45 protein-coding genes and 1 tRNA gene (1 of these 46 only partly in view) are annotated in these 57,181 nt (G+C 72.6%); 18 read left to right on the forward strand and 28 right to left on the reverse strand.

Translation table 11 applies throughout. The features are described 5' to 3' along the window. Window positions 1-621: the 5' portion of a hypothetical protein gene (locus ACFZBD_RS29895; RefSeq protein ID WP_391145593.1), read on the reverse strand. The gene continues 267 nt to the left of window position 1, outside the view; 621 of the gene's 888 nt are visible here — the first part of the coding sequence; the start codon lies at window positions 619-621; the stop codon falls past the left edge of the window. 90 nt (window positions 622-711) lie between these two features. On the opposite strand from ACFZBD_RS29895, the gene ACFZBD_RS29900 reads away from it, so the two are divergent. Next, a complete protein-coding gene (locus tag ACFZBD_RS29900) occupies window positions 712-1,377 on the forward strand; it encodes a WHG domain-containing protein (protein ID WP_391145596.1) in 666 nt (221 codons plus the stop codon). A gap of 76 nt (window positions 1,378-1,453) precedes the next feature. Here the strand turns inward: ACFZBD_RS29900 and mfd are convergent, their stop codons facing one another. The 3 genes from mfd to ACFZBD_RS29915 form a co-directional block, all read right to left on the reverse strand. Then, the gene (gene mfd, locus ACFZBD_RS29905) at window positions 1,454-4,990 is read right to left on the reverse strand and encodes a transcription-repair coupling factor (RefSeq protein WP_391145599.1); all 3,537 of its coding nucleotides are present in this window, start codon (window positions 4,988-4,990) and stop codon (window positions 1,454-1,456) included. A 422-nt stretch (window positions 4,991-5,412) separates the two neighbouring features. Further along, on the reverse strand, window positions 5,413-7,986 hold the full coding sequence (locus ACFZBD_RS29910; protein WP_391145601.1) for an FtsX-like permease family protein: 2,574 nt from the start codon (window positions 7,984-7,986) through the stop codon (window positions 5,413-5,415). Further along, entirely contained in the window at window positions 7,983-8,801 is an 819-nt protein-coding gene (locus ACFZBD_RS29915; protein ID WP_391145604.1) for an ATP-binding cassette domain-containing protein, read from the reverse strand. Before ACFZBD_RS29915 ends, ACFZBD_RS29910 begins: the two co-directional genes overlap by 4 nt. A 448-nt stretch (window positions 8,802-9,249) precedes the next feature. Here ACFZBD_RS29915 and ACFZBD_RS29920 point away from each other — a divergent pair, with 448 nt between their 5' ends. Further along, entirely contained in the window at window positions 9,250-10,854 is a 1,605-nt protein-coding gene (locus ACFZBD_RS29920) for an MFS transporter (protein WP_391146128.1), read from the forward strand. 127 nt (window positions 10,855-10,981) lie between these two features. Here ACFZBD_RS29920 and ACFZBD_RS29925 read toward each other — a convergent pair whose 3' ends face one another. The 3 genes from ACFZBD_RS29925 to ACFZBD_RS29935 all read right to left on the reverse strand — a co-directional run bounded on the left by ACFZBD_RS29925 (window position 10,982) and on the right by ACFZBD_RS29935 (window position 15,747). Next, window positions 10,982-11,941, reverse strand: a complete 960-nt coding sequence (locus ACFZBD_RS29925; RefSeq protein WP_391145606.1) for a cellulose-binding protein — start codon at window positions 11,939-11,941, stop codon at window positions 10,982-10,984. Between the two features lie 148 nt (window positions 11,942-12,089). Next, entirely contained in the window at window positions 12,090-14,753 is a 2,664-nt protein-coding gene (locus ACFZBD_RS29930; RefSeq protein ID WP_391145609.1) for an SUKH-4 family immunity protein, read from the reverse strand. 7 nt (window positions 14,754-14,760) lie between these two features. Beyond that, a complete protein-coding gene (locus ACFZBD_RS29935) occupies window positions 14,761-15,747 on the reverse strand; it encodes an HNH endonuclease (RefSeq protein WP_391145610.1) in 987 nt (328 codons plus the stop codon). A 244-nt stretch (window positions 15,748-15,991) separates the two neighbouring features. On the opposite strand from ACFZBD_RS29935, the gene ACFZBD_RS29940 reads away from it, so the two are divergent. Further along, the gene (locus tag ACFZBD_RS29940) at window positions 15,992-16,501 is read left to right on the forward strand and encodes a YwqJ-related putative deaminase (RefSeq protein ID WP_391145613.1); all 510 of its coding nucleotides are present in this window, start codon (window positions 15,992-15,994) and stop codon (window positions 16,499-16,501) included. A 10-nt stretch (window positions 16,502-16,511) separates the two neighbouring features. Beyond that, entirely contained in the window at window positions 16,512-17,003 is a 492-nt protein-coding gene (locus ACFZBD_RS29945) for an SUKH-3 domain-containing protein (RefSeq protein WP_391145615.1), read from the forward strand. Window positions 17,004-17,103: 100 nt separating this feature from the next. On the opposite strand, the gene ACFZBD_RS29950 is transcribed toward ACFZBD_RS29945, so the two are convergent. Next, the gene (locus ACFZBD_RS29950) at window positions 17,104-18,429 is read right to left on the reverse strand and encodes a histidine kinase (protein WP_391145618.1); all 1,326 of its coding nucleotides are present in this window, start codon (window positions 18,427-18,429) and stop codon (window positions 17,104-17,106) included. Window positions 18,430-18,583: 154 nt separating this feature from the next. Between ACFZBD_RS29950 and ACFZBD_RS29955 the strand changes: the two genes are divergently transcribed. From ACFZBD_RS29955 to ACFZBD_RS29990, 8 genes are all read left to right on the forward strand, one after another. After that, complete coding sequence (locus ACFZBD_RS29955) at window positions 18,584-19,456, forward strand: hypothetical protein (RefSeq protein WP_391145620.1); 873 nt, start codon at window positions 18,584-18,586, stop codon at window positions 19,454-19,456. A gap of 6 nt (window positions 19,457-19,462) precedes the next feature. Beyond that, window positions 19,463-19,533 (forward strand) — tRNA-Gln (locus tag ACFZBD_RS29960). A 113-nt stretch (window positions 19,534-19,646) separates the two neighbouring features. Beyond that, window positions 19,647-21,095 carry a bifunctional UDP-N-acetylglucosamine diphosphorylase/glucosamine-1-phosphate N-acetyltransferase GlmU gene (gene glmU / locus ACFZBD_RS29965; RefSeq protein WP_391145623.1) on the forward strand — a complete coding sequence of 483 codons (1,449 nt, stop codon included), beginning with the start codon at window positions 19,647-19,649 and terminating at the stop codon, window positions 21,093-21,095. 121 nt (window positions 21,096-21,216) lie between these two features. Continuing rightward, window positions 21,217-22,191, forward strand: coding sequence for a ribose-phosphate diphosphokinase (locus ACFZBD_RS29970; RefSeq protein ID WP_365715868.1), 975 nt, complete (start codon window positions 21,217-21,219; stop codon window positions 22,189-22,191). A 247-nt stretch (window positions 22,192-22,438) separates the two neighbouring features. After that, window positions 22,439-23,029: a 50S ribosomal protein L25/general stress protein Ctc gene (locus ACFZBD_RS29975; RefSeq protein WP_391145626.1), complete on the forward strand. Its 591-nt coding sequence runs from the start codon at window positions 22,439-22,441 to the stop codon at window positions 23,027-23,029. Between the two features lie 106 nt (window positions 23,030-23,135). Further along, window positions 23,136-23,732, forward strand: coding sequence for an aminoacyl-tRNA hydrolase (gene pth / locus ACFZBD_RS29980; protein WP_391145628.1), 597 nt, complete (start codon window positions 23,136-23,138; stop codon window positions 23,730-23,732). A gap of 39 nt (window positions 23,733-23,771) precedes the next feature. Beyond that, a complete protein-coding gene (locus ACFZBD_RS29985) occupies window positions 23,772-24,215 on the forward strand; it encodes a hypothetical protein (RefSeq protein WP_391145630.1) in 444 nt (147 codons plus the stop codon). 135 nt (window positions 24,216-24,350) lie between these two features. Then, window positions 24,351-25,067 (forward strand): LPXTG cell wall anchor domain-containing protein, encoded by a 717-nt coding sequence (locus tag ACFZBD_RS29990; protein WP_391145632.1) that lies wholly within the window; start codon window positions 24,351-24,353, stop codon window positions 25,065-25,067. Window positions 25,068-25,134: 67 nt separating this feature from the next. Here ACFZBD_RS29990 and ppc read toward each other — a convergent pair whose 3' ends face one another. Further along, the gene (gene ppc / locus ACFZBD_RS29995; protein WP_391145634.1) at window positions 25,135-27,864 is read right to left on the reverse strand and encodes a phosphoenolpyruvate carboxylase; all 2,730 of its coding nucleotides are present in this window, start codon (window positions 27,862-27,864) and stop codon (window positions 25,135-25,137) included. Between the two features lie 327 nt (window positions 27,865-28,191). Here ppc and ACFZBD_RS30000 point away from each other — a divergent pair, with 327 nt between their 5' ends. Further along, entirely contained in the window at window positions 28,192-29,172 is a 981-nt protein-coding gene (locus ACFZBD_RS30000) for a fatty acid desaturase (RefSeq protein ID WP_391145636.1), read from the forward strand. Next, on the forward strand, window positions 29,169-29,861 hold the full coding sequence (locus ACFZBD_RS30005) for a TetR family transcriptional regulator (protein WP_391145639.1): 693 nt from the start codon (window positions 29,169-29,171) through the stop codon (window positions 29,859-29,861). The genes ACFZBD_RS30000 and ACFZBD_RS30005 overlap by 4 nt, the downstream gene beginning before the upstream one ends. Window positions 29,862-29,933: 72 nt before the next feature. Here the strand turns inward: ACFZBD_RS30005 and ACFZBD_RS30010 are convergent, their stop codons facing one another. Then, window positions 29,934-30,776 (reverse strand): trans-aconitate 2-methyltransferase, encoded by an 843-nt coding sequence (locus tag ACFZBD_RS30010; RefSeq protein WP_391145641.1) that lies wholly within the window; start codon window positions 30,774-30,776, stop codon window positions 29,934-29,936. 132 nt (window positions 30,777-30,908) lie between these two features. Here ACFZBD_RS30010 and ACFZBD_RS30015 point away from each other — a divergent pair, with 132 nt between their 5' ends. Continuing rightward, a complete protein-coding gene (locus tag ACFZBD_RS30015; RefSeq protein ID WP_391145644.1) occupies window positions 30,909-31,406 on the forward strand; it encodes a MarR family transcriptional regulator in 498 nt (165 codons plus the stop codon). Here the strand turns inward: ACFZBD_RS30015 and ACFZBD_RS30020 are convergent. The 16 genes from ACFZBD_RS30020 to rsmI all read right to left on the reverse strand — a co-directional run bounded on the left by ACFZBD_RS30020 (window position 31,365) and on the right by rsmI (window position 51,318). Next, window positions 31,365-32,150 carry a LuxR C-terminal-related transcriptional regulator gene (locus ACFZBD_RS30020; protein WP_391145645.1) on the reverse strand — a complete coding sequence of 262 codons (786 nt, stop codon included), beginning with the start codon at window positions 32,148-32,150 and terminating at the stop codon, window positions 31,365-31,367. The two genes, ACFZBD_RS30015 and ACFZBD_RS30020, sit on opposite strands and share 42 nt — an antisense overlap. 295 nt (window positions 32,151-32,445) lie before the next feature. Continuing rightward, window positions 32,446-33,591: a galactokinase gene (gene galK, locus ACFZBD_RS30025; RefSeq protein ID WP_391145647.1), complete on the reverse strand. Its 1,146-nt coding sequence runs from the start codon at window positions 33,589-33,591 to the stop codon at window positions 32,446-32,448. Further along, window positions 33,588-34,556 carry a UDP-glucose 4-epimerase GalE gene (galE, locus tag ACFZBD_RS30030; protein ID WP_391145649.1) on the reverse strand — a complete coding sequence of 323 codons (969 nt, stop codon included), beginning with the start codon at window positions 34,554-34,556 and terminating at the stop codon, window positions 33,588-33,590. The genes galK and galE overlap by 4 nt, the downstream gene beginning before the upstream one ends. Next, window positions 34,553-35,596, reverse strand: coding sequence for a galactose-1-phosphate uridylyltransferase (gene galT / locus ACFZBD_RS30035; RefSeq protein ID WP_391145652.1), 1,044 nt, complete (start codon window positions 35,594-35,596; stop codon window positions 34,553-34,555). The genes galE and galT overlap by 4 nt, the downstream gene beginning before the upstream one ends. A 153-nt stretch (window positions 35,597-35,749) precedes the next feature. Next, window positions 35,750-36,436: a LuxR C-terminal-related transcriptional regulator gene (locus tag ACFZBD_RS30040; protein ID WP_391145655.1), complete on the reverse strand. Its 687-nt coding sequence runs from the start codon at window positions 36,434-36,436 to the stop codon at window positions 35,750-35,752. Between the two features lie 225 nt (window positions 36,437-36,661). Then, window positions 36,662-38,455 carry a PQQ-binding-like beta-propeller repeat protein gene (locus ACFZBD_RS30045; RefSeq protein ID WP_391145658.1) on the reverse strand — a complete coding sequence of 598 codons (1,794 nt, stop codon included), beginning with the start codon at window positions 38,453-38,455 and terminating at the stop codon, window positions 36,662-36,664. A 43-nt stretch (window positions 38,456-38,498) separates the two neighbouring features. Then, window positions 38,499-40,082, reverse strand: a complete 1,584-nt coding sequence (locus ACFZBD_RS30050) for a PQQ-binding-like beta-propeller repeat protein (RefSeq protein ID WP_391145660.1) — start codon at window positions 40,080-40,082, stop codon at window positions 38,499-38,501. A 16-nt stretch (window positions 40,083-40,098) separates the two neighbouring features. Further along, window positions 40,099-41,934 (reverse strand): PQQ-binding-like beta-propeller repeat protein, encoded by a 1,836-nt coding sequence (locus tag ACFZBD_RS30055; RefSeq protein ID WP_391145663.1) that lies wholly within the window; start codon window positions 41,932-41,934, stop codon window positions 40,099-40,101. Window positions 41,935-42,045: 111 nt separating this feature from the next. Beyond that, window positions 42,046-43,860 carry an ATP-binding cassette domain-containing protein gene (locus tag ACFZBD_RS30060; protein ID WP_391145666.1) on the reverse strand — a complete coding sequence of 605 codons (1,815 nt, stop codon included), beginning with the start codon at window positions 43,858-43,860 and terminating at the stop codon, window positions 42,046-42,048. A gap of 114 nt (window positions 43,861-43,974) precedes the next feature. Continuing rightward, a complete protein-coding gene (locus ACFZBD_RS30065) occupies window positions 43,975-45,342 on the reverse strand; it encodes an acyltransferase family protein (RefSeq protein ID WP_391145668.1) in 1,368 nt (455 codons plus the stop codon). A 117-nt stretch (window positions 45,343-45,459) separates the two neighbouring features. Beyond that, entirely contained in the window at window positions 45,460-46,374 is a 915-nt protein-coding gene (locus ACFZBD_RS30070) for a 4-(cytidine 5'-diphospho)-2-C-methyl-D-erythritol kinase (RefSeq protein WP_391146131.1), read from the reverse strand. Between the two features lie 56 nt (window positions 46,375-46,430). Then, complete coding sequence (rsmA, locus tag ACFZBD_RS30075; RefSeq protein ID WP_391145671.1) at window positions 46,431-47,291, reverse strand: 16S rRNA (adenine(1518)-N(6)/adenine(1519)-N(6))-dimethyltransferase RsmA; 861 nt, start codon at window positions 47,289-47,291, stop codon at window positions 46,431-46,433. Next, window positions 47,288-48,565: a ubiquitin-like domain-containing protein gene (locus tag ACFZBD_RS30080; RefSeq protein ID WP_391145674.1), complete on the reverse strand. Its 1,278-nt coding sequence runs from the start codon at window positions 48,563-48,565 to the stop codon at window positions 47,288-47,290. Before ACFZBD_RS30080 ends, rsmA begins: the two co-directional genes overlap by 4 nt. Window positions 48,566-48,704: 139 nt before the next feature. Next, the gene (locus ACFZBD_RS30085; protein WP_391145677.1) at window positions 48,705-49,574 is read right to left on the reverse strand and encodes a TatD family hydrolase; all 870 of its coding nucleotides are present in this window, start codon (window positions 49,572-49,574) and stop codon (window positions 48,705-48,707) included. Between the two features lie 159 nt (window positions 49,575-49,733). Then, window positions 49,734-50,291 (reverse strand): hypothetical protein, encoded by a 558-nt coding sequence (locus tag ACFZBD_RS30090; RefSeq protein ID WP_391145680.1) that lies wholly within the window; start codon window positions 50,289-50,291, stop codon window positions 49,734-49,736. 139 nt (window positions 50,292-50,430) lie between these two features. Further along, window positions 50,431-51,318, reverse strand: coding sequence for a 16S rRNA (cytidine(1402)-2'-O)-methyltransferase (gene rsmI / locus ACFZBD_RS30095; protein WP_391145683.1), 888 nt, complete (start codon window positions 51,316-51,318; stop codon window positions 50,431-50,433). Window positions 51,319-51,370: 52 nt separating this feature from the next. Between rsmI and ACFZBD_RS30100 the strand changes: the two genes are divergently transcribed. Together ACFZBD_RS30100 and ACFZBD_RS30105 are read left to right on the forward strand one after the other, a co-directional pair. Then, window positions 51,371-53,113 carry a phospholipid carrier-dependent glycosyltransferase gene (locus ACFZBD_RS30100; RefSeq protein ID WP_391145685.1) on the forward strand — a complete coding sequence of 581 codons (1,743 nt, stop codon included), beginning with the start codon at window positions 51,371-51,373 and terminating at the stop codon, window positions 53,111-53,113. Between the two features lie 87 nt (window positions 53,114-53,200). Beyond that, window positions 53,201-53,728: a GNAT family N-acetyltransferase gene (locus ACFZBD_RS30105; RefSeq protein ID WP_391145688.1), complete on the forward strand. Its 528-nt coding sequence runs from the start codon at window positions 53,201-53,203 to the stop codon at window positions 53,726-53,728. Window positions 53,729-53,770: 42 nt separating this feature from the next. On the opposite strand, the gene ACFZBD_RS30110 is transcribed toward ACFZBD_RS30105, so the two are convergent. Then, window positions 53,771-54,295: a DUF4440 domain-containing protein gene (locus ACFZBD_RS30110; protein ID WP_391145690.1), complete on the reverse strand. Its 525-nt coding sequence runs from the start codon at window positions 54,293-54,295 to the stop codon at window positions 53,771-53,773. Between the two features lie 121 nt (window positions 54,296-54,416). Between ACFZBD_RS30110 and ACFZBD_RS30115 the strand changes: the two genes are divergently transcribed. Beyond that, window positions 54,417-56,057, forward strand: a complete 1,641-nt coding sequence (locus tag ACFZBD_RS30115) for a penicillin-binding transpeptidase domain-containing protein (protein WP_391145693.1) — start codon at window positions 54,417-54,419, stop codon at window positions 56,055-56,057. Between the two features lie 168 nt (window positions 56,058-56,225). Here ACFZBD_RS30115 and ACFZBD_RS30120 read toward each other — a convergent pair whose 3' ends face one another. Then, window positions 56,226-56,957, reverse strand: a complete 732-nt coding sequence (locus tag ACFZBD_RS30120) for an alpha/beta fold hydrolase (protein ID WP_391145695.1) — start codon at window positions 56,955-56,957, stop codon at window positions 56,226-56,228. Window positions 56,958-57,181: the final 224 nt, after the last annotated feature.

Raw genomic sequence — 57,181 nt, forward strand, 5'->3', positions numbered from 1 at the left:
CCGGCTCTCGAAGGTCTTCTCCGAGGCGGCGCCGACCGCGGCGAAGGAGACCAGCGAGGCGGCGGGGTCCAGCTCGGCGGCGAGCAGGGCGGCGAGGTGCCCGTCGCCCCGGTGCTCGCGCAGCAGCGTCGCGGCGTGCCAGAGGACGAGGTGCGGCGCCTCCGGCCAGGGCAGCGCGGCGTGGGCGGCGGCGAGCGGTCGCCCCGCCGTCCCGGCGGCCTCGGCGGCGCGGCGCGCCAGCCGGGCGGCCTCGGCGACTTCGGGGCCGTCGACGGTCTCCGCGCCGAGGACGCTCCGGTACGCCCGGTCGACGGCCCGCAGCCGGGCGGCGAGCACCGCGTCGGGTGCGGCCGTGTGCCAGACCGCCGGGACGTACCGGCCGACCGTGTCGGGGCTGAAGCCGTAGAAGGCGGAGGCGACCCGCTCCCGTCCGGCGGGGCCGAGCGGCGCGGCGCGCCAGGCGAAGTAGCTCGGCCAGCGCTCCTCGACGGCGTAGCCGAGGCGGGCGGCCTCGTCGAACGCCTCCGGGGCGTAGTACAGCAGGGCGTGCAGCGGTTCCAGCAGGTGCCACATCTGGCGTACGCGCCCGGGCTGGACGCCTGTCTCCGGTTCCACGGTCATGGCTTCCCCCTCCACCTCATCTTGTCACTGTCTAGATTGCGTGCCCGACTCCAACCTGTCAATGACTAGATCCGCGTAGGATGGGGATTCATGACCGCTCGGCGCACCTATCACCACGGCGACCTGCGGCAGGCCGTCCTGACCGCCGCCCTCGACGTCATCGCCGCCGAGGGCCCCGCGGCGCTGAGCCTGCGCGACCTGGCCCGCCGCGCGGGCGTCTCCCATGCCGCGCCGGCCCACCACTTCAAGGACCGCACGGGCCTGCTGACCGCGATCGCCGCCGAAGGCCACGATCTCCTGGCCGACGCCCTCGCCACCGCACCCAGCCTCCGCGAACGCGGGGTCGCCTACGTCCGCTTCGCCGTCGACCGTCCCGCCCACTTCCAGGTCATGTTCCAGCCCGCCCTGCTGCGGGGCGACGACCCGGACCTGCTGGCGGCCCGGCGACGCTCCTCGGCCGAACTCCGCGCGGGCATCGACTCCCTGACCCCGGCGGCCACCCCCACCGCGGACGCCCGCACGGCGGGCATCGCCGCCTGGTCGCTGGCCCACGGCTTCGCGACGCTCCTGCTGACCGAGAACCTGGACGCGCGGAACGCCCGCGACCCCGGAGACGATCCGCGCGCCGAAGAGGACGGGCACAGCACGGAGCCGGGGGAAGACGGGGACGGTGCCGCACACCGGGCCGAGGCGGGCCCGATGGGCGACCTGGACCCCACCGAGTACTTCCGCCGCCTCGCGGCCCTGCTCTTCTAAACCCCGCCGCCCGCCTGCGGAACCCGCCCGAGCCCCGGGCCTCAGCGGCCCCGAGCCTGAGCCCGCCCCTAGGCCCCTACGACCCGAGGATCGTGGTCAGGAACTCGCCCGTCCACGCCAGCAGTTCGCGTCCCACCACCGGCTTTCCGCCGATCTTGCCGCTCGTCGGGCGCGGGACCAGGATCTGGTGGACCGTCGGCTTGATGACCGTCCGCGGGTACAGGCGCTTGAGCCGCAGCTCCTGGGACTCGCGCAGCTCCACCGGGGCGAAGCGGATGTTCGGACCCTGCAGCACGATCTCGCCGACTCCGCAGGCGCGGGCCAGCATGCGCAGGCCCGCCACCAGGAGCAGGTTCTCGACCGGCTCCGGGAGCTTGCCGTAGCGGTCCGTCAGCTCCTCCCGTACCGCCTTGATGTCCTCCTCGGAGTTCGCCGACGCGATGGCGCGGTACGCCTGGAGGCGCAGCCGCTCGCCCGGGGCGTAGTCGTGCGGGACGTGGGCGTCGACCGGCAGTTCGATCTTGACCTCCAGGGCCGGCTCCTCCTCCACCCCGCCCTCCAGCGAGGCGCGGTAGTCCGCGACCGCCTCGCCGACCATCCGTACGTACAGGTCGAAACCGACGCCCGCGATGTGACCGGACTGCTCACCGCCCAGGAGATTGCCGGCGCCGCGGATCTCCAGGTCCTTCATGGCGACGTACATGCCGGCGCCCATCTCGGTGTGCTGCGCGATCGTCGCAAGCCGCTCGTGCGCCGTCTCGGTCAGCGGCTTCTCCGGCGGGTACAGGAAGTAGGCGTAGCCGCGCTCGCGGCCGCGCCCGACCCGGCCGCGCAGCTGGTGCAGCTGCGAAAGACCGAAGTTGTCGCCGCGCTCCACGATCAGCGTGTTCGCGTTGGAGATGTCGATGCCCGACTCGACGATCGTCGTGGAGACCAGGACGTCGAACTTCTTCTCCCAGAAGTCGACCACGACCTGCTCGAGCGCCGACTCGCCCATCTGGCCGTGGGCCGTCGCGATCCGCGCCTCGGGGACGATGTCCCGCAGCCGCGCCGCCGCCCGGTCGATCGACTCGACGCGGTTGTGGATGTAGAAGACCTGGCCCTCGCGGAGCAGTTCACGGCGGATCGCCGCGCCGATCTGCTTCTCCTCGTACGGCCCGACGAAGGTGAGGACCGGGTGCCGCTCCTCCGGCGGGGTGGTGATCGTCGACATCTCGCGGATGCCGGTCACCGCCATCTCCAGCGTGCGGGGGATGGGGGTGGCCGACATCGTCAGGACGTCGACGTTGGCCCGCAGCTTCTTCAGCTGCTCCTTGTGCTCGACGCCGAAGCGCTGCTCCTCGTCGACGATGACCAGGCCCAGGTCCTTGAACTTCGTCTCCGACGAGAACAGCCGGTGCGTGCCGATGACGATGTCGACCGAGCCGTCCCGCAGCCCCTCCAGCGTCGCCTTCGACTCGGTCTCCGTCTGGAAGCGGGAGAGCGCCCGGGTGACGACGGGGAACTGCGAGTACCGCTCCGAGAACGTGCCGAAGTGCTGCTGCACGAGCAGCGTGGTCGGGACGAGGACGGCGACCTGCTTGCCGTCCTGCACCGCCTTGAAGGCGGCGCGGACCGCGATCTCCGTCTTGCCGTAGCCGACGTCGCCGCAGATCAGACGGTCCATCGGGACCGTCTTCTCCATGTCCTCCTTCACCTCGGCGATGGTGGACAGCTGGTCGGGCGTCTCCACGTACGGGAAGGCGTCCTCCAGCTCGCGCTGCCAGGGGGTATCGGGGCCGAAAGCGTGGCCCGGCGCCGCCATCCGCGCCGAGTACAGCTTGATCAGGTCGGCGGCGATCTCCTTGACCGCCTTCTTCGCGCGCGCCTTCGTCTTCGTCCAGTCCGCGCCGCCGAGCCGGTGCAGCGTCGGCGCCTCGCCGCCCACGTACTTGGTGACCTGCTCCAGCTGGTCGGTGGGGATGTACAGCCGGTCGCCGGGCTGGCCGCGCTTGGCCGGCGCGTACTCGACGAGGAGGTACTCCCGGGTGGCGCCCTGGACGGTCCGCTGGACCATCTCGATGTACCGGCCGACGCCGTGCTGCTCGTGCACGATGTAGTCGCCGACCTCCAGGGTCAGTGGATCGATCGTCTTGCGGCGCTTGGCCGGCATCCGCCGGCCGTCCTTCCCGGCCGCCTTCTGCCCGGACAGGTCCGTCTCGGTCAGCACCGCCAGCTTGAGCGCCGGGTCGACGAAGCCGTAGTCGATCGAGCCGCAGGCCACATGGACGACCGCCGGGGAGATCTCCGTCAGGTCCGAGTCCAGCCGGGCCGCGATGCCCTCGCCGCCGAGGACCTCGACCGTCCGGGCCGCGGGCCCGTGCGCCTCCGTGACGTAGACCGTGCGCCAGCCGTCGGCCAGCCAGCCCTTCGTGTCGGCGAGCGCCCGCGCGGTGTCGCCGCGGTACGACTCCGGGGCGCGCATGCCCAGCTTGACCGTGTCGGCGTCCAGGTCGGCGTCGTCGTCCGCGCCGAACGGCGAGACCGACCACCACATCATGCCGAGCTCCCGCGCCCGGTCACGGACGTCCGCGATGCCCCACAGCGAGGCCGCGCCGACGTCGATGGGCGCCTCGCCGCCGCCGGCGGTGGCCGCCCAGGACGCCTGCAGGAACTCCTGGGAGGTGGCCACCAGGTCCGCCGCGCGGGTACGCACCCGCTCGGGGTCGCAGACCACGGCCATGGAGCCCTCGGGCAGCACGTCGAGCAGCAGCTCCATGTCGTCGACCAGGACCGGCGCCAGGGACTCCATGCCCTCGACGGCGATCCCCTCGGCGATCTTCCCCAGCAGCTCGCCCAGCTCCGGGTGCGCCTCGGCCAGGGCGGCGGCCCGCCGCTTCACCTCGTCGGTGAGCAGCAGCTCACGGCAGGGCGGCGCCCACAGGCCGTGCTCGGCCACTTCCAGGGAGCGCTGGTCGGCGACCTTGAAGTAGCGGATCTCCTCGATGTCGTCGCCCCAGAACTCGATCCGGAGCGGGTGTTCCTCGGTCGGCGGGAAGACGTCCAGGATGCCGCCGCGGACGGCGAACTCGCCGCGCTTCTCGACCAGCTCCACCCGGGAGTACGCGGCCGCCGCGAGCCCTTCCACGACCTCGTTCAGATCGGCGGTGGATCCGGTCCGCAGGGCTACGGGATCCAGGTCGCCGAGACCCTTGACCTGCGGCTGGAGCACCGAGCGTACGGGGGCGACCACGACGGACACCGGTCCGGCGGCCGGGTCGTCCGCCGAGGGGTGGGCGAGGCGGCGCAGCACCGCGAGGCGCCGGCCGACGGTGTCGGAGCGGGGCGAGAGGCGCTCGTGCGGCAGGGTCTCCCAGGACGGGTACTCGACGACCGTCTCCGGGTCGAGGAGGGTCCGCAGGGCGGCCGCCAGGTCCTCCGCCTCCCGGCCGGTCGCGGTGACGGCCAGCACCGGGCGGCCGGCCCGGCGGGCCAGCGCGGCCACGGCGAAGGGGCGCGCGGCCGGGGGCCCGACCAGGTCCACGTGCATGCGGTTGCCGTCCGCCGCGGCCCTGACCGCTTCGGCGAGGGCCGCGTCCTTGACGACGACGTCGAGCAGACCGTGCAGGCTCATGGACTTCCATCCCGGGAGAGGGCAACGCGAACAGCCCGACACGTGGTACGGGCCGGGGGATCTCCAGACTACGACGTGCCGACGACACCCGCGCCCGAAACCCGGGGCGGCGGGGGTGTGGCGGCGGGGACAGCGCGGTGGCAGAGAGACGGAGGGGGCGGGCCGGGGGCGGCCTGGAGGCGCTCCGAGGGGCCGCCGTGCCTTGGCGACGGCGCCCGCCCCAGGGGGGCCAGGGGCCTCGTACGCACGGCCAACCGGAGGCCGCCTCGTGCACACAGCCGTGCCGGGGGCTGCCCGTACGCACGGCCACGGCCCCGGCCGGCATCGTGTGCGATGCCCACCGGGGCCGTACCCCCGTACCCCCCGTCCGTACCGTGCCGTGCACCGGCCCGCGGGCCGTCCGGCTATTCCGGCTGTTCCTGCTATTCGGTCGCGATCGCGTTCAGGACGTTCATCCGTCCCGCCCGGAACGCCGGGACCAGCGCCGCGAACAGTCCCACGAACGCCGAGGCGACGAAGACCGTCAGGATCGTCGGCCACGGGATCTCCAGGACCCCGAGCCCCTCCAGCGCCAGCAGCTTCTGCGCGGCCGTGCCCCAGCCCATGCCCAGGCCGAGGCCGAGCAGCGCGCCGAAGAGGGCGATCACCACCGACTCCAGCCGGATCATGCGGCGCAGCTGGCGGCGGGAGAGGCCGATGGCCCGCATCAGGCCGATCTCGCGGGTCCGCTCGACGACCGAGAGCGCGAGCGTGTTCACCACGCCGAGCACGGCGACGATGATCGCCAGGGCGAGCAGGCCGTAGACGATGTTGAGGAGCTGGCCGACCTGGTCCTTCAGGGTCTGCTTGTAGTCGGCCTGGTTCTGGACGGTGTACTGCGGGTAGGCGGCGAGCGCCTTCTTGAGCGCCGTGTACACCTCGGCTTCCTTGCCGTCCTGCGCGGTCGCGAAGAGGATCATGCTCTGGGGCATCTTCTCGGCCGGGAGATGGCGGGCGGCGGTGGTGACGTTGGTGTACATCGCCCCCTTGTCGACGTTGTTCTCGTCGGAGGTGATCGCCGCGACCTTCAGGCGCGCGGTCGTCCCGCCCTTGAAGGCGACGGTCAGCGTGTCGCCGACCTTCACCCCGTGCTCGGCGGCGTAGTCGCTGCCGACGGACATCGCGTTCTCGCCGTAGGCGTCGGCGAGGGTGCCGCCGGTGGTGTCACGGCGCAGGTCCTTCGCGTACGTCGGTTCGGCGGCGGCCAGGCCCTTCTCCACGGCCTTGCCGCCGGGCGCGGTGACCGTGGCCTCGATCCACCGGTACTCGGTGACGTGGGCCAGGCCCGGGGTGCGCTCCAGTGCGGCCTGGGCCTGCGGCATGACGGGTTGGCCGTTGGTGGACTGGACGATGAAGTCGGCGCCGACCGAGCGGTCCAGCTCCTCGGTGGCCGAGGCGACCATCGACGAGCCGACCACCGACAGGCAGGCCACGAGGGCGAGCCCGATCATCAGGGCGGCGGCGGTGGCGCCCGTGCGGCGGGGGTTGCGCAGCGCGTTGCGCTCGGCCATCCGGCCGACCGGGCCGAAGACCCGCAGGACGACGACGCCGAGGCCGCGGACGACCCCGCCCGCGAGGAGCGGTCCGACGACGACGAAGCCGATGAGGGAGAGGACGATGCCGAGGCCGAGCCAGAGGGAGCCGGCGGACGCCTTCTCGGCCTGGGTGGCCGCCCACAGCGCGCCGGCGCCGCCGGCGGTGAGGAGCAGGCCGAGCCCGCCGCGGATCCGGCCGGCGCGGCCGTCGGCCGGGGTGCCGGCGTCGCGCAGGGCCGCCATCGGGGAGACCTTGCCGGCCCGGCGGGCCGGGATGTAGGCGGCGAGGACGGTGACGACGACGCCGAGGAGGACGCCGAGGGCGGGCGTGGTCCACCGGACGGTGAGGTCGCCGGTGGACAGCTCCATGCCCATGGTGCCCATCAGCTCCATCAGTCCGATGGCGAGCCCGACACCGGCGGCGACGCCGGCGGCCGAGCCGACGAGGCCGAGGAGCAGGGCCTCCAGGAGGACGGAACGGTTGACCTGCTTGCGGCTGGACCCGATGGCCCGCATGAGGCCGATCTCGCGGGTGCGCTGGGCGACGAGCATGGAGAAGGTGTTGACGATGAGGAAGATGCCGACGAGGAACGCGATCCCGGCGAAGCCGAGCATCGCGTACTTCATCACGTCGAGGAAGCCGGCGACGTCCTCGCGGCCGGCGTCCGCGACCTCCGCGGCGGTCTGCAGGGTGTAGCCGGCGCCGACCGCGGAGGCGATGTTCGCCTTCAGCGCCTCGTCGCTGACGCCGGGCGCCGCGTCGGCCGTGATCTGGGTGAACAGGCCTTCCTTGCCGAGGAGTTCACGCTGGGCGGTGGCGGTGTCGAAGTAGACGACGGTGGCGCCGGGGTTGGTGACCTTGAAGTCGACGATGCCGGAGATCCGGGACGCGAAGTCGCCGGTGACGGCGATGGTGCGCAGCTCGTCGCCGATCTTCAGGCCGTGCTTCTCCGCGGTGCCGCCGTCGACCATCACCTCGGTGGGTCCGCGCGGCTCGTGCCCGGAGGTGACGTCCACCGAACGCAGCTCGATCGGGGACCAGTTGACCGCGATCGTCGGAGCGCCGCCGGTGGGCCCGACGTTCTTGTCGCGGGAGTCGACGACGGTGACGCTCAGCGAGATGACCGAGCCCTGGGCGTCCTTGACGCCCTCCGCGGCGCGGACCCGGTCCACGAGGGAGGCGGGGAGGGTCGCGGGGCGGCCGGTCTGCGGTGTCTCGGACTCGACCGTCCCGTCCCTGGAGCTGACCGTGACGTCGGCGGCGGTCGACGCGAAGAGCTTGTCGAAGGTGGTGTTCATGGTGTCGGTGAACACGAGCGTGCCGCTGACGAACGCCACGGACAGCAGGACGGCGACGGCCGAGAGCGCCATCCGCCCCTTGTGGGCGAGGAAGTTGCGCAGCGAGGTCTTCAGGACGGTCATGACGTCCGCTCCGCGCCGTCGACGTCGGTGGCCTGGGGGCGGCCCGCGGAGAAGAGCAGCATGCGGTCCAGTACGGCGTCGGCGGTGGGCCGGAGCATCTCGTCGACGATCCGTCCGTCCGCGAGGTAGAGCACCCGGTCGGCGTGGCTGGCGGCGACGGGGTCGTGGGTGACCATCACGATGGTCTGGCCGAGCTCGTCGACGGACTGGCGGAGGAAGCCGAGCACCTCCGCCCCGGCCCGGGAGTCGAGGTTTCCGGTCGGCTCGTCACCGAAGATGATCTCGGGGCGGGCGGCGAGCGCGCGGGCCACGGCGACGCGCTGCTGCTGGCCGCCGGAGAGCTGGGCGGGCCGGTGCTTCAGCCGGTCGGCGAGACCGACCGTCGTCACCACCCGGTCGAGCCACTCCTGGTCCGCCTTGCGGCCGGCGATGTCCATCGGCAGCGTGATGTTCTCCAGCGCGTTCAGCGTCGGCAGCAGGTTGAAGGCCTGGAAGATGAAGCCGATCCGGTCGCGGCGCAGTCTGGTGAGCTTTCTGTCCTTCAGGCCGGTGATCTCGGTCTCGTCGAGATGGATCCGGCCGCTGGTGACGGTGTCGAGCCCGGCGAGGCAGTGCATCAGGGTCGACTTGCCGGAGCCCGAGGGCCCCATGATGGCGGTGAACTGCCCGCGGGCGATGTCCACGTCGACGTGGTCGAGCGCCACGACCCGGGTCTCCCCCGCGCCGTACGCCTTGACGACCTGCCGCGCCCGCGCGGCGACGGCCGTACGTCCGCCCGTATCCCCGTGCCGGGGGATGGTCACAGCCGAAGTCACGGTATGTCTCCTCAGGATGGATTGATCATGGCCGGATTCGGCGCATGTCGAGTCTGCGTGGGGGCGGGGCGCGGGTCATTGGTGTCCGCCGCACTCTTCGCCCTGGGGTTTTCCTCAGGGCCGAGCGGGTCCGGGGGGCGGGACGCCCTCCGGAGGACCGGGTGTCTTCCGTAAGAACAAGGTAAAGACGGGAACGTGCTCTCCTCGTCCTCCGCCGGGACGAACGACCCCTGCCCCGTATGGGGGAGAGTCCCCTAGGGGTTCTCCCCCCGCGGTTCGAGTGAGAGGCTGTGCCGACGAAGTAGATGTACGACGCACCGGCACGGTCCGGTACGCGTCGGGGCGCATCGGCCGCAGGGGGAGGAACGACGGGGTGTCCGGGACCACGACGCGGCGGGCCGGTGCCCCCGCCACCACCCCGCGCGGCCGCGGACCGGTCGTCGCCGCCATGATGCTGGGGATGGGGCTGGCCGCCCTGGACGGCACCGTCGTCGCCACGGCCGTGCCCCAGATCGTCGGCGACCTCGGCGGACTGGCGGTGTTCTCCTGGCTGTTCTCCGGCTATCTGCTCGCCGTGACGGTCACCCTTCCGGTCTACGGCAAGCTCTGCGACACCTTCGGCCGCAAGCCGGTCCTGATCGCGGGGACGGTCCTCTTCCTCATCGGCTCCCTGCTCTGCGCGACGGCCTGGAACATGGGCTCGCTCATCGCCTTCCGCGTGGTGCAGGGCCTCGGCGGCGGCGCGCTCCAGGGCACCATCCAGACCCTCGCGGCGGACCTGTATCCGCTGAAGGAACGGCCGAAGATCCAGGCCAAGTTGTCCTCGGTGTGGGCCACGGCGTCGGTGGCGGGTCCGGCGGCGGGCGGCCTCCTCGCGGGGTACGCCGACTGGCGCTGGATCTTCCTGATCAACCTGCCGGTCGGGCTGGTGGCGCTGTGGTTGATCGTCCGCTACCTGGTCGAACCGGAGCGGGGCGGGGCGGCTGAGGCCGGCACCGCCAGGGCCGGGGCCGGCACCGGGGCCGCCATGGCCGGGGCCAGGACCGGTGCCGGGATCGGGGCTGCGCGAGCCGGGGCCGCCGGGGCCAGGACCGGTGCCGGGATCGGGGCTGCGCGAGCCGGGGCCGCCGGGGGCGGGCGGCCCTCCGTGGACTGGGCCGGAGCGCTCGCCATCTTCGGCACCGGCGCGCTCCTGCTCACCGCCCTCGTCCAGGGCGGAGTCGCCTGGCCCTGGCTCTCCGCCCCCTCCCTCGGACTCTTCGGCGGCGCGCTCGCCCTCGCCGCGGTCACCGTCCTCGTCGAACGACGCGCCGCGGAGCCGATCATTCCCGGCTGGATCTGGCGCCGCCGCACCATCGCCGCCGTCAACCTCGCCCTCGGCGCTCTCGGCCTCCTGATGGTCGCCCCCACCGTCTTCCTGCCGACCTACGCCCAGGCCGTCCTCGGCCTCGGCCCGATCGCCGCCGGTTTCGTCCTCTCCGCCATGACCCTCAGCTGGCCGGTCACCGCCGCCCTGTCCAACCGCGTCTACAACCGCATCGGCTTCCGCTCCACCGCCGTCCTCGGCATCAGCCTCGCCCTGGCCGTCCTGCTGGCCTTCCCCTTCCTGCCCTTCCCCGGCGAACCCTGGCAGCCGGCCCTGCTCATGCTGCTGCTCGGCGGCGCCCTCGGCTTCTTCCAGCTCCCGCTGATCGTCGGGGTCCAGTCGACGGTCCCGTACCAGGAGCGCGGCACGACGACCGCGTCCGTCCTCTTCTGCCGCCAGGTCGGGCAGAGCGTCGGCGCGGCGCTCTTCGGGGCGGTCGCCAACGGCGTCCTGGCCGCCCGGCTCGGCGGAGGCGGCGACCTCGACTCCCTCGCCCGCGCCCTGGAGACGCCCGGCTCCCTGACCGACTCCGCCGCCGACCACCTGCGGCGCGCGGTCGACGCGGCGGTCGACTACGTCTACCTCGGCGCGGCGGGCGCGGCGGCGATCGCCCTCGTCGTCCTGCTCACGCTCGCGCCCCGCCGCTTCCCGGTCCTGACGGACGGCGAGGAACAGCCGAAGTCCTGAGGGGCGCCCGGAACGAAGCGCCTGGCCCGCGCCTCAGGTCGTGTCGGGAAAGTCCCGCCTGGCCGGCGACGCCTGGCCCGCGCCTTAGGCCCCTGCCTCCGGAGCCGCCGTCTCGGCACGGGGACCGTCAGCGCACCCCCGTCTCCCGTCGGCGGTCCCGGTCCTCGACCCCGGCCCGGTCCTGCTCCCGGTCCCGCCGCGGGTCTTCGGCCTCGTCCTGGTCGCGCGCCGGGGCGACCCGGCCCGTCAGCGCCGCCAGGGACGTCCGGATGTGGTCCATGTGCGCGAGGATCTCCTCCCGGGCCTCCTGGTGCTCGCGCAGCAAGCGCTCCGTCTCGCGCTCCGCCCGCTCCTGACGCATCCTCGCCTCCGCGAGGATCTCCGCCGCCCGCGCCTCCGCGTCCTCCTGGCCGTGACGGGCGTTCTCCTCCGCCACGGCGTACGCCCGCTTCGCCTCGTCCAGACGCGCCTCGGCCCCGGTGAGGAGCCCGGTGTGCCCGGCCTCCTGTTCCGCCTGCCGGGCCGCCGCCGCGCGGTCCTCGTCCTCCGTGCGGGCCGCCTGCTTCCGCCGCTGCCCGGCCAGCAGCGCCTCGGCCCGCCGCCGCGTCTCCTCCAGCGCGGCCCGGCCCTCACCCCGCAGCCCCTCCGCCTCCCGGCGCGCCCGGTCCCGCAGCTCCTCCGCCTCGGCTCCGGCCGCCGCCAGGACCGCCTCGGCCGCGGCCTCCGCGTCCGCGAGCGTCTTCTCCGCGTACGCCCGGGCCGCGTCGGCCGTCGCCCGGCCGGCCGCCCGCGCCTCATCGCCGAGGGCCTGCGCCCGCGCCTCCGCCTCCCGGACCAGCTCCTCGTCCTCGGCCTCGGCCAATTCCAGAATCCGGCGGGCCCGTTCGCTCAGCGAGTCGTACCGCTGCGGCGCGAGCCCCGCCACGACCTCCGCCAGCCGTGCCGCCTCCGCCTCCCGCTCCTCCACCAGGGCGGCGAGCCGGGCCTCGCGCTCCCGGGCGTCGTCGCGTTCGCCGGAGAGGGAGGTGACGTATCGGTCGACCTGCGCGGGGCGGTATCCGCGACCCCGTCCGACGGCGAAACTCATTCCTGACGCCCCTTCCGGTGATGGCTGGCCCTCCAAGGATGCGGCATCCGGCAGGACAAAAGGCGCCCGACGTGACGTACACGTCGGGCGCCTTCGATCACACAGGCTCTTTCCGGACACGCTCCGATGGCACGCTCCGGGGGAGGTCCTAGAGGAGCCCGTCCCACATCTGCTCGAGGAGCACGGACCACCAGCTGTCCGGGGACGCCAGCGCCGCCGGGTCCAGCATCGCCAGCTGTGCCTGGAAGTCGACCGTCCAGCGGCCCGCCTGCTCGGGGTTGAGCCCGAACCGCAACCGCCACATCCGCCCGAGCAGAGCCATGGACCGGGTGAACTCCGGCAACCCGCTGTTCACGAACTGCGGCGGCACCGGCTGCCCGCCCGGACCGGCCTCCACCGGCACGGCGACGATGTGCGCGGTGCCGTACTGCACGCAGATCGCCCGGCCGAAGTCCGAGCCGATCACGAGGTACGACCCCGCGTCCGACGCCGGCTGGATCTGCCGCTGCGCCGCCAGCTCGGCGAGCGTCGGCACGACCGGCTGGGCCGGCTGGGCCCAGAAGAACGGCCCGAAGTCGGCCGGGAGGCCCGCCCAGACCAGCGTCAGCGCGACCACCTCGGGCACGCCCTGCCGGGACACCGCCCGCTGGTCGAACCGGCAGATACCGGGACCGAACGCCCCGGCCAGCTCCTGCGCGACCCCCTCCGGGGGGACCGGCGGCAGCGGCTGCACCTGCGGCAGCGGGGCGCGGACCGGCGCCGGACGCGCCGGGCCGTCCGCGACCTGATGCAACTCACCCTGGTGCGTGAGGAGTTGTCGCATGCCCTGCTGCCGGCTGGAGTGATCCGTGCCGTACGGCGCGATGTTCGTGATCCGCGCCTGCGGCCAGGTCTCCCGGATCATCCGGGCGCAGTAGCCGCCGGGCAGCTCACAGGACTCCAACTCCGTGTGCAGTTCGAGCACTTGCTGCGGCGGCACGTTCATGGCGCGCAGCTCGTGCAGGATCTGCCACTCCGGGTGCGGGGTGCCGGGAGCGGACCGGCGGATGATCTGCGCCTCCGATCCGTCGGGCGCGCGGTAGCGCAGCACGGCCTGGTAGCCGGGGCCGACGGTCGGCAGACCGGCCGGCTGCTGCGGATAGCCGTACGCCGGCGGCGGCACGGCACCCCCGACGGGTCCGGGCGGCGCGGGCGGCGGCGGAGCGGCCGGGCCACCGGGCGCACCCGGGCCGCCCGGACCGGGCTGCGCGAGCATCGTCGCCGCGTGGTGGACACCCGGCGCTCCGGGCGCACCCGGGGCAGCGGGCGCACCGGGGGCGCCCGGAGGACCGGGCGGCGCCGGCGGGGCGCCGGGACCGCCCTGGCTCGGATGGGCCAGCATCGTCGCGGCGTGCTCGACCCCGCCGCCCCGTGTGCCGGGCGCGCCGGGCGGCGCGGGCGGCGGCGGAGGCGTGCCGGGGCCACCCTGGCTCGGGTTCGGGTTGGCGAGCATGGTCGCGGCCTGGTCCACCGGCCGCGGAGGCGTCGGCGGACCGGGCGGCGTCGGGGCCCCGGGCGGACCGGCGGGCACGGGCCCGTCGGGTCCGAGCTGCGCCACCAGCTGGGTCGGGATGTAACCCCCGGCGGGGGCGCCCGGTACACCCGGCGCCTGCGGCGGCGGAGGCGTCGTGCTGCCCCCGCCCCGCGAGGCGCGCGGGGGCAGGGCGGCCTTGCTCGTGGCGGCGTCCGCGATGTCCCCGACCGAGGCGGAGGTCCCGGACGCCGGCGTACCGGCACCTCCGGTTCCGGACCCGGCGGGAGAAGCGGGAGCACCCGGGGGCGGGGTCGCCCCGCCACCTGGAACGGCCCCCGGCCCACCGGCACCGGCCGGCACACCAGGAACACCCGGCACACCCGGAGCCGCGGGTCCCCCCGGACCGCCCGCCCCCGGCGTCGAAGGCGCCCCCGTCCCGGGGCCCTCCTGCCTCGGGGCGTGCGGATCCAGCCGGGGAGCGATCGCCGTGGCGGGCAGCGCACTGCCCCCCGACATCAGCGCCGTCGGAGCGTCGGCACCCACCACCGGCGGCGGCGTGTCGTCGTCGTCCGCGCCCGACAGCGGCGGCGCGAAGACCGTCGCCGGCAGCGGCACCGAACCCTCCGCACCGCCCGAGCTCGCGTTCGCGTCCGCCCACGGGCTCGCCGAACCGCCACCCGTACCACCGGCACCGGCCGCGCCGCCGACACTCACATCGGCCCACGAGTCGCCCGGCGACCGCGCCGGCACCCCGTCCTGAGCGGTCGGCTCGTAATCGGCCGCCGCCGCGGGCGCACCGGCGGCCCCGCCCTGCGACGGACCCTCCGGCGCCCGCTCGGGCGTGCTCTCCGCCATGCCCCCGGCCACGTCCTCCGGCGCCGGGCCGCCGCCCGCCTGCGAAGCGCCCGCGGCCTTCGGCGGCAGGCCCAGCTTGTCCGCCGCGTCCTGCAACCACTCCGGCGGACTCAACAGGAACGACGTCTGGTTCAGGTCCACCCGCTCCGGGGGCGCGGCCGCGGCGGCCGGACCCGACTCCTCCGAAGCCCCGTACTCCTCTTCGTACCGCCGGATCACCTCGCCCACCGGCAGCCCCGGCCACAGCGTGGCCTCACCGCTGTCCCGCGCGATCACCAGCCGCTGACGGCCGCCGTCCGACCGCGGACCCTCCTCACGGTCCTCGGCCCACACCACGAACCCCAGACCGAACTCCCGCACCCGCACCTCCCGGTGCTGGTAGGCGGGCACGTCACCGTTGACCCATTCCTCGGCGCGCTCCTGCGCCTGCGCGAACGTCACCACAGAAACTTCACTCCCCCACCGGGACCACGGGCACCGCACGGGCGAACCCGCCGTCCACCATCAGGTTCGCCACCGTCTCCAGCTCCGGCGGATTGCCCGCCAGACGCTGCAGGAAGACATCGAAATCCTCACCGCACGGCAACAGCAACCGCTCCACCCGCTCCTGCACCGTCCAGCCGTCCTGATCCCGCGCGTCGTCGTACGCGCAGAACCACACCGACCCGACCCGATCGCCCTTCACCTTCACCGCGACGATCCCGCCCTGCGCGAACGCCACACCCAGGTAGTCCTTCGTCAGGTGGTCCCGCAGACACTTGTTGACGTACACGAGGTCATTGACCCCCGCCTCCTCCCGCACCGTGAAGAACGGCTGGTCCAGCAGGAGCCCCAGCTCCGCGTCGAGCGCCGCGCCCACCGGCGCGCACCCGCCCGCCGCCTTCAGGAAGGAGCGGTACGCACCCGGCAGGCGGTACCCCAGGTCCTCCTCCACACCCAGCAGCTGCTGCTCCGACACCGCGACGCGGCCCTTCGGCACCGCGAAGTGCGCCGGCCGGGTCTCCTGCAGGGGACGCGTCCCCCGCTTCGTCTGGTCCACCGCCGCCGTCGTGACCCCGCCGTGGTGACGCAGCAACGCCTTCACCTCGACCGGCACCAGCTCCATCCGCCGGCCGCCCGCCACGTGGTGCCACGTCCAGCCGTGCGGAGTCGCCACCGCCGGAATCGTGTCCCACAACGCGTGACCCGTCGCCGCCAGCGCCGCGTTCGCCGACACGTAGTCCGTCAGCCGCAGCTCGTCGACGCCGAACCCCTCCGGCGGCTCCGCGATCTCCGCCGCCGCGCGGGCGTACGGAGAGAAGTCCGGGTAGCCCTGCTCGTCCACCCGCACCCCTCGGGGATGCCGGGAAGCCCGGACCGGGTCCGGGAAGTGCACGACCTGCCCGGCGTAGGCCGCGTTCGGTGGCGCGGCTGACTGCCCGAGCCGACCTGTCGTCATGGCGGATGCCCCCTGCGCTGGCTGCTGGCTGATTCCGCACAGCCTAAGCGCTGCCACAACCCCCCGACCCGGCCCGATACGGCCACGACCACACCCCGTGACCAACTGTCACGACCGGATGACGCACCGGCGATAGTTACGACACACCGTCGGCGTGTTTCCGTGCCCCGCTTCCCCAGGAGGTGCCCCATTTGGCAGTCTGTTCCCGCAACTCGGGGGATTGCAGGAGGGGAAGAAACGCACCATGTACGCAGCACCGACGCCCACACAGGGTGACCCACGCCTCAACTGGAGCAGCACCGAACCGACGCGCGCACCGTTACTGCGCTTCCGCCGCGACGGGATCCTCCCCACCGTCGGCGCCGCCCTGTCCGTACGCGGCGAGACCCTCACCTGCACCGCCGGCCGCGGCGACCGGCCGCCCGCCCTGCACCCCCTCGTCCAGGACTTCCTGGACACCCTCACCAGCGGCCAGCGCGAACGCTTCACCGGCCGCTGCCCCGAGGCGATCCTGCTCTCCCGCCACCTCTCGGCGACCGACTCCGCGCGCTCCAAGCGCGCCCAGCGCAAGCCCCTCACCCACAGCGAGGCCCGCCGCTCGCTCAAGCACGCCAAACTGACCGCCCGCCGCATCCGCGAGGACGGCGACCCCCTCCACGGCAGCTACGCCGCACCCTGCCGCTCCTGTACGGCGATGCTCGCCCACTTCGGTGTCCGCACCGTCGACCCCACCTCGACTGTCGAGAACGGCTGACCGCACCTCCATGCCCGACCACCTGAGCACCACCCGGTTCCCGGTCAACGTCGACGCGGCCCTCCGCGAGGCCGGCTGGCAGCCCGGCCGCTGGGACATCAAGCTCGCCGAACACTGGGCCGACACGCTGCGCGCCCACGTCTCCCCGGCCGGCCACCGCCACCACGTCTTCCCCGCCGCCGTCGAGGCCTGGGCCGAATTCGGCGGCCTGAGCCTCACGGCCCCCGGCGCCGGACGCCAGATCGCCCCGGCCACCGTGCGCTTCGACCCGCTCGCCGGGCTCCACATCGCCCGCACCCTCGCCGACCTCGGCCGCGCGCTGGACACCCGGATCGCCCCGCTCGGCGAAGAGGGAGACCACCAGGCGGTCCTCGCGATCGACCAGGAGGGGCGGGTCTACAGCCTCGACCACACGGGCGACTGGTTCCTCGGCCGCGACATCGACACGGCGCTGTCCACCCTGGTCACCGGGGTGCAACCGGCCCGACTCGTCACGGGCTGAACGGCCGACCGGCCGAACGCGGGCCCACCGGCCGCGGGCCGACCGAACGGCGGGCCGACGGGCCCGCGCCGCGCAGCCCTCCGGCCTGCCCCGACGCGCCTTACGCAGCCCGCTCCTCAGGCGCAGGCAACACCGCCGACACCCGAAAACCGCCCGCGTCCGTCGGCCCCGACACGAACACGCCCCCCAGACGCGACACACGCTCCCGCATCCCCACCAGGCCGTTCCCCCCGCTCGGCAGATCCGCGCCCGTCGCCGCCCCGTCCGACGGGCCGTTCTCCACCTGCATGGCCACCTCGCCACCCCGGTGCGCCAACCGGACCACGACCCTCGCCCCCGCCGCGTGCTTGTGGACGTTCGTCAACGCCTCCTGGACCACCCGGTACGCCGTACGCTCCACCTCCGCCCCGTACACCCGCACCTCCCCCGAGACCACCAGCTCCACCACCGCACCCGCCTGCCGCGACTGCTCCACCAACGACTCCAGCGCGTCCAGACACGGCCCGTCCTCCGAAGCCGCCTCCGCCGCCGCCGCGGCCGCCAGACCCACCGCCGCCAACGGCACCGCCGCCGGAGCCGGAGCCGCCCCCTCCCGCAGCACCCCCAACATCTCCCGCAACTCCGTCAACGCCTGCCGGCCCATGTCCCCCACCAGCGCCGCGTTCCGCACCGCCTTCTGCGGATCCTTCAACGCCACCGCCTGCAACGCCGCCGCGTGCACCACCATCAACGACACCCGGTGCGCCACCACGTCGTGCATCTCCCGCGCGATCCGCGTCCGCTCCTCCTGCCGCGCCCACTGCGCCCGCTGCTCCGCCCGGTCCGCGAGCAACGACAACTCCTGCTCCAGGCTGTCCGCCCGCTCCCGCAGACTCTCCATGAGCCTCCGCCGCGCACCGATGTACAGACCGAACAGCACCGGCGGAGCGTTCAGCCCCAAGGTCATGAACAGCGAGACGACCGGGACGTACCAGCCACTCGGATCGAAATCCCGCTGATCCACATCGGCCTGGGCCACGTCCTGCCGCAGCCGCACCACCGTCACCAGGAACACCGCGACCGTCGACATCCCCGCCAGCGCCGCCGTGATCCGGCGCGGCACCTCGGAAGCGGCGAGCGTGTAGAGCCCGACGATCCCCATCAGATAGCCCATCTCGGCCGGCGTGATCGCGATCGAGACCAGCACCACCGTGATCGGCCACCGCCGCCGCACCAACAGCACGGACCCCGCCAGCAGGCCGAACAACACCCCCACCGGCACCGGCAGCGACGCCTGCCCGGCGAACGCCACCCCCTCCAGCGCGCACTCGAGCGCCGACACCACGGCCAGCCCGATGTCGAGCACCGCGCCACGCCGTCTCTCCCACCACCACGGCCCACGGGCGGTCGAACCCGTGGCCTCCTGGTGCGCCCCCGTTACGGTCATGACTCCCAGACTACGGGCGACGGCGACCCGTTTTCCGGAGAGCGCCGGACCCCGAAGTTCCGCATGTCAACGCCGCACACAGAGCAGTCCCTCGAACTACTGAATCGCCCACACTTTCGACCCGGACGTCCGTATTCCGGACAACGCTGGCCCCATGACACCCGAAACGAACCGCTACGCGGACTTCGAGACCCTGCGCGAACAGGCGATCGCCCTACGCCGCGAGGGCCTCAGCCTCCGCCGGATCCGCGACCGCCTCCAGGTCTACAACAACGACATCCTCCAGCGCCTCGTGCGGGGCGAGCCCGCACCGGAATGGACGAAGCGCCCGAGGGCGAAGGACGACCTCCGCGCGAAGGCGAGGGAGCTGCGCCTCCAGGGCCTGACCTACGACCAGATCCAGCTGGAGCTGGGCTGCTCGAAGAGCTCGATCTCACTGTGGGTGCGGGACCTCCCGAAGCCGGAGCGGAAGCGGACCCCCGAGGAGGCGTCGGCGATCGCCCGCAAGGGCTGGGAGGTCACGCTCCAGCGCCGCGAGGAGGAGCGGCAGCGCACCAAGCGGGTCGCCGCCGCCGGGATCGGTGAGCTGTCCGATCGCGAGCTGTTCCTGGTGGGCGTGGGGCTCTACTGGGCCGAGGGCGCCAAGGACAAGCCGTACGCCCGCCGCGAGCGGGTCACGTTCGTCAACAGTGACCCGGGCATGGTCAGGACCTTCCACGCCTGGCTCGATCTGCTCGGCATCGAACCCGCGCGCCGCAGTTACTTCGTCATGATCCACGAAACCGCCGACGCCGAGGTCGCGAAGCGCCACTGGGCCGATCTCGTCGATGTCGACCCGGCGGTGTTCGGCAAGACGACGATCAAGCGGCACAACCCCACGACCCGCCGGAAGAACGTCGGCGACGACTATCACGGCTGCCTGGTGATGCGTGTCCGCCGGAGCGCGGATCTGTACCGTCGCATCGAAGGGGCGTGGTGCGGCATAGTAGGGGCTGCATCTGCGGCGGTCCGGCGAGATCGGACATAGCACCCATCCCGGGTCGTCTAAGGGCAAGACGTCAGATTTTGGTTCTGATCATGGGGGTTCGAGTCCTCCCCCGGGAGCACCCTGCACAGTTCGGGTCCTGACCTCCGAGGTCAGGACCCGCACTCATGTCCGGCCCCGGACCCCCCGGTATCCTGCGGTTGTCCACCACCCGAAGCCGAAGGGCATTCCCGTGAGCGCCAACCGCCCGGCCGCCGTCGTCGTCCTCGCAGCGGGTGAGGGCACCCGCATGAAGTCCAAGACTCCCAAGGTCCTGCACGAGATCGCCGGGCGCTCGCTCGTCGGACATGTCGTCTCCGCCGCGCGCGAGCTGGAGCCGGAGAGCCTCGTCGTGGTCGTCGGGCACGCCCGTGAGCAGGTGTCCGCGCATCTCGACGCGCACTACGCCGGTACGCGTACCGCCGTGCAGCACGAGCAGAACGGCACCGGGCACGCCGTCCGGATGGGTCTCGAGGAGCTGGGCGCGGCGCCCGACGGCACGGTCGTCGTCGTCTGCGGGGACACCCCCCTGCTCTCCGGGGAGACGCTGCGGGAGCTGGCCGCCACGCACGCGGCCGACGGGAACGCCGTGACGGTACTGACCGCGGAGGTCCCGGATTCGACCGGGTACGGGCGGATCGTGCGGGACGAGGTCAGTGGCGCGGTCACGGCGATCGTGGAGCACAAGGACGCGTCGGACGCGCAGCGGGCGATCAGGGAGATCAATTCCGGGGTGTTCGCGTTCGACGGCCGGCTGCTGGCGGACGCGCTGGGGAAGGTGCGGACGGACAACAGCCAGGGCGAGGAGTACCTCACCGACGTGCTGTCGATCCTGCGTGAGGCGGGGCATCGGGTGGGTGCGTCGGTGGCCGCCGATCACCGGGAGATCCTGGGTATCAACAACCGGGTGCAGCTGGCCGAGGCGCGGGCGCTGCTGAACCGGCGGCTCCTCGAGCGGGCGATGACGGCGGGCGTGACGGTGGTGGATCCGTCGTCGGTGCTGGTGGACGTGACGGTGACGTTCGAGCGGGACGCGATCGTGCACCCGGGGACGCAGCTGCTGGGTACGACGCATATCGGCGAGGACGCCGAGGTGGGTCCGAACTCGCGTCTGAAGGACACGACGGTCGGCAGGGGCGCGCGGGTGGACAACACGGTCGCCGATTCGGCCGAGATCGGCGAGAGCGCTTCGGTGGGGCCGTTCGCGTATCTGCGTCCGGGGACGCGGCTCGGTGTGAAGGCCAAGGCCGGGACGTATGTGGAGATGAAGAACGCGACGATCGGTGACGGGACGAAGGTTCCGCACCTGTCGTACGTGGGGGACGCGACGATCGGTGAGTACACCAATATCGGTGCGGCGAGCGTGTTCGTGAACTACGACGGCGAGGCGAAGCACCACACGACGATCGGTTCGCACTGCCGGACGGGGTCGGACAACATGTTTGTGGCTCCCATCACGATCGGGGACGGTGCCTATACGGCTGCCGGTTCGGTGATCACGAAGGATGTTCCGGCGGGTTCGCTGGCTGTCGCCCGCGGCCAGCAGCGGAATATCGAGGGTTGGGTGGCGCGGAAGCGGCCGGGGAGCGCGGCCGCGCAGGCTGCTCAGGCGGCCGTGGAGGGGCCTGGCGGCGAAGGCTGACCGGAAACAGGTGCGTCGAACTCGGCGTACCGTGATACGTGCACATAAATTCGGCTGGCTCGCACGCGCGCACGAAAGCTCGTTGGTCGCGGCCAGGGAACACGTCTGAGGAGACAGTGCTGTGACCGGGATCAAGACGACCGGCGAGAAGAAGCTGATGCTCTTCTCCGGCCGCGCCCACCCCGAGCTGGCCGAGGAGGTCGCACACCAGCTGGGTGTCGGTCTCGTGCCGACCAAGGCTTTCGACTTCGCGAACGGTGAGATCTACGTTCGTTTTCAGGAGTCGGCTCGTGGCGCGGACTGCTTCCTGATCCAGAGCCACACGGCTCCGATCAACAAGTGGATCATGGAACAGCTGATCATGCTGGATGCGCTGAAGCGGGCCTCGGCCCGGAGCATCACGGTGATCATCCCGTCGTACGGCTATGCCCGTCAGGACAAGAAGCACCGTGGCCGGGAGCCGATCTCGGCCCGTCTGATCGCCGACATGCTGAAGACGGCGGGTGCCGACCGGATCCTCACGGTGGATCTGCACACGGACCAGATCCAGGGCTTCTTCGACGGTCCGGTGGACCATCTGTCGGCGCTGCCGGTGCTGGCGGACTACGTCGGTGCGAAGGTCGACCGGGCGAAGCTGACGATCGTCTCCCCGGACGCGGGCCGGGTGCGGGTCGCCGACCGCTGGTGCGACCGTCTGGACGCGCCGCTGGCGATCGTGCACAAGCGTCGTGACAAGGACGTCGCCAATCAGGTGACGGTGCACGAGGTCGTGGGTGACGTCGAGGGCCGGGTGTGTGTGCTGGTCGACGACATGATCGACACGGGTGGCACGATCTGCGCCGCGGCGGACGCGCTGTTCGCCCACGGTGCGGAGGACGTCATCGTGACGGCGACGCACGGCATCCTGTCGGGTCCGGCGGCGGACCGCCTGAAGAACTCGAAGGTGAGCGAGTTCGTGTTCACGGACACGCTGCCCGACCCCAGCTCGCTGGAGCTGGACAAGATCACGGTGCTGTCCATCGCGCCGACGATCGCGCGCGCGGTGCGCGAGGTGTTCGAGGACGGCTCGGTGACGAGCCTCTTCGAGGAGCAGTAGGCCTCGGCGAGATGTGGGCGTGGGCCGTTCTCCCGTGTGGCGGGAGGGCGGCCTTCGTCGTGGGCGGCCCTTCGTGGTGATCGAGTTGGGTGGCCGGGGGGTGGGCGAGTAGACTGCCGTAGTTGCTCGGCGAGGGAGGCCGTACCCGTGGTGGTGCGGCGGTCCGTTATCGACGCGCTCTTCGTAGCAGGCCAGTCGTGGCCGGGTAGCCGCCAGACTGTCCCTTTTCTGCTTACGAGGAGTGCATATGTCCGAGGTCAAGATCGCCACTGAGACGCGTACCGAGTTCGGCAAGGGCGCTGCCCGCCGTATCCGTCGCGAGAACAAGGTTCCCGGCGTTCTGTACGGTCACGGCACCGAGCCGGTCCACGTCACCCTTCCGGGCCACGAGCTGCTGCTTGCCCTGCGTACGCCGAACGTCCTGCTGTCGCTGGACCTCGGTGGCACCTCCGAGCTGGCGATCCCGAAGGCCGTGCAGCGCGACCCGCTGAAGGGCTTCCTGGAGCACGTCGACCTGCTGCTGGTGAAGAAGGGCGAGACGGTCACCGTCGAGGTCGTCGTCGAGACCGAGGGCGAGCTCGCCCCGGGTGCCTTCCTGGTCGAGAACGTGCTGAACACGCTCTCCGTCGACACCGAGGCCACGCACATCCCGACCTCCGTCACCGTCTCCATCGAGGGCCTGTCGGCCGGCGACTCCATCCACGCGAAGGACGTCGAGCTGCCGAAGGGCACCACGCTGTCGACCGACCCCGAGGCCGTCGTCATCCAGATCCTGGCCGCGCAGGCCGAGGAGCCGGCCGCCGACGCCGAGGGTGAGACCGAGGGCGCGGAGGCCTGAGCCGTAGGCTCTTGTCCGACGTGACGGGGTGGCGGGCCGCGCAGGCGGTCCGTCACCCCGTTTCTCTGTACGCAGGTGTGGACGCATTCGAGGAGACGTGACGCACATGACGGATGACGCGAACGCCCCCTGGCTGATCGTCGGTCTCGGGAATCCGGGCCCGGAGTACGCGGCCCATCGGCACAACGTCGGGTTCATGGTGGTGGATCTGCTGGCCGCGCGGATCGGCGGGAAGTTCAAGCGGGCGCAGAAGGCGCAGGCGCAGGTCGTGGAGGGGCGGATGGGTCCGCCCGGGCCGGCGAACCGTCGGGTGATCCTGGCGAAGCCCATGTCGTACATGAACCTGTCCGGTGGGCCGGTGACGGCGTTGCGTGATTTCTACAAGGTGCCGACGGCGCGCATCGTGGCTGTGCATGACGAGTTGGACATCGACTACGGGGTGCTGCGGCTCAAGCTGGGCGGCGGGGACAACGGCCACAACGGGCTGAAGTCGATGACGAAGGCGATGGGCGCGGACTATCACCGGTTGCGGTTCGGTATCGGGCGTCCGCCGGGGCGGATGCAGGTGGCGGATTTCGTTCTGAAGGACTTCTCGTCCTCGGAGCGCAAGGAGTTGGACTATTTCGTGGACCGGGCCGCCGACGGGGTGGAGTGCCTGGTGGCGGAGGGTCTGGAGCGGGCGCAGTCGGCGTACAACTCCTGACGGGGCGGGCGCGGGGGTACGACTGTACGATCGCGGGTCATGAACCACGCCCGTAACGCCGCCATGGCTCTGGTCGCCCTGTTGCTCGTCGTCGCGGGCGTCTGGTCGTCGTGGGAGACGGCGCAGCATGTCCTGCTTCCCAAGGGCCGTGAGCACGGCACGTTGACGGTGACCGGCTGCGACGAGGAGACGTGCAGCGGGCGTTATGTCCCGGAGGGTCCCGCTTCGCCGCACGCGTCGCTGAGGATCGAGCATTCGGTGGCGGCGGCGAAGGGCCAGACGCTTCCGGTGGTGGTGAAGCCGGGGACGGACGAGGCGGTGCGCACGGGGTGGGGTGGCGGTCTGCACGCCTGGCTGCCGCTGGGCGGGGCGCTGCTGCTGGCGGCGCCGGTGGTGGGCGGCGGGCTGCGGATGACGCGTACGGCGTGGTCGGCGGCGGGTCTGGGCGGGGCGTTGCTGCTGGGGGCGTTCTTCGCGTTGTGAGGGCGGGCGGGGCGGCTCTGGTCGGTGGGCTGCGCGTTCCGATCGTTATGCGCGCGGGGTAAGTGCGGGACGGGGTTCCGGTTAGGCTACGGCCGCCGCCCCCCACGGCCCTCTCATCTCCGTTGGACAGCCCTTATGAGACGTTCCCTGATTTCCGCCGGCACCGTCGTCACCTCCGTGGTGGCCGCTTCGTTGCTGCTGGCTCCCGCCGCTTCCGCCACGGGCAACCCCAAGGGTGACCCGAAGGGGGACAACGGCACCGTGAAGATCCATGACGCGAAGACCGGTGAGGAGCTCCGTAAGAACGAGCCCAAGGTCTGCGCGTTCTACCTGGACGCCTTCGGGTTCGACGCCGGTCAGAAGGTGGACTGGCAGATCAAGGCCTGGGCGAAGAACGACCAGGACAAGGGCACCGTCGTCAAGTCGGGTGCCCTCACGCTCGATGCGGACGGTCACGAGCGCACCGAGGACATGACCCTTCCCGACGGGCAGTACAAGCTGTTCTGGGACTTCGAGGGCAAGAAGGGCGCGCCGAAGCACAAGGTCTTCAAGAGCGAGTGCGAGCCCGCCGGCCCGGGTACCGAGACGCCCGGTACCGGGACTCCTGGTACGGGAACGCCCGGTACGGAGACCCCCGGCGCGGAGACCCCCGGCACCGGAACTCCGGGCGCGTCCGCGTCTCCCTCCCCCGGAGCCCCCGGTGAGCAGGGTGGCGGCCAGGGCGGTTCCGAGGGCGGCCTGGCCGAGACCGGTGCGGGTGCCCCTGTGGGTGCCATCGCCGCCGTGGCCGTCGCCCTCGCGGGTGTCGGTGGCTTCCTGGTGACCCGTCGTCGCAGGGCCGGGCAGCACTGACGTCTACGGAAACAAGGGTGCCCCCACCGGCCGGGCCGGTGGGGGCACTTGCGTGTCGGGGCGGGGGTCAGCCGGTGTTGCGGAGGCCGGCCGCGACGCCGTTGACCGTGAGGAGCAGGGCGCGGGCGAGGAGGGGGTCGGGGGCCTCGTCGCGCTCGACGGCCGCGCGCTGGCGGGCGAGGAGGGCGACCTGGAGGTAGGAGATCGGGTCCAGGTAGGCGTCGCGGATGGCGAAGGTCTGCTGGAGGACCGGGTTGGAGTCCAGGAGCTTCTCGCCGCCGGTGATCTTGAGGACCTCGGCGACGGTCAGGGCGTGCTCGGCCTCGATGGTGTCGAAGACGTGCTTGAGGTCGTCGGGGACCAGGGTGTCGACGTAGTGGCGGGCGATCCGCAGGTCGGTCTTCGCGAGCGTCATCTCGACGTTGGAGAGGAAGTTGCGGAAGAAGTGCCACTGCTCGTACATCTCGCCGAGGACCGGGTCGAGACCGGCCTCGCGCAGGGCCTTGAGACCGGAGCCGACGCCGAACCAGCCGGGGACGATCTGCCGTGACTGGGTCCAGCCGAAGACCCACGGGATGGCCCGGAGGCCGTCGAGGGAGACGCCCGAGCCGGGGCGGCGGGAGGGCCGCGAGCCCAGGTGCAGGTCGGCGAGCTGGTCGACCGGGGTCGAGGCGAGGAAGTACGTCGGCAGGTCGGGGTCCTCGACGAGCCTGCGGTAGGCGGTGTGGGCGGCCTCGGAGGCGGTGTCCATGGCCGCGTCCCAGCGGGCGAGGGCCTCGTCGGACTGCCGGGGCGCGGTGTGCAGGGCGGAGGCCTGCAGGGTGGCGGCGACGGTGAGTTCGAGGTTCTCGCGGGCGAGGGACGGGATGAGGTACTTGTCGGAGATGACCTCGCCCTGTTCGGTCACCTTGATCTCGCCCTCCAGGGTTCCCCAGGGCTGGGCGAGGATGGCGTCGTGGGAGGGGCCGCCGCCGCGGCCGACGGTGCCGCCGCGGCCGTGGAAGAGGCGGAGGCGTACGCCGTAGCGGTGTGCGACGTCGCGGAGGCGGCGCTGGGCGCGGTGGATCTCCCACTGGCTGGTGGTGATGCCGCCGAACTTGGAGGAGTCGGAGTATCCGAGCATGACCTCCTGGACGTCGCCGCGGAGGGAGACGAGCCGGCGGTAGGAGGGGTCGGCGAGCATGCCGTCGAGGATGACGTCGGCGGCCTTGAGCTCGTCGGTGGTCTCCAGGAGCGGCACGATGCCGATCTTGGCCCAGCCGGCGTGCAGGTCGATGAGGCCGGCCTCGCGGGCGAGGACGGCGGCGGCGAAGACGTCGTCGGCTCCCTGGCACATCGAGATGATGTACGACTCGATGACCTCGGGGCCGAAGCGCTCGAAGGACTCCTTGATGGTGTGGAACACACCGAGGGTCTTCTCGCCGGCGGCGTCGAGGGGGGCCGGGGTGGGCGCGAGGGGGCGGCGGGAGCGCAGTTCCTTGGCGAGGAGCTTCTGCCGGTAGTCGCGGGGCATGTCGGCGTAGCGCCAGGACTCCTCGCCGAGCCGGTCGAAGAGCTGGCCGAGGGCGTGGTGGTGGGCGTCGGCGTGTTCGCGGACGTCCATGGTGGCGAGCTGGAGGCCGAAGGCGGTGAGGGTGCGGATGGTGCGGTCCATCCGGCCGTCGGCGAAGAGGCCGCCGCGGTGCTCGCGCAGGGAGGTCTGGATGAGGGCGAGGTCCTGGACCAGTTCGGCGGTGCCGAGGTAGTCGCGGCCGGCCTGGTGGGGGGTGCCCTTGGCCAGGCGCTCGCGGGTGTTGACGAGCTTCTGGCGGATGCAGGTGGCCTTGAGGCGGTAGGGCTCCTCGGCGTTGAGGCGCTTGTACCGCGGGCTGATCTCGGGCAGTCGTTCGAGGTCGGCCTGGAGGGAGCCGAGGAGCTCGTCGGTGGCTCCGGCGTAGCGGATGGAGTTGGAGAGGAAGCCGCGCAGCTCGTCGATGAGGTCGAGGGCGTCGTTGATGCCGTGTTCGTGCTGGAGGATCAGCACGTCCCAGGTGACGGCGGGGGTGACGTTGGGATTGCCGTCGCGGTCGCCGCCGATCCAGGTGCCGAAGGTGAGGGGGCGGGTGCCGGGCGGGAGTTCGACGCCGACGCGTTCGAGTTCGGCGGCGAGGTCCTCGAGGACGTCGCCGACGGCGTTGGCGTGGAGTTCGTCGAGGTAGTAGATGGCGTTGCGGGCTTCGTCGGCCGGCTCGGGGCGTACGACGCGGAGTTCGTCGGTCTGCCAGATGAGGTCGATGTTCTCGGCGAGCCGGAGGTCGTGGCGGCGCCGGTCGGCCTCGATGACCGGGGTCTCCAGGAGGGCGGCGATCCGGCGCAGCTTGTTGAGGACGGAGCGGCGGGCGGCCTCGGTGGGGTGGGCCGTGAAGACGGGCCGGACGTTGAGGTTCTTGACGGTGGCCCGGACGTGCTCGGGGTCGCCGTCCTTGAGCATGTCGGCGGTGCGGGCGAGGAGCCCGCCCTCGGCGGCGCGCCGGTCGCGCATCTCGCGGCCGCGGTGGACCTGCTCGGTGACGTTCGCCAGGTGGAAGTAGGTGGAGAAGGCGCGGACGAGCTTGGCGGCGGTCTCGAGGTCGGTGTCGCCGAGCAGCTCGGCGGCGGCCTCGCCGTCCTCGCGGGTGAGGCGGCGGACCTTCTCGACGAGGTCGAGGAGGTCGTGGCCCTCCTGGCGGACGAGGGTCTCGCCCAGGAGGTCGCCCAGTCGGCGGATGTCGGAACGCAGCTCGGCGCTGGCGGTGGAGGACTGGTCGGCACTGCTCACAGGTGCGGCTCCTTGCAGTGTTTGAGCACGTCTGGAGGGGTTCTGGAGGCTTGCGGACCGCGCTGTCCGACGCACCCAGGATAGGTGTCCGCGGGCGCGGCGCCGCCGGTGGCCCTGTCGCGCCCTCTTGCCGCGCGCCACCGCGCTGCCATACTTACGTCGCCGTAGGTTACGGAAGCGTAGCCACGCGCCGGTATTGGTCCGCGCTTGTCCCTCTTCCTCCCCCTTCCGCTCGTCCGCTCTCGCACCGTTTCGCCGCTCTTCACCCGCTCGTCCGCTTCTCTCCCCCACTCCCCCTTCCTTCCTTTTCTCCCCAAGGGGACACCTATGTCCGCAAGCCCCCAGGTCACCTCGGACTCCGAGGTAGGCGACCCCGCCGCCCCGCCCTCCGCCACGCTCGGCGGGGACAGCAAGGGGTCGGTCGAGCAGATCGCGCTGCTGCTGTTCATCGTCGTCCCCTTCCTCGCGCTGCTGGCGGCGGTGCCGCTGGCGTGGGGGTGGGGGGTGAGCTGGCTCGATCTGGGCCTGATGGTGGCGATGTACTACATCGGCTGCCACGGCATCACGATCGGCTTCCACCGGTACTTCACGCACGGCGCCTTCAAGGCGAAGCGGCCGCTGCGGATCGCGCTGGCGGTCATGGGGTCGCTGGCGGTGGAGGGTCCGCTGGTGCGCTGGGTGGCCGATCACCGCAAGCACCACAAGTTCTCCGACGCGGAGGGCGACCCGCACTCGCCGTGGCGTTTCGGCGAGACCGTTCCGGCGCTGATGAAGGGCCTGTGGTGGGCGCACATCGGCTGGATGTTCGACGAGGAGCGGACGCCGCAGCACAAGTACGCGCCGGATCTGATCAAGGACCCGGCGCTCCGGGCGATCTCCCGCCAGTTCGTGCTCTGGACGGTCCTGTCGCTGGCGATCCCGCCGCTGGTGGGCGGTCTGGTGACGATGTCGTGGTGGGGGGCGTTCACGGCGTTCTTCTGGGGTTCCCTGGTCCGGGTGGCGCTGCTGCACCACGTCACGTGGTCGATCAACTCGATCTGTCACGCGGTGGGCAAGCGTCCGTTCAAGTCGCGGGACCGGTCGGGCAACGTGTGGTGGCTGGCGGTGCTGTCGTGCGGTGAGTCGTGGCACAACCTGCACCACGCGGACCCGACCTCGGCGCGGCACGGGGTGCTGCGGGGGCAGGTGGACTCCAGTGCGCGGCTGATCCGGTGGTTCGAGATGTGCGGCTGGGCGTACGACGTGCGCTGGCCGGACGCGGCCCGGATCGAAGCCCGGCGCCGGGGCGAGCCCGTCGACGCGGCATGATGGAGAACGTGGCGATCGACGGCAGTCCCAGCAAGACCGACGCATCCAGCGGCAGTGAGAAGCCCCGGCGCGGGCGCCGGGTGCGGATGACGGGCGCGGAGCGCCGTGAGCAGCTGCTGGACATCGGCCGGACGCTGTTCGCGGCGAAGGGCTTCGAGGGCACGTCGGTGGAGGAGATCGCGGCGAAGGCGGGCGTCTCCAAGCCGGTGGTGTACGAGCACTTCGGGGGCAAGGAGGGGCTCTACGCGGTGGTCGTGGACCGCGAGATGCGCCAGTTGCTCGACATGGTGACGGGGGCGCTGACGGCGGGGCATCCGCGTGAGCTGCTGGAGCAGGCCGCGTTCGCGCTGCTCGACTACATCGAGCGGTACACCGACGGTTTCCGGATCCTGGTCCGTGATTCGCCGGTGGCGCAGTCGACGGGCACGTTCGCCTCGCTGATCAGCGACATCGCCACGCAGGTGGAGGACATCCTGGGCCTGGAGTTCAAGGCCCGCGGCTTCGATCCGAAGCTGGCCCCGCTGTACGCGCAGGCGCTGGTGGGCAGTGTGGCGCTGACGGGCCAGTGGTGGCTGGACGTACGCAAGCCGAAGAAGGCGGAGGTCGCGGCCCATCTGGTGAACCTGGCCTGGCACGGCCTGGACGGTCTGGAGCAGAAGCCGCGGCTGATAGGGCACCGCAAAAGCTGATCCGCGCGGGTGGTCCGCGGGGGGTGCGGAGGGTCGGGGGCGTCGCCTGGGGGCGGCGCCCCCGCCCGCGTGTCAGGCTCCCTTTCTCGCGACGGCGAAGATGCGGCGGAAGGGGAAGACCGTGCCCCGGGGCCCGCGCGGGTAGGCGGCGCGCAGCAGGTCGCGGTACTGGCAGAGGAAGGCATCCGTCGCCTCCTGGTCGCCCTCCAGCGCGGTCAGGACCGGGCGCAGGGCGGTGCCCTTGACCCAGTCGAGGATCGGGTCCTCGCCCGGCAGGAGCTGGGAGTACGTGGTCTCCCAGACGTCGGTCTCGCAGCCGAGGTCGGTCAGGCGGTGGAGGTAGTCGGCCGGGTCGAGGACGTGGACGAAGCGGCGGCCCTCGTCGCCGAGGCGGTCGCGCCACCGGGGGGTGTCGCAGAGTTCGCCGAGCAGGGCGTGGCTGGGCGAGGTGAAGTTGCCGGGGACCTGGAAGGCAAACGTTCCGCCGGGGCGGAGGCCGTCGATCCAGGGGGCGAAGGACTCGGGGTGGTTGGGGACCCACTGGAGTGCGGCGTTGGAGACGATGAGGTCGTAGGGCTCGCCCGGGGTCCAGTGCGCGGCGTCGGCGGGCCGGAAGTCGAGCCAGCCGCCGCCGGCCGTGGTGCCGGCGTGGTCCTTCTCGGCGCGTTCCAGCATGTCGGGTGAGAGGTCGAAGCCGGTGATGTGGGCGTCCGGCCAGCGTTCGGCGAGGAGCACGGTCACGTTGCCGGGTCCGCAGCCGAGGTCGGCGATCCGGGCGGGGTGGTCGCCGCCGGGCAGCTGCGGTATTCGGGCGAGCAGGTCGAGGAACGGGCGGGTGCGGTGGCCGGAGTGACGGAGGTACTGCTGTGGGTCCCATGTCGGTGCGACAGAAGCAGAAGCTGGTCCGGAATGCATGTTCGAAGCCCCCTTGCTGGAACGAGTTGCCGAAGCGGAACAGGGTTCCGGCCCGGTCCTTCCCCATAGTCCAGCGGAATATATCTTGACGTCAAGAGACTTTATGTCAACAGACCCTTTACACTGATCGTCATGGAGGACGAGGTCGACCGTCTGGTCGCTGCATGGCGCCGCGAGCGCCCCGACCTCGACGTGGAACCGCTCGAGGTGCTCAGCCGCGTCTCGCGGCTCGCCCGGCACCTCGACCGCGCCCGTCGGCTCGCCTTCTCCGAGCACCAGCTGGAGCCCTGGGAGTTCGACGTCCTCACGTCGCTGCGCCGGGCCGGCGCGCCCTACCAGCTCTCCCCCGGCCAGCTGCTGACCCAGACGCTGGTCACCTCGGGGACGATGACCAACCGCATCGACCGGCTCACCAAGAAGGGTCTCGTGGAGCGCCTCCCGGACCCCAGTGACCGGCGCGGGGTCCTGGTCCGTCTCACCGCCGAGGGCCGCGACCGGGCCGACCAGGCGCTCGCCGGCCTCCTCGCGCAGGAGCGGGCCATCCTGGCCCAGCTCTCCCGCACCCAGCGCGGTGAACTGGCCGATCTGCTACGCCAGCTGACCGCCCCGTTCGACAACATCCCCGGCTAGCGGGACCGGGTCCGCGGGTCCGACGCCCGCCCGGCGCGCCAGTGCCACGGCCGCCAGCGTGGAGTGCACGCCCAGCTTCCCGAGCACGTTCTGCATGTGCGTACGGACGGTGTGCGGGGAGAGGAACAGCCGCTCGGCGACCGCCTTGCGCCCCAGGCCCGCCACCATGCAGCGCAGCACCTCCCGCTCGCGCGGGGTCAGCGACTCGACCAGCTGCTCGCTCTCGCTGCGGTGCTTGCGGGCCGCCGTCAGCTCCCGCAGCACGCCGGTGAGCAGGGCGGGGGGCAGATGGGTCTCGTCGCGCAGGACGCCCCGGATGACGGCGAGCAGGCGTTGCAGGGAGCAGTCCTTGGCCACCCAGCCCGAGGCGCCGGCCTGGAGCGCGAGGGCGGCCCGGTGCGGATCGTCCCGCTCGGCGAGCACGACGGTACGGACGGCGGGGCGGGCCTCCGCGACGCCGGCGACCAGGGAGATGCCGTCGACCACGCCTCCGCCGTCGTCCGGTACGGCGCGGGCGACGGGGGGCGGGCCGGGGGCCGCGCCGAGGTCGGCGTCGACCAGCATCACGTCGTAGCGGCGCCCTTCGGCGGCGGCGCGGTCGAGACAGCGCAGGGCGGCTGGGCCGCTGCCCGCCGCCGAGACGTCGACGTCGGGCTCCGCCGCGAGGGCGGCGGCCAGCGACTCGGCGAAGATGCGGTGGTCGTCCACCACCAGGACCCGGATACGGACCACGGACACCCCCAAGTGTCGAGGAACGGACCGGCGCGGGCACAGCGCCGGAGAGGAGGTCCGTCGTCGCACGGCCGCCGCCGTGCTGACCCTTACCCCGCCCCGGGCGCCGTACCCGACTGGTCTCACCCCTGATCAGCACCGGCCCCCACCGGTGCTGCGCATCAGAGTACGGGCGGGGCGCCCGAGCGGAAGCCGAATTGCGGAACTGGTGGAACACGGCGGTACGCAGGGGGCGCATGTGACCGAACGCGACTGAAGTCGACAGTTCGAGCCCGTTCCCGGGGGGTGGGCCGGCCCGTTCCCGGGGTTACGCGGAGAGCCTGCGCGCCCCCTCCGACGGCACCGCGGGGAAGACGCGCGGCGCGGCATAGCCCGCTTCGGCAAAGGCCTTCTCGACGGCGGAGCCCACCGCGTCCGCCGCGCGGGACTCCACGAGCACGACCGCCGAGCCGCCGAACCCGCCGCCCGTCATCCGGGCGCCGAGCGCGCCGGCCGCGCAGGCCGTCTCGACCGCGAGGTCCAGCTCGGCGCAGGAGACCCGCAGGTCGTCCCGGAGCGAGAGGTGCCCCTCGGTGAGGACCGGGCCGACCGCCCGGACGTCCCCGGCGTCCAGGAGCGCGATCGTCCGCTCCACCCGCTCGTTGTCGGAGACCACGTGCCGGACATAGCGCCGGACCGTCTCGTCGTCCAGGCGGGCGAGGGCGTCGGGCAGGTGCGCGTACGGCACGTCGCGCAGGGCGCGCACTCCGAGCGCCCGCGCACCGGCTTCACACCCGGCGCGCCGCTCCGCGTACGCGCCGTCTCCGAGCGCGTGCTTCACCCGGGTGTCGACCACGAGGAGCCGCAGGCCCCGCGCGGCGAGGTCGAAGGGCACCTGCCGGAAGGAGAGGTCGCGGGTGTCGAGGTGCAGGGCGTGGCCCGCGACGGAGCAGGCGGAGGCCATCTGGTCCATCACGCCGCAGGGGACGCCGACGAAGGCGTTCTCGGCGCGCTGGGCGATCACCGCCAGCTCCGGGCGGGTCAGGCCGAGTCCGCACAGGTCGTTCAGGGCGAGGGCGGTGACGACCTCCAGGGCGGCGGAGGACGAGAGTCCCGCGCCGGTCGGGACCGTGGAGGCGAGGTGGATGTCCGCGCCGGTGACCGGATGGCCGGCCTCCCGCAGCGCCCAGGCGACACCGGCCGGGTACGCGGCCCAGCCGGTGCCGGAGAGGGGTTCGAGGGAGTCGACGTCGAGCTGGACGATGCCGCCCTCGACGTCGGCGGAGTGGATCCGCAGGACTCCGTCGGTACGGCGGGCGACGGCGGCGACCGCGGTGTGCGGCAGCGCCAGCGGCATCACGAACCCGTCGTTGAAGTCGGTGTACTCACCGATCAGGTTGACGCGCCCGGGGGCGGCCCAGATGCCCTCCGGCTCCACCCCGTACAGCGCCTCGAACTCCCCCGTCACGCTCATACGCGTCCCTGCTCCCTCTCCCTCGCGAACGCCCACGCGTCCCGCACGATGTCCGCCAGGTCCGGGCGGGACGGATTCCAGCCGAGCCGCTCACGCGCGGTGTCGGCCGAGGCGACGAGCACCGCCGGGTCTCCGGCGCGGCGCTCGGCCGTCACCTCGGGGACCGGGTGCCCGGTCACCTTGCGCACGGTCTCGACGACCTCCCGTACGGAGAAGCCGCTGCCGTTGCCGAGGTTGCAGATCAGGTGCTCGCCCGGGGTCATGGCGCCCAGGGCCAGCAGGTGGGCCTCGGCGAGGTCGGCGACGTGGATGTAGTCGCGGACGCAGGTGCCGTCCGGGGTCGGATAGTCCTCACCGTAGACGTTGATCGCCTCGCGCTTGCCGAGGGCGACCTGGAGGACGAGCGGGATGAGGTGCGACTCGGGGTCGTGCCGCTCACCGGCCACGCCGTAGGCGCCGGCCACGTTGAAGTAGCGCAGCGAGACGGCGGCCAGGTCGTGGGCGGCGCACTCGCCGCCGATCATGTGGTCGACCGCCAGCTTGGAGGCGCCGTAGGGGTTGGTGGGCGCGGTCGCCGCGGTCTCGGTGATCGGCGCGGACGCCGGCTCGCCGTAGGTGGCGGCGGTCGAGGAGAACACCAGCCGGCGCACGCCCGCCTCGCGCATCGCGGCGAGCAGGGCCATCGTCCCGCCGACGTTGTTGTCCCAGTACTTCGAGGGGTTGACGACCGACTCGCCGACCTGCGAGAAGGCGGCGAAGTGGAGCACGCCGTCGTAGGAGGAGTCCAGCCAGCGGGCCGCGTCCTGGATGCGGCCCTCGATGAAGGTGGCCCCGGCGGGGACGCCTTCGCGGAAGCCGGTGGAGAGGTCGTCGAGAACGGTGACCTCGTGGCCCGCCTCCAGCAGGTGGGTGGCGACGACGCCGCCCACGTAGCCCGCTCCACCCGTCACCAGATATTTGCTCACTTGCTCGCAACCTCTCGAAGTCTGTCGGCCGCGGACTCCGGTGGCACGTCGTTCATGAACGCGCCCATACCGGACTCGGTGCCCGCGAGGTACTTCAGCTTGCCAGAGGCCCGGCGGACGGTGAAAAGCTCCAGGTGCAGCGCGAACTCCGCACGCCGCTCGTCCGTGAACGGCGCCTGGTGCCAGGCGGCGATGTAGGGCGTCGGGGGCTGGTCCGGTCCGAAGAGCCGGTCGAAGCGCCGGAGCAGTTCCAGGTAGACGTGGGCGAAGTCCGCGCGGGCGGCGTCGTCGAGCGCCCTCAGGTCGGGCACGCGCCGGACGGGGTAGAGGTGGACCTCGTACGGCCAGTGCGCGGCGTAGGGGACGAAGGCGATCCAGTGCTCGGTCTCCAGGACCACCCGGACACCGTCCGCGCGCTCGCGGGCGACGACGTCGTCGAAGAGGTTCCGCCCGGTGCGGGCCAGGTGCTCGGCGGCGCTGCGCTGCATCAGGGCGGTGCGGGCGGTGGTGTACGGGAAGGCGTAGATCTGGCCGTGCGGGTGGCCGAGGGTGACGCCGATCTCGGCGCCCCGGTTCTCGAAGCAGTAGACCTGCTCGACCCCGGGCAGCTCGGCGAGCTCGGCGGTCCGGTCGGTCCAGGCGTCGAGGACGAGGGCGGCCTGTCCGGGGGTGAGGTCGGCGAAGGATGCCTCGTGGTCGGAGGTGAAGCAGACCACCTCGCACCGCCCGGCGCCGCCCGAGAGGGAGGGGAAGCGGTTCTCGAAGACGGCGACCTCGTAGTCGGGGGACGGGATCTCGCTCAGCCGGCCGTCCCGGGAGGGGCACAGCGGGCACGCGTCGGCGGGCGGGTGGTAGGTCCGTTGCTGCCGGTGGGAGGCGATGGCGACGTGGTCCCCGAGCAGGACGTCGTGGCGCAGCTCGGAGGCGGACGCGACACGGTCGAGGGGGCGTGCGTCGACGGCGTCGCGCACGGCGTCGTCGGCCGCGTCGTAATAGATGAGCTCGCGTCCGTCGGCGAGGGTGGTGACGGTCTTCTTCACGGGGTGTCCTCAGGCGGGGAACCAAACAGAACCACGCACAAGGAACCACAATCAAACATAGGAGTCAACGCCGAGCACCGGACCGGGGCGTCGTCCCAGGTCCGGTGGGGTGAGAAGGAGGGACGCGCGCCCCCATCGCGGGCGCGTAGCGCCCTAGCGGTTCAGCGGCCCCCGGGGGCGCGGCGCGTGGTCGAGCAGGCCGGTGCGGGCGGCCAGCGCCGCCGCCTCCAGGCGGGAACCCACCGAGAGCTTCATCAGCACCCGCTGCACATGGGTCCGCGCCGTGCTCGGGGCGATCCCCATCCCGGCCGCGATGCCCCGGGTGTCCTCCCCCTCGGCGACCCGGACCAGGACCTCCACCTCCCGGGGCGTCAGCATCCCGAGCAGCCGCTGCCCCTCGTCGTCCGGCTGCGCCGCCGGGTGGAGCAGCTCCATGAACGCGCCTTGCAGCAGCTGCGGCGCCACGGCCACCTCCCCCGCCCGCGCCTTGACCAGGGCGCGCTCGACGTTCTCGATGCGCTCGTCGTGCCGGACGTAACCGGACGCGCCGGCCGCGAAGGCCGCCGCGATCCCGCGCGGTGAGGGCACCGGGCCGAGGACGACCACGGCCACCTGCGGCCGCTCCCGCTTGATCCGTACGATCGGGTCGAAGGCGCCCGGTTCGGCCGGGGCGGCCGTGCCGAGCAGGCACACCTCCGGCGCCCGGCTCACCACGAGGTCGGCCGCGCCCGCCACCGGGGCGGCCGCCGCGAGCACCCGGTGCCCGCGCAGTTTCAATGCCGAGGCGAGCGCCTCGGCCAGCAGTCGGTGGTCGTCGACCACCATGAGCCGCACGCCCATGGAGCAACCCCTTTGTCCCCCCCTGGAGCCGTCCCCGGCCCCAGCCAGCGTTGATGACCCGGCAAGTTACACGCTCGTGCCCCGGGACTGTCGAATTCTTCGCCCTTCGGGGCCTGCGCAAACGGCCCGGCGCGTCGAGTGAGTCGATGCGCCGGGCCGTCCTGGCCCCCGCCCCGGGGGCCCGCGGTCCGATCAGCGGATGACCGGCAGGTGATCAGCGGGTGATCAGTGGGTGGTGAACGCGAGCGCCAGGTACTCCTTGGTGGAGGAGGACGCCCGCGGCTTGCTCAGCATGGTGTCGGAGATGAACATCCGCCCGTTGCCGTAGAGGATCTCGGCGTAGTCCGTGCCGAAGCTGTTCTCGGCGTCGCGCACGGAGTCGTCCGAGGGGTTCTCCATCAGCGTGGTCGCCTGCATCGTGCCGCCGTCGATGGAGACGACCTGTCCGCCCTTGTCGTACGGGGGGATCTTGTACGCGATGAGGTTGCCGCCGTCCATGCGCAGCGGGACGAGGGTGTACTTGTCGCCCGCGTCCGCCTTGCCGGTCATCGGCTTCCCGGTGGCCAGGTCGAACGAGACGATCTCGTTGGTCTCGTCGCCGTACTCGCCGCTGCTGCCCTCGTGCTCCTCGGTCGGGACGTAGATCCGCCCGTTGCCGACGAGGACCTTGGTGCAGCTCTCCACCTCGGTGGAGCGGCAGCGGGCCGCGTACCGGTCGGCGTCCGCCGTGATCTTCGCCTTCAGCTTGCCGGTCTTCTCGTCGATGGAGAAGAAGTCGGAGATGCCGCTGCCGTCGCCCGCGGTGTCGCCCACGTCGGCGGCCACCACGAGCGGCTTGGTGGAGACGATCGACGCGTACTTCACGCCGGGGGGCATCTTGAACTGCGAGACCGGCGCGCCGGTGAGCGGGTTGAGGTTCTGGATGACGACGTACTGGCTGTCGTACGGCCCGCACTTGCGCGCCGCGACGAGGCCGGCGCCGCCGCCGTACCCCATGTCGTAGCAGTCCTGCGCGTTGGGCTTCGGCGACCAGCGCGGGTTGCCGTTGGCCACGTCGAAGGCGGCGCCGCCGTCGGTGCCGCCGGCCGCGACGGTGGTGCCGCTGAGCGTGACCTCGCTGAACCGGGCCTTGGTGTCACCGGCGGAGCCGCCGGTGACGGACTTGGACCACACCAGCTTGCCTGCCGTGAGGTCGATGACGCCGACCTCGGTGCACGGCTGGTAGAAGCGCGGTCCGACCCGCTTGGTCGCCTCGAAGAGGACGGCCGTCTTGTTGTCGGCGGTGACGTGCCGCGAGGCGCCGCAGACCTGTCCGGGCAGGGCGAGGGTCCAGGCCGCGGCGCCCTTGTCCAGGTCGTAGCCGACGATCGAGTCGACGCCGGTCTTGACGTACGCCTTGTCCGTCAGCCAGGAGCCGGACACGTCGGTGATGTCCTGCACCTTGGGCTGGGGCAGCTGGAAGGCCAGCTTGGCCTGCGGGTTGGCGGGGGCCTTCTCCTTGCCGTTGCCGCCCACGCCGTTGCCGCCGCCCTTGCCCTGGCTCGCGCCCGAGGTGGCGCCGGCGGTGTCGTTCTTCTCCTCGCCGCCGCCGGAGCTCGCGTACCAGATACCGCCGCCGACGATCAGGGCGACGGCCACCACGGCCGCGATGATGATCTGCGCCTGCGCGGACAGCTTCTTGCCGCCGGAGGGCGGGGGCGTCTGCGCGTACTGCGGCTGCGTGGGATAGCCGTACGGCGGCTGGCCCGGCGGCTGCTGCTGCGGGTAGCCGTACTGCGGCTGCGTCGGCGGCTGCTGGGGATAGCCGTACTGCGGCTGGGTCGGAGGCTGCTGCTGCGGATAGCCGTACTGCGGCTGTCCGGGCTGCTGCTGGGGGTAGCCGTAGGGCTGCTGCGGCGGGGGCGTCGGAGCGCCGAAACCGCCCGGCGGGGGGTCCTGGGGGGCGCCGAAACCGCCCTGGGGGTCCCCCGGGGGAGGACCGGGCGGCTGGTTCGGCGGGGGCGGAGGTGGCTGCGTCATGGCGTGGGTACCTCTGAGTGTGGAAGGCGGGCGGGAAACGGTGTCACGTGCCGAAGGCCAACAGCGTCTCCCTCTTCATCTCCTCGGCGTCGTTCGAGCCGGCGACGACGTTCCGCACCAGGATGTACCGGCCGTTCACGTACAGCGCCCTCGATTCGTGGAAGCGTGACTCGAGGCGCCCGGTCACGCGCGGGAGGCGGAGCAGTTCCACGGGCCGCGTCGTGCCCGGCGCGACGGTGGCCAGCGAACCGGGCTCGTCGAGCAGCGCGGCCCGCCGGACGATCAGCGAACCGCCCTCCATCCGCAGCGGCCGGATCATGCGGTTCCGGAGCCCCGGGATGCGCCGCACGATCTCACCGGTACGGAGATCGAAGACGGCGATCTCGTTGGTCTTCGTCTTCGCGTCGGGCCGGGTCGCCAGGTAGGCGGTGTCACCGTCGGCCACGACCTGGCAGCGCTGGAGGTTGCCCTGGTGGGCGACGTCCTCCGTGCACCCTTCCTCGTACCAGCCGTCGCCCTTGAGCGAGGTGCGCTTCGTCCCGTCCTCGTTGAGGACGACGATGCCGTGGAGGCCGCGGGCCCGGTCGGTGGCCGAGACGATGAGCGGCCGTACGGACAGGACGTGGTCCACCCGGTAGCCGATCGGGAGGGGGTACTTCCAGCGGGACGCGCCGGTGACCGGGTCGACCTCGTGGATCTCCTCCTGCGGCTTCTTCTCGTCGGAGGTCGGGCAGGAGACCGCGGCGACGAGCTTCGGTCCGCCGGCGTAGGCGTACGGCTGGCAGGGGCTCTTGTCCCACTTGCCGAACAGCTGCTTGCCGTCGCTGAGGCGGTAGCCGGTCGAGTACTGGTGCCGGCCCGCGGTGACGGTGTCGCCGCTCATGGCGAGCGAGTAGTCGTTCATGAAGTCGAAGTTGCCCTCCTTCACGATCTTCCGCTGCCAGCCGGACGTGCCCGTGCGCAGGTCGACCGCCTGGAGGTTGCGGCACTCGTCGGCGTCGGAGTGGAGGCGTTCCTTGCGGGCGAGGACGATCTTCCCGTCCTTCGACACGTCGTTCGACGCGCGGCAGATCTCCGTGTCGAGCGTCAGTCGCCACTTCACCGTGCCGTCGGCGACCGAATGGGCCGTGACCGTGCGGTACATGGCGGTGACGACGGTGTCCCCGAACTGCCAGGGCCCGTAGACGTCGCCGGTGAGCGTGGTGACGTCGATGTCGTTCTTCCGGAGCCACAGGACCGAGGCGTCGCCGGGGGCGATGTCCTTGTTGTAGGCGGCCGCGGCCGCGGTGTCGGGAGCGGTCGGACCGGCGGGCCCCGTCGGGCCGGTGGCCGTCGGCGGCACGGACGGGCTCGCGCTCGCCTTGCCGTCCGCACGGCCGCCGTCACCGGTCCCGCCGAGGGCGTACCAGGTCACCGCGCCGACGGCGAGGAGCGCCGCCACGGCGCCGGCGACCACCGCCCTGGCGCGGCGCGGGCCGCGCGGGGACGGCGGGGGCGGGGCGGTGTGCGGGGGCGGCGGGACGGGCGGTGCGCCCGCCGGGCCGGCGGGCCCGCCGCCGTACGGATTGATCGTGCCGTAGGGCCCGTACGACGGCGGGGGCGGCCCGGGTTGCTGCGGTGTCGTCATCGGAGTCGGACGGCCCTCACTTGCTGAAGGCCATCATCGTCTTGGTCTCCTTCTCGGCCTTGTCATTGCTGGCGCTCACCCGGCCGGCGGAGATGACGAAGATGCCGTTGCCGTAGGCGTAGCGGGCGTTGTAGAAGCTGCTCTCGACCTGGGCGGTGGAGGCCTGGTGCTGGAGCAGGGTCTTCGGCGCGCCTCCGGTGGGGGCGATGGTGGCGACGGTGCCGCCCTTGTCGTACGACGGCTCGGCGTATACCAGCACCTCCGAGCCCTCCATGCGCAGCGGGATCATGGTCTGCTCGCCGGGGGCCTTGGAACGCCACTTCGGCTTGCCCGTGTTGAGGTCGAAGGCGACGACCTCGTTCGGGGTGCCGTAGCTGGTCTCGGTGGCCATGTAGAAGGTGTTCGCGTCGGCCGCGACGCCGACGCACCCCGAAAGGTTCTTGCCGAAGATGACGAACGATCCGCCGCACTGGGGGGCGTACTTGTCGGTGCCGCCCTGGATCTGCGAGCGCAGCTTGCCGTTGGCGGTCAGCGCGAAGATCGTCCACTTCTTCTCGTCGCGCTGGGTGGCGGAGATGACCAGCGGGTTGATCGAGTAGACCTTGTCGACCTCCCAGTTGGGCTGGAGCCGGAAACTCCACCGGGGCTTGCCGGTGTTCGGGTCGACCTCGCTGACCTGCTGCTGCTTCTTGTCGACGTCGCCGGTGGGGCAGCTGTCGGCGGCGATCAGCTTCTCGCCGCCCGCGTAGGCGAAGGCCTTGCAGCCACTGGCGGGCGTGCCGAAGAGCTGCTTGCCGTCGGCGAGGGAGAAGCCGTACGAGCTGCTGGTGCCGGCCGCGGTGACGGTGTTTCCGCTGATGGCGAGGGTGTTGTCGTCGAAGGCGAACAGACCGGTGGCCTTGGGGACGGACCGCTTCCAGCCGGCCTTGCCGGTCTTGAGGTCGATCTTCTGCAGCGTCGTGCACTTGGCGCGGTCGCCGGCCTTGTCGTGGACGCCGATGACCATCGAGCCGTCGGCGGCCGGCGCCGACGGGGCGGCGCACATCTCGAAGGGCAGGTCGAGGTGCCACTTGAGCGCACCGTCGGTGAGGCCGTAGCCGTCGAGGCCCTTGTACATGCCCTTGACGACGACGTCGCCGACGACCCACGGGCCGTAGACGTCGGCGCCGTTCTTGGGCAGGTCGACGTTGTTCTTGAGCAGCCAGTTGATCTTCGCTTCGCCGGGCTGGCGCCCGCCGTTGAGGTCGTCCTCGCCGTTGCGGCCGTCCCCGTCACCGTTGCCGTCGCCCTGATCGACGGAGGGGGAGCCGGTCGGGGCGGTCGGGGTGGCGGTCGGCTTGGCGACCGGCTTCTCGTCGTCGCCGCCGCTGAGGGCGAACCAGGTGCCGCCGCCGATGACGAGCAGGGCCGCGACGGCCGCGGCGACGATGGCGCCGGGCTTGCCCTTGAAGGGGTTGTTGCCACCGGGCGGGGTGGGCGCGCCGGGGTACTGCGGCTGGCCGGGGTAGCCGCCGTAGGGGCCGGGCTGCTGGCCGTACGGTCCCGGCTGCTGGGCGTACGGGCCGGGCTGTCCCGGCTGCTGGGCGTACGGGCCGGGCTGTCCCGGCTGCTGGGCGTACGGGCCGGGCTGGCCGGGCTGCTGCGGGTAGCCGTAGCCGGGCGCGGGGGCCTGCTGCGGGTAGCCGTAACCGGGCTGCGTCGGCTGGCCGTACGGGCCCGGCGCGGCCGGCGGGGACTGCGGCGCCGGCGGGGACTGCGGCGGGACGGGGGGCATCGGCGGGACGCCTTGGTTCCCCTCGTTCGGTTCCGGTGCGCCGAAGCCCGGCGGCTGGTTGCTGGGCGGCTGGGTCATCAGCGTTCCCCCTTGACGTGAGCGGGTTTTCTTTCTACCACTCGGGGGATGGCGCAAAAGTGACCGGTCCGCCCGTTGTACCCAAGGGAGGACCGGCCCGTAATGCCTCCGTTACGCGTCCTCGGCCAGTTCGAGCCAGCGCATCTCCAACTCGTCGCGCTCGACGACCAGTTCCCGCAGCTCCGCGTCCAGCTTCGCCACCTTCTCGAAGTCTGTGGCGTTATCGGCGATTTGCGCGTGGAGCTTCGTCTCCTTGTCCGAGATCTTGTCCAGCTGACGCTCGACCTTCTGCAGCTCCTTCTTCGCGGCGCGGGTGTCCGCGGCGGACACCGTCTTCGCGGCGCCGGCCGACTTCGCGGCCGGGGCGGCGGGCGTCGGGACCGACGCCTCGATCATGCGCCGGCGCCGCTCCAGGTACTCCTCGATGCCGCGCGGCAGCATCCGCAGGGTCTGGTCGCCGAGCAGCGCGAACGTCTTGTCGGTGGTCCGCTCGATGAAGAACCGGTCGTGGGAGATGACGACCATCGAGCCGGGCCAGCCGTCGAGGAGGTCCTCCAGCTGGGTGAGGGTCTCGATGTCGAGGTCGTTGGTGGGCTCGTCGAGGAAGAGGACGTTCGGCTCGTCCATGAGCAGGCGCAGGAGCTGGAGGCGGCGGCGCTCACCGCCGGAGAGGTCGCCGACCGGCGTCCACTGCTTCTCCTTGGTGAAGCCGAACTGCTCGCACAGCTGCCCCGCGGTCATCTCGCGGCCCTTGCCGAGGTCGACGCGGTCGCGGATCTGCTGGACCGCCTCGAGGACCCGCAGCGTGGCGGGCAGTTCGGTGACGTCCTGCGAGAGGTAGGCGAGCCGTACGGTCTTGCCGACGACGACCTTCCCGTCGGCCGGCTGGGTCTCGCCCTGGGTGACGGCGGCGTCGGCGAGGGCGCGCAGCAGCGAGGTCTTCCCGGCGCCGTTGACGCCGACGAGGCCGATCCGGTCGCCGGGACCGAGCTGCCAGGTGAGGTGCTTGAGGAGCGTCTTGGGTCCGGCGGTGACGGTGACGTTCTCCAGGTCGAAGACCGTCTTGCCGAGCCGGGCGTTGGCGAACTTCATCAGTTCGGAGGTGTCGCGCGGCGGCGGCACGTCGGCGATCAGCTCGTTGGCGGCCTCGATGCGGTAGCGGGGCTTGGAGGTACGGGCGGGGGCGCCGCGCCGCAGCCAGGCCAGCTCCTTGCGCATCAGGTTCTGCCGCTTGACCTCCTCGGTCGCGGCGATCCGCTCCCGCTCGGCGCGGGCGAAGACGTAGTCGGAGTAGCCGCCCTCGTACTCGTGCACGTCGCCGCGCTGCACGTCCCACATGCGGGTGCAGACCTGGTCGAGGAACCACCGGTCGTGGGTGACGCAGACGAGCGCCGAGCGGCGCGTCTGGAGGTGGCCGGCCAGCCAGGCGATGCCCTCGACGTCGAGGTGGTTGGTGGGCTCGTCGAGGACGATCAGGTCCTGGTCGTCGATGAGGAGCTTGGCGAGCGCGATGCGGCGGCGCTCACCGCCGGAGAGCGGGCCGATGACGGTGTCGAGGCCGTGCTCGAAACCGGGCAGGTCGAGGCCGCCGAAGAGACCGGTGAGCACGTCACGGATCTTGGCGCTGCCGGCCCACTCGTGGTCGGCCATGACGCCGATGACCTCGTGGCGGACGGTGGCCTTCGGGTCGAGGGAGTCGTGCTGGGTGAGCACGCCGAGGCGGAGCCCGCCGCTGTGCGTGACGCGGCCGGTGTCCGCCTCCTCCAGCTTGGCGAGCATCCGGATGAGGGTGGTCTTGCCGTCGCCGTTGCGCCCGACGACACCGATCCGGTCCCCTTCGGAGACGCCGAGAGAGACACCGTCCAGCAGGGCACGGGTGCCGTACACCTTGCTGACAGCCTCGACATTGACCAGATTGACGGCCACTTTGACTCCTGTACGGGGGGATCGATCGACGTCCAAGGGTAGACGGCCCGGCAGGTGGGCCGGTGTGCGTGATCGTCCGGGGCCGCGCGGGCGCCCGCGGCGGGCGGGTGGCCCCTACCGGTGGGTCCGCCCCGCCCGCTCGACGAGGAGCCAGCCGAGCAGGGCCGTGGCCACCGCGACGGGGGCGGTGACGGGGACGGCGATCAGGGTGGCCGCGTGGCCCTCCAGGAGCCCGCCGAAGCCGGTCATGGAGAGGCCGAGGACACCGAAGAGGGCGAGGGTGGCACCGAGAGCGGCGAGCGGGGCGCGCCGGGGGCCCCTCGCCGGGGCGGAAGCGGAGGCGGTTGGGCCGGAGGCCCGGGCGGGCGGGGCGGCAGCGGAGGCGGCCGGGGCGGAGGCGCGGGCGGGCGGCGAAGGTCGTTCGAAGCCGCGGAAAGCGGCCACCAGCAGGGCGGTGAGCAGTGCGGCGGCGACGATCCGCGGGGGCACCTGGGCCCACCAGGCGGCCGTGGCCGGCTCCGGCGGCTCCAGGCCGAGCGCGAGCATCGCGCCGTACACGCCGAGCATCGCGGTCAGATGCCAGAGGAACGCCGTCATCGCGACCCCGTTCGCCAGCACCACCTTGTGCCAGACGCCGGCCCGGGCGGCGAAGCGCGCCCCGGGGCCCCGGCACAGCTCGACCGCGCCGACGAGCCACAGGCCGTGGCAGAGCAGGGCGAGGGTGGGCGGCGCCATGTTGGAGACCTTCTCCCCGGGCATCCCGACCATGGACAGCGGATACGGCCCGAGGGCGACCAGGAGGCCCGCGCCCACCAGGCCCGCGGTGGCGAGGACGGCCGGGCGGCGGATCCGGCCGTCGGCGCGCAGGAAGCCGAGCTGGTGGACGGCGAGCCAGACGAAGGCGAAGTTCAGGAACTCCACGAACGGCACCCCCGCGGCGAACCGCAGCACGTCGACGGCGACCGCCCCGCCGACGAGGAGCGCGAACGCCCCCCAGCCGTACCGCTCGTGCAGCCTCAGCAGCGGCGGGGTGAGGGCGACCATCGCGAGGTAGATGCCGATGAACCACAGCGGCTGGGCGACCAGTCGCAGCGCGACCCCGGTCAGCCCGTCGTCGCCGCCGACGAGTTGGAGGAGGAGGGCGGCGGCGCCCCACACCCCGACGAAGACCATGGTGGGCCGCAGCAGCCGCTGCAGCCGGGCGCGCAGGAAGGCCGCGTACCGGGGCCGGGAGCGGTAGGCGAGGGCGTGCGAGAAGCCGCCGACGAAGAAGAACACCGGCATGACCTGGAGCCCCCAGGTCACCCCCTGGAGCCAGGGCACGACGGCGAGCAGGTTGTTTACTTGCCCGTCGGCGCCGACGACGGCCATCAGCCAGTGCCCGAGGACGACGACCCCGAGCGAGGCGACCCGCAACAGGTCGACGTACCGGTCCCTGGACGCGGGTGTGGCGGCGGCGAGCTCCCGAGCGCTGATTCCCATGGGGGTACGGTCCCGCGCGGCACCGGCGGCCCGTGAGGGCGCGGATACTCAACCGCCGGGTGAGTATCCACGCGTACGGGGGCGGGGGCGGGGGCGTACGGCCCGGCCCGCGGCCGGTCAGCGCAGGATCGTCGCGCCCGGGGCCGGGGAGGTGGCGGGGCGGGCCGTACGGCAGGTGCCGGAGGCGAGCAGCGCGGAGGCCACCGCCTCCGCCGCCTGGGCGTCCTTGACCAGGAAGGCCGTCGTCGGGCCGGAGCCCGAGACCAGGGCGGCCAGGGCGCCGGCCGCCGTGCCCGCCTCCAGGGTGGCGGTCAGGGAGGGGCGCAGGGAGACGGCGGCCGGCTGGAGGTCGTTGGTCAGCGTCGCGGCCAGGGCGGCCGCGTCGCCGGCGCGCAGCGCCTCCAGGAGGGCCGGGGAGGCGACCGGCTCGGGGACGGTCACGCCCTCGTTGAGGCGGTCGAACGCGCCGTACACCGCCGGGGTCGACAGGCCGCCGTCGGCGACGGCGAAGACCCAGTGGAAGGCGCCGCTCACCGGCACGGCGGTCAGCCGCTCGCCGCGGCCGACGCCCAGCGCCGCCCCGCCGACCAGGCTGAACGGCACGTCGCTGCCGAGCTCCGCGCAGATCTCCAGGAGGTCGGCGCGCGCGGAGTCCAGGCCCCACAGCGCGTCGCACGCGAGGAGCGCGCCCGCGCCGTCGGCGCTGCCGCCCGCCATGCCGCCGGCGACCGGGATGTCCTTGGCGATGTGCAGGTGCACGTCGGGCGAGAGGCCGTGGCGGGCGGCGAGCAGCTCGGCGGCCCGCGCGGCCAGGTTGGTGCGGTCCAGGGGGACCTGGTCGGCGTCCGGGCCCTTGCAGGTGACCGTCAGCTCGTCGGCGGGGGTGGCCGTGACCTCGTCGTACAGCGACACGGCGAGGAAGACGTTGGCCAGGTCGTGGAAACCGTCGGGCCGCGCTCCGCCGACCGCCAGCTGGACGTTGACCTTCGCGGGCACGCGGACGGTCACCCCGCCCGCCGGGCCTGACGTCACGCCCGTCGCCGGGCCTTCCGCGGTGCCCGCCGCCGCCCCGTTCCGCGTACCGCCGGTCACTTCTTCGCCTCCGCGATCCGTGCGAACTCCTCCACCGTCAGCGCCTCGCCGCGCGCCTGCGGCGAGATGCCGGCCGCGACGAGCGCCTCCTCGGCGGCGGCGGGCGATCCCGCCCAGCCGGCGAGCGCGGCCCGCAGGGTTTTGCGGCGCTGCGCGAAGGCCGCGTCGACGACCGCGAAGACCTCCGCCTTGGAGGCGGTGGTCGCCACCGGCTCCGTGCGGCGCACCAGCGAGACCAGGCCGGAGTCGACGTTCGGCGCCGGCCAGAAGACGTTGCGGCCGATGGAACCCGCCCGCTTCACCTCGGCGTACCAGTTCGCCTTGACCGACGGCACGCCGTAGACCTTGTTCCCGGGCCGGGCCGCGAGCCGGTCGGCGACCTCGGCCTGCACCATGACCAGCGTCCGCTCGATCGAGGGGAAGCGGTCGAGCATGTGCAGCAGGACGGGCACGGCCACGTTGTACGGAAGGTTCGCGACCAGCGCGGTCGGCGGCGGCCCCGGCAGCTCCTGGACGTGCATGGCGTCGGAGTGGACCAGCGCGAAGCGGTCCTTCTTCCGCGGCAGGCGGGCCTCGATGGTCGCGGGCAGCGCCCCGGCGAGCACGTCGTCGATCTCGACGGCGGTCACCCGGTCCGCGGCCTCCAGGAGGGCCAGGGTCAGCGACCCGAGTCCCGGGCCCACCTCCACGACCACGTCGTCGGGGCGCACCTCGGCCGTCCGGACGATCCGCCGGACCGTGTTGGCGTCGATGACGAAGTTCTGGCCGCGCTGCTTGGTCGGGCGTACGCCAAGCGCCGCTGCCAGTTCACGGATGTCGGCGGGGCCGAGGAGGGCGTCGGGATCGGTGGTGCTCACCGGTACAGCCTACGGCCGCAGTGGGGCCAGGGACTCGCCCCCCGCTGCACGTAGAGCTTCTTCGCCCGGTACGTCTGTTCCGAGGCGGACGCGTCCTGGGCGACCCCGCTGCCGCCGAGCGAGCGCCAGGTGCCGGGGTCGAACTGGTAGAGCCCGCCGTAGGTCCCCGACGGATCGACGGCGTTCGGCCGCCCGCCGGACTCGCAGGCCGCGAGAGCGCCCCAGTCGAGCCCGTCGGCGCCGGCGACCGAGGCGGGCAGCGGGCGGGTGCCGACCTTCACCTGCTGGGTGACGGGCGCCCGGACGATCTCCTCGCCGATCTTCCTCGGCTTCTGCCGGACGCCGTTGACGGTCCGCAGCGCGTACGTGACCCGGCGCACGCCCTGCACGCCCTGCCGTTCGACGACCTCCGTGCCCGCGAACAGGTCCGGGTCGCGGACGCGCTCCACGGCGTACGGGACGGCCTCCTCCCGCACCTCCTTGCCGCCGGTGATCCGCATGACGGTGATGGTCTGTCCGTCGCGCGGGAAGGAGTCGGGCGGTACGGAGGTGGTGTCCTGGCCGGAGAGGGTGATCCCGGCCTGCTCGACGGCCTCCTGGACGGTGGCGGCGTTGGTGCGCAGGGTCCGTTCGCGGCCGTCGGCGAGGAAGGTGACGGTGCGTTCGGTACGGACGTCCAGGGCGAGGCCCCGCCGGGAGATGGGCGCCGAGCGGGAGACGGAGAGGTACGCCCCCTCGGCCCGGACCCCGAGCTGGCGCAGGGCGCCGTCGACGGTGCGTGCCGTGGTCCACACCTGGCGGCGCTGTCCGTCGAGGGTGAGGGCGACGGGCCGGCCGTACCGGACGACGACCTCGTCGCCGCTGGCCAGCTCCTCGCCGGGGGCGGGGGCGACGATGTCGTGGGCGCCGACGGCGAGGCCCTCGTCGGCGAGGAGTTCGTCGACGTCGTCGGCGAAGGTGTGCAGGGTGCGCGGGACCCCGTCGACGGAGAGCCGGACGGCCTTGTCGCTGGCGACGAAGGCGCTGGTGCCGCCGGCCAGGAAGGCGACGACGAGGGCCTGCGGGACGATCCGCCGCAGGCCGTCGCCCGCGGGCGGGGCGGCCTTGCGGCGGCGGGACGCCCGCCGCGCCTCGGCCCGGGTCGCCGGCGGGGGCGCGGGGGCCGGGCCCTGGCCGGGCACGAGGGGCGCCACCACGGTCGGCTGCTCATGGAGGGAGATGTCCGGCCGGCGTCCGCCGCGCGCGGCCCGGTGGCTTCCCTGCGAGGTGCTCACGAGGCCGGGACCCTAGCGGCAGCGACGGTCACTCTCCAAAGCGCCTCGACCACGAAACGTAACCGTTACCGATCGGTGATCGGCACCGGCCCGGCGTTCGACAGGCGAAGCCAGGGGTGCCGTCGGGGGGCCGCCGGGGTCAGTAGTCGAAGGCGGTCGCGGTGTTGACGGCGATCGCCGCGCACAGTTCGTCCTCGCCGGTCCCGCGGACGGCGGCCATCGCGCGGACGGTGACGGGGATCAGGTAGGGCGCGTTGGGACGCCCGCGGTAGGGCGCCGGGGTGAGGAAGGGGGCGTCCGTCTCGACCAGGACGAGCTCGGCCGGGGCGACCGCCAGGGCGTCGCGCAGCGGCTGGGCGTTCTTGAAGGTCATGTTGCCGGCGAAGGACATGTAGTAGCCCTTCGCGGCGCAGATCCGGGCCATGTCGGCGTCGCCGGAGTAGCAGTGGAAGACGGTCCGCTCCGGGGCGCCCTCCTCGTCGAGGATCCGCAGGACGTCGGCGTGGGCGTCCCGGTCGTGGATGACGAGGGCCTTGCCGTGCCGTTTGGCGATCTCGATGTGGGCGCGGAAGGAGCGCTCCTGGGCGGCGACGCCGTCCGGCCCGGTGCGGAAGAAGTCCAGACCGGTCTCGCCGACGGCGCGGACGTGCGGCAGGGCGGCGAGCCGGTCGATCTCGCCGAGCGCGTCGTCGAGGGCCGCGTCCCCGCCGCCCTCGCGGGCGCCCTGGCGGGACCAGCCGTCGGGGTCGCCGAGGACGATCCGGGGGGCCTCGTTGGGGTGCAGGGCGACGGCGGCGTGCACGTTGTCGTGTGCGGCGGCGGTCTCGGCGGCCCACCGGGAGCCCTTGATGTCGCAGCCCACCTGGACGACGGTCGTGACACCGACGGCGGCGGCCTTGGTGAGGGCCTCCTCGACGGTGCCGGACTGCATGTCCAGGTGGGTGTGCGAGTCCGCCACCGGCACGAGAAGCGGCTCGGGCAGGGGCGGCGGGGCGTCCTTGGAACTCATGCCCCGATCGTACGAGGGGCCGGGTGATCGCTCACGGCGGCCCGGGACGGCACAGCAGGGTGCGGTGGGATGCGGTGGCTCCCGGGGGCCGGGAGGCACCCGCCGGCGGGGAGGCGGCGACGGGTGGCCGACCCGGGCTCCGGAATCGCGGACCGCCCGTCAGGAGGCGGCCGGGGGCTTGCGGTGGAACAGGTCCGAGAAGCGCCGGTGGCGGGGCTCCTCGGGGGCCCCCGGATCCGGGAGCTCCGCCGGCCGCAGCGGCTCCTCGTGCGCCTCCGCGCGGACCGGCCCCGGAGCGTCCCGTCCCGGCCGGCCGGCCCGTTCCGTACGCCCGGCGCGGCCGGTCCGTTCGGCGCCGGTCCGTTCCAGGTCCTGCCCGATCGGGCCCGCCAGGCCGATGGGTCCCGCGGGGGCGACCCGCCGGCCGGCCCTGGTCTCGTCCCGGTGGTGGGCCTGCTCCCACGAGTCGAGCACCGAGGACACCTGCCCCGCGCGCATGATGCGGACGACGTGTCCGCCGCAGTTCACACAGGTGGGACTGGACAACGGTGACGCGACCCGCTCCCCGTTGGCCTTGTAGACGACGAATTCCTGGCCGGTGGCGTCGACGTGGTGCTCGATGTCGTACGCCTGCTCCCAGCCGTATCCGCAGCGCATGCACGCGAATGCGTATGCCTCATGCGCGACGGTGATGCCGGTGCCGGTGATCTCGCTCATGCCAGCTCCTCTCCACTGATTCAGTGGACGCCTTTCAGGGCCGGAGCGCATCAGCGCCGGTCGAACAATGGAAAGCTCTTTGGCGTTCCCTTGCCCGAAGGCCCTCAGGAGGCCCGCCGCGCGGGTTTGGCTTTGCCTTTCACGATAGACCTTTACCGTCCGGAGGGCTTGACGCGGCCGCGTTCTTCGCGGCGACGACGGCGTCGAAGACCTCGCGCTTGGGCAGGCCGGCGTCGGCGGCGACGGCCGCGATCGCCTCCTTGCGCCGCTCCCCCGCCTCCTCGCGCACCCGCACCCTGCGCACCAGCTCCTCGGGGCCCAGCTCGGCGGGGGCGGCGGCCGGGGCGCCCTCGACGACGACGGTGATCTCGCCGCGTACGCCGTCGGCGGCCCAGGCGGCCAGCTCGCCCAGGCCCCCGCGCTTGACCTCCTCGTACGTCTTGGTCAGCTCCCGGCAGACGGCGGCGCGCCGGTCGGCGCCGAAGACCTCGGCCATCGCGGCCAGGGTGTCGTCGAGCCGGTGCGGGGCCTCGAAGTAGACGAGGGTCCGCCGCTCGTCGGCGACCTCGCGGAGCCGCCCGAGGCGCTCGCCGGCCTTGCGGGGCAGGAACCCCTCGAAGCAGAAGCGGTCCACGGGCAGCCCGGACAGGGCGAGCGCGGTCAGCACGGCGGAGGGGCCGGGGACGGCGGTGACCTTGATGCCGGCCTCGACGGCCGCGGCGACCAGGCGGTAGCCGGGGTCGGAGACGGACGGCATGCCGGCGTCGGTGACCAGCAGCACCCGCGCGCCGCCGGTCAGCGCCTCGACCAGCTCGGGCGTACGGGCGGACTCGTTGCCCTCGAAGTAGGAGACGACCCGGCCCGAGGTGTGCACGCCGAGGGCGCGGGTCAGGCCGCGCAGCCGCCGGGTGTCCTCCGCGGCGACGACGTCGGCGGTCTCCAGTTCGGCGGCGAGCCGCGGCGGGGCGTCCGCGATCTCCCCGATGGGTGTCCCTGCAAGTACCAGCGTTCCTGTCACACGGGTCATCCTCGCAGCCCGGACAGGCGACTCGCACAGGCGCGTTCCCTACGATGGCGCGGTGACCAGTACCGCACCTGAGGCCCTGCAGGGTCCGCACGCCGTGGAAGAGCCCCCGCCGTGGCAGCAGCGCCTGCGGCGTTTCGGCTACACGCCCCTGGCCGGGGGCGCCGCCGGGCACGGGCTGCGGGAGCGTCTCGTACCGCCGTACACCCGGCCCTCGCGGCGGACCTGGTCGCTCCTGGGCATCTCCCCGGGCGGCGGGGACCGGCTGTGGCGGCTGGCCGGCTGGGGCGGTCCGCTGCTGGTGGCGCTGTTCGCGGGGGTGCTGCGGTTCTGGAACCTCGGCAAGCCGCACGCGGTGATATTCGACGAGACGTACTACGCGAAGGACTCCTGGGCCCTGATCAACCAGGGGTACGAGGGGGCGTGGCCGAAGGACATCGACAAGACGGTCCTGAAGGACCCCGGCTCGGTCCTGATCCCGACGGATCCGGGCTATGTGGTCCATCCCCCGATGGGCAAGTGGGTCATCGGCGTCGGCGAGAAGCTCTTCGACTTCACGCCGTTCGGCTGGCGGTTCATGGTGGCGCTGCTCGGCACGCTGTCGGTGCTGATGCTCTGCAGGATCGGGCGGCGGCTGTTCCGCTCGACGTTCCTGGGCTGTCTGGCGGGCACGCTGCTCGCGGTGGACGGCCTGCACTTCGTGATGAGCCGGACGGCGCTGCTGGACCAGGTGCTGATGTTCTTCGTGCTCGCGTCCTTCGGCTGTCTGCTGGCCGACCGCGACTGGGCACGGCGACGGCTCGCGGCGGCGCTGCCGACGGGCGAGGACGGCGGGCTGCGGCCGGACGCGACGGTCGCCGAGACGCTGCGGCTCGGGTGGCGGCCGTGGCGGCTGGCGGCGGGGGTGATGCTGGGCCTGGCGTTCGCGACCAAGTGGAACGGCCTCTACATCATGGCCGCGTTCGGGCTGATGGCGGTGTTGTGGGACGCGGGCGGGCGGCGCACGGCGGGTGCGGTCCGTCCGTACCAGGCGGTGTTCAAGCGGGACCTGGTGCCGGCGTTCGTCTCGGTGGTCCCGGTGGCGGTCCTCACGTACATCGCCTCGTGGACGGGGTGGATCGCCTCGGACAAGGGCTACTTCCGCAACTGGGCGGCGGAGCAGGACAAGCTGACGGGCGGCGGCTTCTGGTCGTGGCTGCCGGACTGGTTGCGGAGCCTGTGGCACTACGAGACCGAGGTCTACGACTTCCACGTCAACCTGACCTCGCACCACACGTACCAGTCGAACCCGTGGAGCTGGATCGTCCTGGGCCGCCCGGTCTCGTACTTCTACGAAAGCCCCTCCCCCGGCGAGGCGGGCTGCCCCGCGGACGCCACGGAGAAGTGCGCCCAGGAGGTCCTGGCCCTCGGCACCCCGCTGCTCTGGTGGGCGGCGTGCTTCGCGATCCTCTACGTCCTGTGGCGCTGGCTCTTCCGCCGCGACTGGCGCGCGGGAGCGATCGCCTGCGGCATCGCGGCGGGCTGGGTGCCGTGGTTCCTCTATCAGGAACGCACCATCTTCCTTTTCTACGCGGTGGTGTTCGTGCCGTTCCTGTGCCTCGCGGTGACGATGATGATCGGCGCGATGGTGGGGCCCCCGGGCTCCTCGGAAAGACGTCGGACGTTCGGTGCGGTGGGGGCGGGAGTTCTCGTTCTGCTCATCGTCTGGAATTTCATCTACTTCTGGCCGATCTATACGGGGACGTCGATTCCGATGGACGAGTGGCGTGGCCGGATGTGGCTGGACACGTGGGTCTGAGAGCCGGCGGGCCGGGGGTGGGGCGGTGAGGGGGGTCTCGCATAGCGTGGCCGTTCCAGCCGACGCCCCGTGACGAGGATCAGCCCCATGCGCAGCAGCACCGCGATCCGCCTGATAGAGCCCGCCGACGCCGCCCCGATCGCCGCGCACCGGGTGTGTGACGTGGAGGCCTTCCGGCCGTGGGAACCGGCCCAGCCCGCCGGCTTCTTCACGCCGGAGGGCCAGGCGGAGCGGATCGACGGCCTGCTGGCCGGGTACCGGGCCGGCACCGTGTGGCCCGGCGTGGTGCTCGCCGACGATCAGGTGATCGGGCAGGTCACCGTCGGCGGCATCCTGCCGCAGCCGCACCTGCGCCGCGGCTCCGTCGGATACTGGATCGCGAGCGTCGCCCAGAACCAGGGGCACGCCGGGCGGGCCGTCGAGCTCGTGCTCCGGGTGATGCGGGACGAACTCCGACTCCACCGCGCCGAGGCGTCCACCAACCTGGAGAACCTTCCGTCGCAACGGGTCCTGCGCCGCAACGGGTTCACCCCGTACGGCGTCGCGCACTCCTCGATCTTCCTCGACGGGAGCTGGCGGGACGGCCTGCTGTGGGAGCGGATCCTCGGCGACTGACCCGCCCCTGAGCCGGGCCGGCGGGGCGGGGAGGCCCGGTGGTCACGACTCCTCGGGGGCGACCGGGGTGATGTGGCTCAGGACGCACCGCCAGCGGCCGTCCCGTCGTACGAACACGTCCGTGGTCCATTCGTCCGCGTCGTGGCGTTCGCCGCGGTAGTGGGCCGTGTTGGTGACCCGGCCGGTGAACACCGCCGTGTCGCCGTAGACCCGGACGCGGGGCGGACTGATCAGGTCCATGGCGGAGTGGGTGAGGTCCCCGGAGGAGACGAAGGAGAGGAACTGCTCCTTCGTCGCGATGCCCGACTCGGAGACGATCACCCACTCGTCGGCCATGAAGGCGCCCATGCGGTCGGCGTCGTCGGAGGTGATGGCCGCGGCCCACTCCTCGGCGAGGGCGATGAAACGGGCCTCCGTCGGGGCATCGGGGCGGGGGTCCGGCGGAGGGGCGGGGCGGGGGCCGGCCGGGGCGCCGGAAGGGGCCTCCGTCCGGGCGTCGGTACGGGCCTCCGTCGGGGCGTCGCCCTCGTCCGGAGGCGGCGGGTCCGGGGGTCGTGTGGCGTCCACACGTCGAACGTAGCCCCGCCGGGGCGGCTCGGCGAGTGGATCGCGGAACGGTAACAAGCATCCCCGTGGTCACACCTGTCACCTAGGTTGGGGGGATCGCCGGGGGAGGGGAGGCGCAGCCATGCGCAGCGGGGTGAAGGTCGCGATCGTCGGGGGCGTATTCGTCGTCGTGGCGAGCGGGGTGGGGTACGGGGGTTACAACCTCTGGAGCGGGATCAGCGGGGGCGCGGAGACGACGTCCCGGTCGGCGCCCCAGGAGAAACGGTCCGGCCCCGTCACCGGCGAGGAGGTGACGAACACGGCCGAGGAGTTCCTGGCCGCCTGGGCCGCCGGGGAGCCCGAGCGGGCGGGGCAGGCGACCAACAACCCCGTCGAGGCGGGTCCTGCCGTGATCAACCACCGCGAGGGAGCGAAGGTCTCCCGGGCCGTCATCACGCCCGGCGCGGCCGTCGGCGCGCGGGTGCCGTTCACGGTCAGCGCCACCGTGACGTACGAGGGGCGGTCGAAGCCCTGGACGTACGCCTCGGAGCTGACCGTGGTGCGCGGCCTGAGCACCGGCCGGCCGCTGGTCGACTGGAAGCCGTCCGTCATCCACCCCAAGCTGACCAAGGGTGCGACGCTGCGGACCGGCGAGGCGGAGACCGCCGCCGTGAAGGCCGTCGACCGCCGGGGCGTCGAGCTGACACCGGAGAAGTACCCTTCGCTCGGGCCGGTCCTGGACCAGCTGCGCGAGCGGTACGGCGACAGGGCCGGCGGCGAACCCGGCATCGAGACCTGGATCGAGAGCGCCGGGGGAACCGCTCCCGCCACCACCCTGCTGACCCTCGCCGCCGGCAAGCCGGGCGAGCTGAGGACGACCCTCGACGCGGGCGTCCAGGCGGCGGCCGAGCGGGCGGTGAAACGGTACGCCGGGGCGTCGGTGGTCGCGATCAAGCCGAGCACCGGGGAGATCCGGGCCGTCGCCAACAACCGCGCGGACGGCTTCAACGCGGCGCTTGAGGGGCGGCAGGCGCCCGGCTCCACGATGAAGATCGTCTCCGCCGCTATGATGCTCGAGCGGGGTCTGGTCGACGGCCCGTCGAGCACGGTCGAGTGTCCGTCGACCGTCGACTGGGACGGCCGGACCTTCCACAACCTCGACGACTTCTCCCTGCCCTCCGGCACCACCCTCCAGCGGGCCTTCGCCCGCTCCTGCAACACCACCTTCATCAAGCCCGTCAAGCCGCTCGGCGCGGAGGCCGGCACCGCGCTCGGCGACACGGCCCGCACGTATTTCGGCATCGGCCTGGAGTGGAAGACGGGCGTGGTCTCGCAGGACGGTTCCGTTCCGCCGTCGACGGGCATCGAGACCGCCGCCTCGTACATCGGCCAGGGCAGGATCACCATGAACGCCCTCAACATCGCCTCGATCACCGCGACCGCGAAGAACGGTTCCTTCAGGCAGCCGATCATCGTGGCCAAGGAGCTGGACGGCCGCGAGCTGGCGGAGGCCGAGCCGCTGCCCGGCTCCGTCGGCAAGACCCTGCGCGAGCTGATGCGCGCGGCCGCGCGGGGCGAGGGCACGGGCGCCCGCGCGATGGCGGGCGTGGGCGGGGACAAGGGCGCCAAGACCGGTTCGGCGGAGGTCGACGCGGCGGCCTCCTCCAACAGCTGGTTCGCGGGCTTCGCCGACGACCTGGCGGCCGCCGCGGCCGTCGAATCGGGCGGCCACGGCGGGGACGCGGCCGGACCGATCGTGGCGAGCGTGCTGAAGGCCCGCTAGGGCATGTCGACTAGCGTGCGCCGTTGTGATCCTGGCGGTGCCGGAGTCGGTGGGTGAGCGCACGATCGGTCGGCCTGAGCGTTCGCGGTCCCCCTACAACCTCAGGTCGGCCCGAGCGTTCGCGGTCCCGCCCAGGCAGCCCTGAGGGGGCCGACTCCGGCGGCGAACTCAGTCGAGAACAGGCAGTTGCCACGCGAAGCGACGGACAGCGTCGGTGAAGGCGTCCGGATCGTCGAAGTTCGCGAGATGTCCTGCCCGCGGGACCAATTCGACGCGGGCGTGCGGATGGGCGCGGGCGAAGTCCGTCTCGCCGGAGCGGAAGACCGTGTCCTTCTCGCCGTTCAAGATCAGCACAGGAGCGTCCACATGACGCATCGCACCCGCGTCGAAGCGGCCCAACACCTCGCCCCAGGCAGCCGGAAGTGTGTGGAAGGCGTAGCCGGAGGAGATGGTCGCCTCCACCACCTCGCGAGGATAGAGCCGGCGCAACAACCGGTCGTTCCACCGGGCCAACCGGTCCGCCGGAAGACGAGGGACGAGCCCGGCGGCCCACCGGTACGGAGTTGCCCACGGGCCACGAGTCGAGGCACTGGCCCCCGCGAGGACCAGCCCCCGCAGCCGCTCGGGGCAGCGCCGCGCGAACTCCAGCGAGGCGTATCCACCGAGCGAGTGCCCGACGACCAGCGCCGGACCCCCGTCGAGCGAGTCCACCGCGGAAGCGATGATCTCCGTCGCGGCGTTCAGGCTCCAGGGTTGAGCCGAGCGGGCACCGTGGCCCGGGAGGTCGACAGCGGCTACCGGGAACTCCTCGTCGAGTGCGGCGAGCTGTGGGCTCCACTGTCCCGCGCTGAACCGCGTCCCGTGTACGAAGACAATGGGCGGCGCACCCGCTGCAGTCATGAATCCCCCAGATCAGCACTGTCCTCGAACCGACTCTACCGGCGGGCCATCGGCGTGGAGAGGCGGAGCCGCTGACCGGCGAGGACATTCGGTCACCGTGTGACGCGCCGGCCGGGAGCTGTGCCGGGTGGCGCGTGACCGTCATCCCGTCGGGTGGCGGCACGGGGTCCGGGAGATGGCCGGGGGGCCACGAGGGGCGCGGCGTGACGAGGTCGGAGGCCGTC

This window comes from Streptomyces sp. NPDC008121 (assembly GCF_042957155.1).
Lineage (GTDB): Bacteria > Actinomycetota > Actinomycetes > Streptomycetales > Streptomycetaceae > Streptomyces.

Excerpts from the sequence above, each read along its gene's own strand:
- ACFZBD_RS30085 (WP_391145677.1), bottom strand. The coding sequence starts at position 49,574 with ATGAGTTCCAAGGACGCCCCGCCGCCCCTGCCCGAGCCGCTTCTCGTG.
- ACFZBD_RS30105 (WP_391145688.1), top strand. The coding sequence starts at position 53,201 with ATGCGCAGCAGCACCGCGATCCGCCTGATAGAGCCCGCCGACGCCGCC.
- ACFZBD_RS30115 (WP_391145693.1), top strand. The coding sequence starts at position 54,417 with ATGCGCAGCGGGGTGAAGGTCGCGATCGTCGGGGGCGTATTCGTCGTC.
- ACFZBD_RS30050 (WP_391145660.1), bottom strand. The coding sequence starts at position 40,082 with ATGACGACACCGCAGCAACCCGGGCCGCCCCCGCCGTCGTACGGGCCC.
- ACFZBD_RS30040 (WP_391145655.1), bottom strand. The coding sequence starts at position 36,436 with ATGGGCGTGCGGCTCATGGTGGTCGACGACCACCGACTGCTGGCCGAG.
- ACFZBD_RS30120 (WP_391145695.1), bottom strand. The coding sequence starts at position 56,957 with ATGACTGCAGCGGGTGCGCCGCCCATTGTCTTCGTACACGGGACGCGG.
- ACFZBD_RS30090 (WP_391145680.1), bottom strand. The coding sequence starts at position 50,291 with ATGAGCGAGATCACCGGCACCGGCATCACCGTCGCGCATGAGGCATAC.
- ACFZBD_RS29935 (WP_391145610.1), bottom strand. The coding sequence starts at position 15,747 with ATGACGACAGGTCGGCTCGGGCAGTCAGCCGCGCCACCGAACGCGGCC.
- ACFZBD_RS29925 (WP_391145606.1), bottom strand. The coding sequence starts at position 11,941 with ATGAGTTTCGCCGTCGGACGGGGTCGCGGATACCGCCCCGCGCAGGTC.
- ACFZBD_RS29900 (WP_391145596.1), top strand. The coding sequence starts at position 712 with ATGACCGCTCGGCGCACCTATCACCACGGCGACCTGCGGCAGGCCGTC.
- ACFZBD_RS30055 (WP_391145663.1), bottom strand. The coding sequence starts at position 41,934 with ATGACCCAGCCGCCCAGCAACCAGCCGCCGGGCTTCGGCGCACCGGAA.
- ACFZBD_RS29985 (WP_391145630.1), top strand. The coding sequence starts at position 23,772 with ATGAACCACGCCCGTAACGCCGCCATGGCTCTGGTCGCCCTGTTGCTC.
- ACFZBD_RS29940 (WP_391145613.1), top strand. The coding sequence starts at position 15,992 with ATGTACGCAGCACCGACGCCCACACAGGGTGACCCACGCCTCAACTGG.
- ACFZBD_RS30045 (WP_391145658.1), bottom strand. The coding sequence starts at position 38,455 with ATGACGCAGCCACCTCCGCCCCCGCCGAACCAGCCGCCCGGTCCTCCC.
- pth (WP_391145628.1), top strand. The coding sequence starts at position 23,136 with ATGACGGATGACGCGAACGCCCCCTGGCTGATCGTCGGTCTCGGGAAT.
- ACFZBD_RS29990 (WP_391145632.1), top strand. The coding sequence starts at position 24,351 with ATGAGACGTTCCCTGATTTCCGCCGGCACCGTCGTCACCTCCGTGGTG.
- ACFZBD_RS30010 (WP_391145641.1), bottom strand. The coding sequence starts at position 30,776 with ATGCATTCCGGACCAGCTTCTGCTTCTGTCGCACCGACATGGGACCCA.
- ACFZBD_RS29945 (WP_391145615.1), top strand. The coding sequence starts at position 16,512 with ATGCCCGACCACCTGAGCACCACCCGGTTCCCGGTCAACGTCGACGCG.
- galK (WP_391145647.1), bottom strand. The coding sequence starts at position 33,591 with ATGAGCGTGACGGGGGAGTTCGAGGCGCTGTACGGGGTGGAGCCGGAG.
- ACFZBD_RS30000 (WP_391145636.1), top strand. The coding sequence starts at position 28,192 with ATGTCCGCAAGCCCCCAGGTCACCTCGGACTCCGAGGTAGGCGACCCC.
- ACFZBD_RS29920 (WP_391146128.1), top strand. The coding sequence starts at position 9,250 with ATGATGCTGGGGATGGGGCTGGCCGCCCTGGACGGCACCGTCGTCGCC.
- rsmI (WP_391145683.1), bottom strand. The coding sequence starts at position 51,318 with ATGACCCGTGTGACAGGAACGCTGGTACTTGCAGGGACACCCATCGGG.
- mfd (WP_391145599.1), bottom strand. The coding sequence starts at position 4,990 with ATGAGCCTGCACGGTCTGCTCGACGTCGTCGTCAAGGACGCGGCCCTC.
- ACFZBD_RS29910 (WP_391145601.1), bottom strand. The coding sequence starts at position 7,986 with ATGACCGTCCTGAAGACCTCGCTGCGCAACTTCCTCGCCCACAAGGGG.
- ACFZBD_RS30065 (WP_391145668.1), bottom strand. The coding sequence starts at position 45,342 with ATGGGAATCAGCGCTCGGGAGCTCGCCGCCGCCACACCCGCGTCCAGG.
- ACFZBD_RS30015 (WP_391145644.1), top strand. The coding sequence starts at position 30,909 with ATGGAGGACGAGGTCGACCGTCTGGTCGCTGCATGGCGCCGCGAGCGC.
- ACFZBD_RS29950 (WP_391145618.1), bottom strand. The coding sequence starts at position 18,429 with ATGACCGTAACGGGGGCGCACCAGGAGGCCACGGGTTCGACCGCCCGT.
- ACFZBD_RS29955 (WP_391145620.1), top strand. The coding sequence starts at position 18,584 with ATGACACCCGAAACGAACCGCTACGCGGACTTCGAGACCCTGCGCGAA.
- ACFZBD_RS30005 (WP_391145639.1), top strand. The coding sequence starts at position 29,169 with ATGATGGAGAACGTGGCGATCGACGGCAGTCCCAGCAAGACCGACGCA.
- ACFZBD_RS29975 (WP_391145626.1), top strand. The coding sequence starts at position 22,439 with ATGTCCGAGGTCAAGATCGCCACTGAGACGCGTACCGAGTTCGGCAAG.